General features: G+C 69.0%; 58 protein-coding genes and 1 other RNA gene (1 of these 59 running past the window's edge). 27 read left to right on the top strand and 32 right to left on the bottom strand.

Annotated features, from left to right (window positions below):
* The 5 genes from QSK18_RS31130 to QSK18_RS31110 form a co-directional block, all read right to left on the bottom strand.
* Positions 1–663 carry the 5' portion of an acetylxylan esterase gene (locus QSK18_RS31130; RefSeq protein ID WP_232809087.1) on the bottom strand. It extends 291 nt beyond the left edge of the window, so the window shows 663 of its 954 coding nt (coding positions 1–663); its start codon is at positions 661–663; its stop codon lies off the left edge, out of view.
* A 16-nt stretch (positions 664–679) separates the two neighbouring features.
* Positions 680–1,540: an ROK family protein gene (locus QSK18_RS31125; protein ID WP_232809088.1), complete on the bottom strand. Its 861-nt coding sequence runs from the start codon at positions 1,538–1,540 to the stop codon at positions 680–682.
* Positions 1,537–2,454 carry a 2-hydroxyacid dehydrogenase gene (locus QSK18_RS31120; protein ID WP_285626537.1) on the bottom strand — a complete coding sequence of 306 codons (918 nt, stop codon included), beginning with the start codon at positions 2,452–2,454 and terminating at the stop codon, positions 1,537–1,539. The genes QSK18_RS31125 and QSK18_RS31120 overlap by 4 nt, the downstream gene beginning before the upstream one ends.
* Positions 2,455–2,465: 11 nt before the next feature.
* Positions 2,466–3,299: an acyl-CoA dehydrogenase family protein gene (locus tag QSK18_RS31115; protein WP_232809090.1), complete on the bottom strand. Its 834-nt coding sequence runs from the start codon at positions 3,297–3,299 to the stop codon at positions 2,466–2,468.
* Between the two features lie 167 nt (positions 3,300–3,466).
* Positions 3,467–4,435, bottom strand: a complete 969-nt coding sequence (locus QSK18_RS31110; RefSeq protein ID WP_285626533.1) for a hypothetical protein — start codon at positions 4,433–4,435, stop codon at positions 3,467–3,469.
* Positions 4,436–4,612: 177 nt separating this feature from the next.
* Here QSK18_RS31110 and QSK18_RS31105 point away from each other — a divergent pair, with 177 nt between their 5' ends.
* The 7 genes from QSK18_RS31105 to QSK18_RS31075 all read left to right on the top strand — a co-directional run bounded on the left by QSK18_RS31105 (position 4,613) and on the right by QSK18_RS31075 (position 10,482).
* The gene (locus QSK18_RS31105; protein ID WP_232809092.1) at positions 4,613–5,119 is read left to right on the top strand and encodes a gluconokinase; all 507 of its coding nucleotides are present in this window, start codon (positions 4,613–4,615) and stop codon (positions 5,117–5,119) included.
* A gap of 104 nt (positions 5,120–5,223) precedes the next feature.
* Positions 5,224–5,655, top strand: coding sequence for a diol dehydratase small subunit (locus QSK18_RS31100; RefSeq protein WP_285626530.1), 432 nt, complete (start codon positions 5,224–5,226; stop codon positions 5,653–5,655).
* 10 nt (positions 5,656–5,665) lie between these two features.
* The gene (locus tag QSK18_RS31095) at positions 5,666–7,378 is read left to right on the top strand and encodes a propanediol/glycerol family dehydratase large subunit (protein WP_232809094.1); all 1,713 of its coding nucleotides are present in this window, start codon (positions 5,666–5,668) and stop codon (positions 7,376–7,378) included.
* Positions 7,375–7,929 (top strand): propanediol/glycerol family dehydratase medium subunit, encoded by a 555-nt coding sequence (locus tag QSK18_RS31090; protein ID WP_285626526.1) that lies wholly within the window; start codon positions 7,375–7,377, stop codon positions 7,927–7,929. Before QSK18_RS31095 ends, QSK18_RS31090 begins: the two co-directional genes overlap by 4 nt.
* A complete protein-coding gene (locus QSK18_RS31085; RefSeq protein ID WP_285626524.1) occupies positions 7,926–9,755 on the top strand; it encodes a diol dehydratase reactivase subunit alpha in 1,830 nt (609 codons plus the stop codon). The genes QSK18_RS31090 and QSK18_RS31085 overlap by 4 nt, the downstream gene beginning before the upstream one ends.
* Entirely contained in the window at positions 9,752–10,087 is a 336-nt protein-coding gene (locus QSK18_RS31080) for a glycerol dehydratase reactivase beta/small subunit family protein (RefSeq protein ID WP_285626522.1), read from the top strand. The genes QSK18_RS31085 and QSK18_RS31080 overlap by 4 nt, the downstream gene beginning before the upstream one ends.
* Complete coding sequence (locus tag QSK18_RS31075) at positions 10,084–10,482, top strand: GlcG/HbpS family heme-binding protein (protein ID WP_232809098.1); 399 nt, start codon at positions 10,084–10,086, stop codon at positions 10,480–10,482. Before QSK18_RS31080 ends, QSK18_RS31075 begins: the two co-directional genes overlap by 4 nt.
* Here the strand turns inward: QSK18_RS31075 and QSK18_RS31070 are convergent.
* A complete protein-coding gene (locus QSK18_RS31070) occupies positions 10,479–11,480 on the bottom strand; it encodes a LacI family DNA-binding transcriptional regulator (protein ID WP_232809099.1) in 1,002 nt (333 codons plus the stop codon). The two genes, QSK18_RS31075 and QSK18_RS31070, sit on opposite strands and share 4 nt — an antisense overlap.
* Before the next feature lie 43 nt (positions 11,481–11,523).
* Positions 11,524–13,374 (bottom strand): glycoside hydrolase family 2 protein, encoded by a 1,851-nt coding sequence (locus QSK18_RS31065; RefSeq protein WP_285626518.1) that lies wholly within the window; start codon positions 13,372–13,374, stop codon positions 11,524–11,526.
* 238 nt (positions 13,375–13,612) lie between these two features.
* On the opposite strand from QSK18_RS31065, the gene QSK18_RS31060 reads away from it, so the two are divergent.
* The 4 genes from QSK18_RS31060 (at position 13,613) to QSK18_RS31045 (ending at position 17,371) form a co-directional block, all read left to right on the top strand.
* Positions 13,613–14,962 (top strand): extracellular solute-binding protein, encoded by a 1,350-nt coding sequence (locus QSK18_RS31060; protein ID WP_232809101.1) that lies wholly within the window; start codon positions 13,613–13,615, stop codon positions 14,960–14,962.
* A gap of 11 nt (positions 14,963–14,973) precedes the next feature.
* Positions 14,974–15,912: a carbohydrate ABC transporter permease gene (locus tag QSK18_RS31055; protein ID WP_285626514.1), complete on the top strand. Its 939-nt coding sequence runs from the start codon at positions 14,974–14,976 to the stop codon at positions 15,910–15,912.
* Positions 15,913–15,922: 10 nt separating this feature from the next.
* Positions 15,923–16,801, top strand: a complete 879-nt coding sequence (locus tag QSK18_RS31050; RefSeq protein ID WP_232809103.1) for a carbohydrate ABC transporter permease — start codon at positions 15,923–15,925, stop codon at positions 16,799–16,801.
* A gap of 84 nt (positions 16,802–16,885) precedes the next feature.
* Positions 16,886–17,371: a molybdenum cofactor biosysynthesis protein gene (locus tag QSK18_RS31045; protein WP_232809104.1), complete on the top strand. Its 486-nt coding sequence runs from the start codon at positions 16,886–16,888 to the stop codon at positions 17,369–17,371.
* Between the two features lie 66 nt (positions 17,372–17,437).
* Here QSK18_RS31045 and QSK18_RS31040 read toward each other — a convergent pair whose 3' ends face one another.
* Positions 17,438–17,710, bottom strand: a complete 273-nt coding sequence (locus QSK18_RS31040; protein WP_232809105.1) for a GlsB/YeaQ/YmgE family stress response membrane protein — start codon at positions 17,708–17,710, stop codon at positions 17,438–17,440.
* A 170-nt stretch (positions 17,711–17,880) separates the two neighbouring features.
* On the opposite strand from QSK18_RS31040, the gene QSK18_RS31035 reads away from it, so the two are divergent.
* Both QSK18_RS31035 and QSK18_RS31030 read left to right on the top strand, forming a co-directional pair.
* Positions 17,881–18,471, top strand: coding sequence for a response regulator transcription factor (locus QSK18_RS31035; RefSeq protein WP_352396698.1), 591 nt, complete (start codon positions 17,881–17,883; stop codon positions 18,469–18,471).
* 26 nt (positions 18,472–18,497) lie between these two features.
* Positions 18,498–19,121 carry a CG0192-related protein gene (locus tag QSK18_RS31030; RefSeq protein WP_232809107.1) on the top strand — a complete coding sequence of 208 codons (624 nt, stop codon included), beginning with the start codon at positions 18,498–18,500 and terminating at the stop codon, positions 19,119–19,121.
* On the opposite strand, the gene QSK18_RS31025 is transcribed toward QSK18_RS31030, so the two are convergent.
* A complete protein-coding gene (locus QSK18_RS31025; protein WP_285626504.1) occupies positions 19,115–19,942 on the bottom strand; it encodes a hypothetical protein in 828 nt (275 codons plus the stop codon). The genes QSK18_RS31030 and QSK18_RS31025 overlap by 7 nt on opposite strands.
* Positions 19,943–20,040: 98 nt before the next feature.
* Here QSK18_RS31025 and QSK18_RS31020 point away from each other — a divergent pair, with 98 nt between their 5' ends.
* A complete protein-coding gene (locus QSK18_RS31020; RefSeq protein ID WP_285626501.1) occupies positions 20,041–20,490 on the top strand; it encodes a cupin domain-containing protein in 450 nt (149 codons plus the stop codon).
* 105 nt (positions 20,491–20,595) lie between these two features.
* Here the strand turns inward: QSK18_RS31020 and QSK18_RS31015 are convergent, their stop codons facing one another.
* Positions 20,596–22,488, bottom strand: a complete 1,893-nt coding sequence (locus QSK18_RS31015) for a DUF6345 domain-containing protein (protein ID WP_285626499.1) — start codon at positions 22,486–22,488, stop codon at positions 20,596–20,598.
* Positions 22,489–23,009: 521 nt separating this feature from the next.
* On the opposite strand from QSK18_RS31015, the gene QSK18_RS31010 reads away from it, so the two are divergent.
* The gene (locus QSK18_RS31010; RefSeq protein ID WP_285626496.1) at positions 23,010–23,744 is read left to right on the top strand and encodes a dienelactone hydrolase family protein; all 735 of its coding nucleotides are present in this window, start codon (positions 23,010–23,012) and stop codon (positions 23,742–23,744) included.
* A 40-nt stretch (positions 23,745–23,784) separates the two neighbouring features.
* On the opposite strand, the gene QSK18_RS36105 is transcribed toward QSK18_RS31010, so the two are convergent.
* Together QSK18_RS36105 and QSK18_RS31005 are read right to left on the bottom strand one after the other, a co-directional pair.
* The gene (locus QSK18_RS36105) at positions 23,785–24,123 is read right to left on the bottom strand and encodes a DUF397 domain-containing protein (protein ID WP_352396695.1); all 339 of its coding nucleotides are present in this window, start codon (positions 24,121–24,123) and stop codon (positions 23,785–23,787) included.
* 289 nt (positions 24,124–24,412) lie between these two features.
* Positions 24,413–24,607, bottom strand: coding sequence for a hypothetical protein (locus QSK18_RS31005; RefSeq protein WP_285626493.1), 195 nt, complete (start codon positions 24,605–24,607; stop codon positions 24,413–24,415).
* Here QSK18_RS31005 and QSK18_RS36100 point away from each other — a divergent pair.
* Positions 24,534–24,758, top strand: a complete 225-nt coding sequence (locus QSK18_RS36100; protein WP_352396694.1) for a DUF397 domain-containing protein — start codon at positions 24,534–24,536, stop codon at positions 24,756–24,758. The genes QSK18_RS31005 and QSK18_RS36100 overlap by 74 nt on opposite strands.
* A gap of 517 nt (positions 24,759–25,275) precedes the next feature.
* Positions 25,276–25,494, top strand: coding sequence for a DUF397 domain-containing protein (locus QSK18_RS31000; protein ID WP_232809113.1), 219 nt, complete (start codon positions 25,276–25,278; stop codon positions 25,492–25,494).
* A 54-nt stretch (positions 25,495–25,548) separates the two neighbouring features.
* Here the strand turns inward: QSK18_RS31000 and QSK18_RS30995 are convergent, their stop codons facing one another.
* Positions 25,549–26,418, bottom strand: coding sequence for a helix-turn-helix domain-containing protein (locus QSK18_RS30995; protein ID WP_232809114.1), 870 nt, complete (start codon positions 26,416–26,418; stop codon positions 25,549–25,551).
* A 388-nt stretch (positions 26,419–26,806) separates the two neighbouring features.
* Here QSK18_RS30995 and QSK18_RS30990 point away from each other — a divergent pair, with 388 nt between their 5' ends.
* From QSK18_RS30990 to QSK18_RS30970, 5 genes are all read left to right on the top strand, one after another.
* On the top strand, positions 26,807–27,661 hold the full coding sequence (locus tag QSK18_RS30990) for a hypothetical protein (RefSeq protein ID WP_232809115.1): 855 nt from the start codon (positions 26,807–26,809) through the stop codon (positions 27,659–27,661).
* A 249-nt stretch (positions 27,662–27,910) separates the two neighbouring features.
* Positions 27,911–29,374, top strand: a complete 1,464-nt coding sequence (locus QSK18_RS30985) for a hypothetical protein (RefSeq protein ID WP_285626489.1) — start codon at positions 27,911–27,913, stop codon at positions 29,372–29,374.
* A 170-nt stretch (positions 29,375–29,544) separates the two neighbouring features.
* A complete protein-coding gene (locus tag QSK18_RS30980; RefSeq protein ID WP_232809117.1) occupies positions 29,545–30,105 on the top strand; it encodes a hypothetical protein in 561 nt (186 codons plus the stop codon).
* Positions 30,106–30,109: 4 nt separating this feature from the next.
* On the top strand, positions 30,110–30,622 hold the full coding sequence (locus QSK18_RS30975) for a hypothetical protein (RefSeq protein WP_232809118.1): 513 nt from the start codon (positions 30,110–30,112) through the stop codon (positions 30,620–30,622).
* A gap of 2 nt (positions 30,623–30,624) precedes the next feature.
* Complete coding sequence (locus QSK18_RS30970; protein WP_232809119.1) at positions 30,625–31,011, top strand: hypothetical protein; 387 nt, start codon at positions 30,625–30,627, stop codon at positions 31,009–31,011.
* A 12-nt stretch (positions 31,012–31,023) separates the two neighbouring features.
* Here QSK18_RS30970 and QSK18_RS30965 read toward each other — a convergent pair whose 3' ends face one another.
* The 3 genes from QSK18_RS30965 to htpG form a co-directional block, all read right to left on the bottom strand.
* Positions 31,024–32,016, bottom strand: coding sequence for a D-alanyl-D-alanine carboxypeptidase family protein (locus tag QSK18_RS30965; RefSeq protein WP_232809120.1), 993 nt, complete (start codon positions 32,014–32,016; stop codon positions 31,024–31,026).
* Positions 32,017–32,262: 246 nt separating this feature from the next.
* The gene (locus QSK18_RS30960; protein WP_285626485.1) at positions 32,263–32,832 is read right to left on the bottom strand and encodes a DinB family protein; all 570 of its coding nucleotides are present in this window, start codon (positions 32,830–32,832) and stop codon (positions 32,263–32,265) included.
* On the bottom strand, positions 32,829–34,754 hold the full coding sequence (gene htpG / locus QSK18_RS30955; RefSeq protein ID WP_285626482.1) for a molecular chaperone HtpG: 1,926 nt from the start codon (positions 34,752–34,754) through the stop codon (positions 32,829–32,831). The genes QSK18_RS30960 and htpG overlap by 4 nt, the downstream gene beginning before the upstream one ends.
* 177 nt (positions 34,755–34,931) lie before the next feature.
* On the opposite strand from htpG, the gene QSK18_RS30950 reads away from it, so the two are divergent.
* Positions 34,932–35,699 (top strand): PIG-L deacetylase family protein, encoded by a 768-nt coding sequence (locus QSK18_RS30950; protein ID WP_232809123.1) that lies wholly within the window; start codon positions 34,932–34,934, stop codon positions 35,697–35,699.
* 252 nt (positions 35,700–35,951) lie between these two features.
* Positions 35,952–36,719 carry a PIG-L deacetylase family protein gene (locus QSK18_RS30945; protein WP_232809124.1) on the top strand — a complete coding sequence of 256 codons (768 nt, stop codon included), beginning with the start codon at positions 35,952–35,954 and terminating at the stop codon, positions 36,717–36,719.
* On the opposite strand, the gene QSK18_RS30940 is transcribed toward QSK18_RS30945, so the two are convergent.
* The 16 genes from QSK18_RS30940 to QSK18_RS30865 all read right to left on the bottom strand — a co-directional run bounded on the left by QSK18_RS30940 (position 36,705) and on the right by QSK18_RS30865 (position 50,088).
* A complete protein-coding gene (locus QSK18_RS30940; RefSeq protein WP_285626475.1) occupies positions 36,705–37,139 on the bottom strand; it encodes a hypothetical protein in 435 nt (144 codons plus the stop codon). The genes QSK18_RS30945 and QSK18_RS30940 overlap by 15 nt on opposite strands.
* Positions 37,140–37,366: 227 nt before the next feature.
* Positions 37,367–38,161: a hypothetical protein gene (locus tag QSK18_RS30935; protein WP_285626472.1), complete on the bottom strand. Its 795-nt coding sequence runs from the start codon at positions 38,159–38,161 to the stop codon at positions 37,367–37,369.
* A gap of 292 nt (positions 38,162–38,453) precedes the next feature.
* Positions 38,454–38,825: a transfer-messenger RNA gene (gene ssrA, locus QSK18_RS30930) on the bottom strand.
* A 145-nt stretch (positions 38,826–38,970) separates the two neighbouring features.
* The gene (smpB, locus tag QSK18_RS30925; RefSeq protein ID WP_232809127.1) at positions 38,971–39,441 is read right to left on the bottom strand and encodes an SsrA-binding protein SmpB; all 471 of its coding nucleotides are present in this window, start codon (positions 39,439–39,441) and stop codon (positions 38,971–38,973) included.
* Between the two features lie 121 nt (positions 39,442–39,562).
* Complete coding sequence (locus QSK18_RS30920; RefSeq protein ID WP_232809128.1) at positions 39,563–40,855, bottom strand: M23 family metallopeptidase; 1,293 nt, start codon at positions 40,853–40,855, stop codon at positions 39,563–39,565.
* Positions 40,856–40,926: 71 nt separating this feature from the next.
* Positions 40,927–41,841, bottom strand: coding sequence for a permease-like cell division protein FtsX (gene ftsX, locus QSK18_RS30915; RefSeq protein ID WP_232809129.1), 915 nt, complete (start codon positions 41,839–41,841; stop codon positions 40,927–40,929).
* A 64-nt stretch (positions 41,842–41,905) separates the two neighbouring features.
* The gene (ftsE, locus tag QSK18_RS30910) at positions 41,906–42,595 is read right to left on the bottom strand and encodes a cell division ATP-binding protein FtsE (RefSeq protein ID WP_232809130.1); all 690 of its coding nucleotides are present in this window, start codon (positions 42,593–42,595) and stop codon (positions 41,906–41,908) included.
* Positions 42,596–42,816: 221 nt separating this feature from the next.
* Positions 42,817–43,926 (bottom strand): peptide chain release factor 2, encoded by a 1,110-nt coding sequence (gene prfB, locus QSK18_RS30905; RefSeq protein ID WP_232809131.1) that lies wholly within the window; start codon positions 43,924–43,926, stop codon positions 42,817–42,819.
* Positions 43,927–44,343: 417 nt separating this feature from the next.
* Positions 44,344–44,586 (bottom strand): helix-turn-helix domain-containing protein, encoded by a 243-nt coding sequence (locus tag QSK18_RS30900; protein WP_232809132.1) that lies wholly within the window; start codon positions 44,584–44,586, stop codon positions 44,344–44,346.
* Positions 44,587–45,016: 430 nt separating this feature from the next.
* Positions 45,017–45,454 (bottom strand): pilus assembly protein TadG-related protein, encoded by a 438-nt coding sequence (locus QSK18_RS30895; RefSeq protein ID WP_232809133.1) that lies wholly within the window; start codon positions 45,452–45,454, stop codon positions 45,017–45,019.
* Positions 45,455–45,895, bottom strand: coding sequence for a pilus assembly protein (locus QSK18_RS30890; protein ID WP_232809134.1), 441 nt, complete (start codon positions 45,893–45,895; stop codon positions 45,455–45,457).
* A 401-nt stretch (positions 45,896–46,296) separates the two neighbouring features.
* A complete protein-coding gene (locus tag QSK18_RS30885; protein WP_232809135.1) occupies positions 46,297–46,647 on the bottom strand; it encodes a TadE/TadG family type IV pilus assembly protein in 351 nt (116 codons plus the stop codon).
* 70 nt (positions 46,648–46,717) lie between these two features.
* Entirely contained in the window at positions 46,718–46,891 is a 174-nt protein-coding gene (locus tag QSK18_RS30880) for a hypothetical protein (protein ID WP_232809136.1), read from the bottom strand.
* Between the two features lie 194 nt (positions 46,892–47,085).
* Complete coding sequence (locus tag QSK18_RS30875) at positions 47,086–47,997, bottom strand: type II secretion system F family protein (protein WP_232809137.1); 912 nt, start codon at positions 47,995–47,997, stop codon at positions 47,086–47,088.
* A complete protein-coding gene (locus QSK18_RS30870) occupies positions 47,994–48,854 on the bottom strand; it encodes a type II secretion system F family protein (protein ID WP_232809138.1) in 861 nt (286 codons plus the stop codon). The genes QSK18_RS30875 and QSK18_RS30870 overlap by 4 nt, the downstream gene beginning before the upstream one ends.
* Positions 48,855–48,858: 4 nt before the next feature.
* The gene (locus QSK18_RS30865; RefSeq protein ID WP_232809139.1) at positions 48,859–50,088 is read right to left on the bottom strand and encodes a TadA family conjugal transfer-associated ATPase; all 1,230 of its coding nucleotides are present in this window, start codon (positions 50,086–50,088) and stop codon (positions 48,859–48,861) included.
* 195 nt (positions 50,089–50,283) lie between these two features.
* Here QSK18_RS30865 and QSK18_RS30860 point away from each other — a divergent pair, with 195 nt between their 5' ends.
* The 3 genes from QSK18_RS30860 to QSK18_RS30850 form a co-directional block, all read left to right on the top strand.
* Positions 50,284–54,654, top strand: coding sequence for a type VII secretion EssC family protein (locus tag QSK18_RS30860; protein ID WP_285626455.1), 4,371 nt, complete (start codon positions 50,284–50,286; stop codon positions 54,652–54,654).
* A 209-nt stretch (positions 54,655–54,863) separates the two neighbouring features.
* Positions 54,864–55,286, top strand: a complete 423-nt coding sequence (locus tag QSK18_RS30855) for an ATP-binding protein (protein WP_232809141.1) — start codon at positions 54,864–54,866, stop codon at positions 55,284–55,286.
* Positions 55,283–55,832, top strand: a 550-nt coding sequence (locus QSK18_RS30850; RefSeq protein WP_285626451.1) for a sigma factor, incomplete at its 3' end; no start/stop codon positions are given. The genes QSK18_RS30855 and QSK18_RS30850, both read left to right, overlap by 4 nt.

Genomic DNA, 55,832 nt, shown 5'->3' with positions numbered 1-55,832 from the left:
CGAGGTCGCGCTGATCCAGGCCGCGCGGGGGAAGTCGCACAGGAACGGCACGTCCGAGAGCACCGCCTGAGCACCCCCGAGCACACCGCCGGAGATGGCCAGACCGCCTCCCTGGCTGACCCCGGTGACCACCACCTGCGAGGAGTCGACCGAGGCCAGACCCCGGGCGGCGTCGACCGCCAGGGCCGCGTCGGTGATCAGGCGGCGGTAGTAGTGGTTCTCGGGCGAGTCCCAGCCCTGGGTGAGGAAGCCGGGCACCGAGGGGCTGACCGAGCCGGCCACGTCGTCAGTGTCGCCGCCCTGGCCCCGGGTGTCCATCACGAAGTGTGCGTACCCGCCCTGCGCCCAGGTGGTCCGCTCGTGCGGCAGACCCCGGCCGCCGGTGTAGCCGATGTACTCGACGACTCCCGGCAGCGGCCCCTCCCCGCGGTTGGCCGGCAGGTGCAGCCAGCCCTTCACCGGCTGACCGCCGAACCCGGCGAACGTCACGTCCCAGGTGTCCACCGTGGTCAGGCGGTTGTCCACGGGCTCCAGCCGGGTCTCGAACCCGGCCGCCCGGGACTCCTTCAGGGTGCGCTGCCAGAACTCCTCGAAGTCGTCCGGCCGGGGCACCTCCGACCGGTACGTACGTAGCTCGGACAGCGGAAGATCGGCGTATCCCACGGTTTTCCCTCTCGTCTCAACTGCTCGTCGCGTGCACGGCGGCACCGATCAGCGGGGCGTTCTCCGGATCACCGGCCACCCGGATCACCACGTCCCGGGCCAGCCCCTTGCGCAGCGGCGGCTCGATCAGGTCGAACGAACCGGCGATCGACCCACCCAGCACCAGCACCTCGGCGCCGAAGTCACGCACGTAGCCGGACATCGCCTCGCCCAGCGCCTGGAAGGCGTGCTCCAGCACCGCACCGGCCACCTCGGAACCGGACCGGGCCAGTTCGGCGATCTCGTGCACGTCCAGGTCGGCGCCGGTCTGCTCGCGGTAGGCCCGGCGGATCGCCCGGCGGGAGACCGTCTCCTCCAGCTCCTGCCCGCCCCAGACGATGAAGTGCGCCTCGCCCTCGGGAGGCACTCCCGGACCGGACGAGAGCGGAACCCCGTCGGCCACGAAGGCCGATCCCACCCCGGTGCCCAGCGTGAGACAGATCGCGCGCCGAAAACCCTTCGCCGCACCGACCGTGTACTCCCCCAGGCCGAAACTGTCGGCGTCGTTGAGGAAGACGACCCGACCGGGGCGGGCCGGGGCCCGTTCGGTGAAGGCGGTGCCCACGTCGAACCCGTTGAGCGCCTCGAACTTGCCCACTCCCACGAAGCGCCCCACGCCCGAGCGGTAGTCGAAGGGCCCGGGCATGGCCACCCCCCAAGCCGCCCCGGGCTCGACCGCCAGCCAGTCGGCGCCTTCCAGCATCACCTTCATGAAATCCTCGGCCGATGCGTCGGGTTCGACGTGCCACCGGCGCAGCCGCAGCACCTCGGGACCCGTCGGTGAGACCAGGGCGGCGGTCAGGTGCGAACCGCCGATCTCCAGGACCGGGACGTTCACGGCTCGATCACGATGTTGCGCAGCGGCTTACCGTCCCGCAGAGCCTCGGCCTGGGCCCGCACCAAGGCCGTGACCCGGGGCGTCATCGCCGTGGTGTTGCCGCCGACGTGCGGGGTGATCAGGACGTTGTCGAGCTTCCAGAGCGGGTGCCCGGCCGGGAGCGGCTCGGGATCGGTGACGTCCAGCGCGGCCCGGATCCGTCCCTCGGACAGCGCCGCGACCAGGGCGTCGGTGTTCACCACGGGCCCGCGGGCCACGTTCACCAGCAGCGCACCCGGTTTCAGGGCGGCCAGGAAGGCCTCGTCGACCAGGCCGGTCGTGCCGGGACCGAGCGGTACGGCCAGGACCACCACGTCGGCCTCGGGCAGCAACTGCGGCAGCTCGTCGACGCCGTGCACCACCTCGCCGTCGGCGTCGGTGCGCGACTTCGAGGCCACCCGCACCAGCGTGACCTCGAAGGGGGCCAGCCGGCTGGTCACCGCCCGGCCGACCCCGCCCTGGCCGATCACCAGCACCTGCGAGTCGGCCAGCGACCGGGTGGTGCCACCCCGCCACTCGCCCTGCTGGGCCGCCAGCACGAATCCGGGCAGCTCCCGCTGGGCGGCGATGATCAGGCCGACGGCCAGCTCGGCGGTCGAGGTCTCGTGCACGCTCGCGGCGTTGCAGAAGGTGAACCCTTCGGGCAGGGCCTGCGACACCCCGTCGTAGCCGATGCTCTGACTCTGCACCACGCACCGGCCCACCTGCTCGAGGGCCCGGAGCGCGGGTGGTTTGGACAGGTACGGCGGCACCACCAGGTCGAGGTCCTTCCGCGGGGGCGGCTCCTCCAGGTCCCACCTCACCGGCGTGATGCCGGGCAGGCCGGACAGGGCCTGGAACAGCTCGTCACTGGGCAGACTGACCACGATCGACATGCGCCGAAGCCTTACATCCCGGCGTAGCGCTCCGCCAGAGGTACCCGTGACGCGGCGGTCACTCTCCCGAGCGCGTTCTCGACCGTGTCCAGGCCGGCCTCGGCCTGGTCCACCGCCAGAGCAGGCGGTCGCAGTTCCTCGGGCGGGAGGCCGTCCAGGGCCGCCGCCGTGACCAGCCGCCGGGCCTCGTAGGTGGTGGGGCGGTCGAAGAGCGTGGAATAGGGGACGACACAGCCGGCCGCGACCCGCACGCCGTCCAGCCAGACCAGCCCGCCGTCGGCGCCCGGGCCGTCGTGCGTGACCCCGAGCTCGTCGTGCCGGATCACCGCGAAGACCTCGTCCGGCTCCGGAGTGGACTCGGCCAGCTCGTCCACCAGCACCGCGCGCACCACCAGCCAGCCGGCCCGCAGCACGCCGGGCCCGCAGAAGCTCTCACCGTCGAGCCGGTAGACCCCGTTGCGCCAGCGCGCCAGCGTGATCGCCGGCACCGTGGCACCGGAGGCCGGGGGCCCGAAGCCCGGACCGGTCCCGCCGAAGCAGGCACCGGCCCGGGCCTCGGCGAAGAAGTACTCCTGCTGGTCGCGCACCCCCTGCTCGGTCAGCGCCCGCAGGAACAGGTAGTGGCCGTGCAGCAGGGTGGCCAGGTCACGGTCGGCGGCCGCGAGACCGGCGAGCACCTCGGTCAGGGTCACCACCGAGCAGGCCGGGCCGCCGAACGCGGCGGGCACGGTGATGCCCAGCAGGCCGGAGGCGGCGAGCAGGTCCGGCCGCGACCCACCGGTGTCCCGGAGGCGTCCCCGCAGCCACTCGGTCGCAGCGAGCGGGTCTACCTCGGGCGTGTTCATGTCGTCAGCATGCTGGATGAGCAGCGCGGAGGGAACGCCCCCACGCCTACCTCACAGCGAAAGACCGCTCTTGTCACACCGGCCGGGCGTAAGTAAACGTGCAGTAAAGATCCCGGCCGTGAAAGTTGTTGTCGGACAGGCACACTGAGTTGCCGCCAAAGCAAATCTCAGCTTTGGGGCACCCCAAGCGCAGATCGGCCCAGCGCCAGCCCCTCCAGCCCGCTCAGGTCCGAGAGGGTCAGCAGATCGCCGACCCGGTGCAGACCGGGTTCCAGCGTCGGCGCCCGGCGGGTGGCGATCGTGAGAATGTGCGCGGCGCAGGGCGTCTGATACCGGCCGGCGGCCCAGCTGCGCACCGCGCCGGGAGCCGGCCCGGCCTGGGCCACCACCTGCCAGCCGGGACGGCCGGGCAGATGCAGGGCCGAAGGCAGCCGGGCCGCCCCGGGCACCCGCTTCACGCCCCGCAACAGCGTGGTGCTGAACCGGTCACCGGTGGCCAGGTAGGTGCGTACCGGACGGCCCAGAGCAGCGGTGAGCACCTGCTGGTCGGGCCAGTCGACCTGAGCCAGGTGGCGGCGACGGCCGTCGGGCAGGGTGAACTCACGACGGCCGCTGAAGTTCAGCACCGCCTCCCCCGTGGCCGGATCGGTGAAGGAACGCCCGAACAACGCGTAGGTGGCCCCGAGGTCGGCGGCACTCTCCGGGTCACCGGCACCGAGCACGATCCCGATCTCCACGGGCACGGCGGGATCAGCCGAGTCGTGCGCCGCCACGTCGCGGGCCAGCATCCCGGCCAGCACCGGCAGCAGCCGGCCCCCGGTCAGCACCGGGGTGCGAGGGTGCAGGCCGGCCAGCTCGGACAGGTAGCCGGCGTCGGACCCGGTCTCGACGAAGGCCGCGTTCGCCGCCCCGGCCCGCTCGGCCAGGCGCACGTCCGGCACGCCGGAGAAGTTCACCACCACGGTCGCCTGAGCCGCCGCCCGGTAGAGGTCGCTCAGATCACCGCGCAGGTCGAGCATCTGCTCGTAGCGTCCGGGATCGCGCCCGGCGAGCACCGCCTCGACCCCCGCAGCACCCAGTTCGGCCGCCGTGGCCCGACCCAGGTCTCCCGGGCCGTCGAGGATCAGTGCCCGCACGCTCGTCACTCCTTATGTCCGCAACCTTTTCCACTATGCGTGAGGTTGTCCGGGCCCGCGCGACGAGGACGAGCGCAGGGAACAGGGTCCCGTGCTGGATCGGCCACCGGGCCGGGGCCCTTTAACCAGCGGCACGACATGTGGCCGACCCGGCCCGGACAGGAGATGATCATCCGCATGACCGGTTCGCCCCTTCTCGTCGTGCTCGGCCCCTCCGGCAACGGCAAGTCCACCCTCGGCACCGCCCTGAGCGGCATGCTGCGTGTCGACTTCCAGGACGGGGACGACCTGCATCCCGAAGCGAACGTGGCCAAGATGGCCTCCGGGGTGCCGCTGACCGACGAGGACCGCGGGCCCTGGCTCGCCGCGGTGCACGACGAACTGGTCAAGCACGCCGAAGAGGGTCTGGTGGTGGCCTGTTCGGCCTTGAAGCGCAGCTACCGCGACCTGCTCGCCGAGGGCCTGCCCCAGCTCCGCTTCGTGCTGCCCGACGTGCCCCGGGAGGTGCTCGTCGAGCGGGTCGGCCACCGGCCCGGCCACTTCATGCCCGCCACCCTGGTCGACTCCCAGCTGGCGACCCTGGAGCCGCTGGGCGAGGACGAGAACGGCATCACCGTGGACGGCGTGCGGCCGGTCGGCGAACTGACCGAGACGGTGGCTGCCTGGATCCGCGACTCTCAGTAGTTCTTCGATCACTACGCTTCGCTCTGCAACGTTGCTGCAACGTTTCGCATGTAACCGTGACCTTCGTCGCCGGACGCAGCCGTCCGGCGCAGAGGGAGGTTGCGATGCCCGAAGCCGCTTTCGACCCGGCCCACGACTACCCGGTCAGTGTCAAGCGCCCCGACCTGCTGAAGACCCCCACCGGTAAACCCCTTTCCGAGCTCACCCTGCAGAACGTGGTGACCGGGCAGGTGCGCCCGGAAGACCTGCGGATCGCCCCGGACACCCTGCGGATCCAGGCCGAGGTGGCCGACGCCTCCGGCCGCCCGCAGCTCGGGCAGAACTTCCGCCGCGCCGCCGAGCTGATCGCCGTCTCCGACGCCCGGGTGCTCGAGATGTACAACGCGCTGCGCCCGCACACCTCCACCAAGGAGCAGTTGCTGGCGATCGCGCAGGAGCTCGAGACCTCCTACGGCGGTGAGGCCACCGCGGCGCTGGTCCGCGAGGCCGCCGAGGTCTACGAACGCCGCGGCCTGCTGGCCACGGCCGAGGACTGAGGAGCCCCGGATGTCTTCCCTCCCCCACCCCGAGACCCCTGCTCCCCGGCACTCCCGGCGCACCGAGGTCCTCGAGAACCGGCCGGTCAACCTGGACGGCTTCGTGCAGGAGTGGCCCGAGGTCGGGATGGTCGCGATGGAGAGCGACTTCGACCCGCACCCGAGCATCCGGATCGAGAACGGCCGGGTTGCCGAGATGGACGGCCGCGAGCGCGCCGACTTCGACTTCCTCGACCAGTTCATCGCCGACCACGCGATCGACGTGAGCACGGCCGAGCAGGCCATGGCCCTCGGCCCGGACACCGTCGCCCGGATGCTGGTCGACCCCAACGTCTCGCGCACCGACGTCCTGCGGGTGGCCCGGGGGCTCACCCCGGCGGCCCTGCTGGAAACGGTGAAGCGGATGAACATCGTCGAGATCATGATGGGGATGCAGAAGATGCGGGCCCGTCGCACCCCGGCGAACCAGGCTCACTGCACCAGCGCCCGGGACAATCCGCTGCAGGTCGCGATGGAGGCCGCCGAGGCGTCGCTGAGGGGCTTCTCCGAGCTCGAGACCACGCTCGGGGTGGTGCGTTACGCCCCGCTGGTGGCGATCGCCCTGCAGGTCGGCGGGCAGGTCGGCAGGGGTGGCCGGCTCACCCAGTGCGCCCTGGAGGAGGCCACCGAACTCGACCTCGGCATGCGTGGGATCACCGCCTACGCCGAGACGATCTCGGTCTACGGCACCGAGTCGGTGTTCGTGGACGGCGACGACACCCCCTGGTCGAAGGCGTTCCTGGCGGCGGCCTACGCCAGCCGCGGGATCAAGATGCGCTTCACCTCGGGCACCGGTTCCGAGGTGCAGATGGGCAACGCCGAGGGCCGCTCGATGCTCTACCTGGAGATCCGCTGCATCCTGGTGACCAAGGGCGCCGGTGTGCAGGGGCTGCAGAACGGCTCGATCAGCTGCATCGGCGTGCCCGGGGCGGTGCCCGGCGGGATCCGGGCGGTGGCGGCCGAGAACATGATCGCCAGCATGCTCGACCTGGAGTGCGCCTCCGGGAACGACCAGTCCTTCAGCCATTCCGCGATGCGCCGCACCTCCCGGCTGATGCCGCAGATCATGGCGGGCACGGACTTCGTCTGCTCCGGCTACTCCAGCACCCCCAACTACGACAACATGTTCGCCGGCTCGAACGTCGACGCCGAGGACTACGACGACTGGAACGCGATCCAGCGCGACTACCAGATCGACGGCGGTCTGCAGCACGTCGGTGAGGCCGAGATCCTGGCCGCCCGCAGCCGGGCCGGGCACGCCCTGCAGGCCGTGTTCGCCCACCTCGGGCTGCCCGCGATCACCGACCGGGAGATCGAGACCGCCGTCTACGCGCACGGTTCCGACGATCTGGTGCCCCGCGACGTGATCGAGGACCTGAAGGGCGCGGCCGCGGTGATGGAACGCGGGGTCACCGGCCTCGACCTGGTGAAGGCGCTGCACGAGCGGGGTTTCGCCGACATCGCCGGCAACCTGCTCACGGTGCTGCGGCAGCGGGTCTCCGGAGATCTGCTGCAGACCAGCGCGATCCTGGACGCGAACCTGGAGCCGCTGTCGGCGGTGAACGACGCGAACGACTACGCCGGCCCCGGAACGGGTTACCGTCCCAGCGGCGAGCGGTGGGAACAGATGAAGAAGCTGCGCCACGTGACCAGTGCAGAGAACCCGGAACTGGAGGTCCAGTGAACACTCTCGAGCTCAGGGAGCGGGGCCGGGCCGAGAGGGGCACCCGGCCGGACGAGGTGGTCCTCGCCCTCTCCCCCGGATTCGCCACCTTCTTCACCAAGACCATCGTCGACGTGCCGCACACCGAGGTGGTGCGGCAGATCCTGGCCGGCATCGAGGAGGAGGGCGTGCACGCCCGGGTGATCCAGGTGCGGGCCCGGGCCGACCTGGCCGCGATGGCGCACCTCGCGGCCCGGCTGTCCGGCTCCGGCATCGGGATCGGGGTGCTGGCCCGGGGAACCAGCATGATCCACCAGAAGGACCTGCCCCGGCTCAGCTCGCTGGAACTGTTCCCGCAGTCTCCGCTGATGACCCCCGAGGTGTTCCGGGCGATCGGCCGCAACGCCGCCCAGTACGCCAAGGGCGAGTCACCGCAGCCGGTCCCGACGCTGAACGACCAGATGGCCCGGCCGCGCTGGCAGGCCAAGGCCGCGCTGCTGCACCTGAAGGAGTGCGAACTGCTGGTGAAGGGCGCGCCCCCGGTCGAGGTCGAGCCCGTTCTCGAAGCATGAACCTGGTGGTCGGGGTCGACATCGGCAACTCCACCACCGAGGCCTGCGCCGCCCGGCTGGGCCCCGCGGGGGTCGAGTTCCTGGGCAGTGGGCTGGTCGCGACCACGGGCGTCAAGGGCACGTCGGCCAACGTGGACGGTGTGGAGGCGGCGGTCAGAGCCGCACTGAAGACGTCCGGGGCCTCGTTGGGTGCGCTCCGGCAGGTTTTCGTCAACGAGGCTACGCCGGTGATCAGCGGTCTGGCGATGGAGACGATCACCGAGACGCTGATCACCGAGTCGACGATGATCGGGCACGATCCGCGCACGCCCGGCGGCGCCGGCCTCGGGGTGGGCGACACCGTGGCGTTCGGCGAACTGGACGGATGTTCGCCCGGTGACGAGGTGATCGTGGTGGTCCCCGTCGGCGTCGACTTCGCCGTGGTCAGCAAGACCCTGAACGCCGCCCTGGAGCGCGGGGTCGAACTGCGCGGCGCGGTGCTGGGCAACGACGACGCGGTGCTGGTGGCCAACCGCACCGACCGCCGGATCCCGATCGTGGACGAGGTGCGACTGGTTGCCTCGGTACCCCTGGGCATGCGAGCGGCGGTGGAGGTGGCCGCGCCCGGGCGCACCATCCGCACCCTGTCCAACGCCTACGGTCTGGCCACGGTGTTCGGGCTGGACGCGGAACAGACCCGGGCGGTCTCACCGGTCGCCCGGGCCCTGACCGGCATCCGCTCGGCCGTGGTGGTGCGCACCCCGTCCGGCGAGATCAGCGACCGGCGGATCCCGGCCGGAAGCATCGAGCTGCGGGGTGAGACGGCAACCCTGCGGATCGACGTCGGCGAGGGTGCCGAGGCGATCATGAGCGCCCTCGAACGGATCACCCCGCTGCTCGACGCCTCGGGTGAGGCGGGCACGAACGTGGGTGGGATGACGGCCTCGGTCAAGGAGAACATGGCCGACGTCTCCGGGGTCGACCCGGCCGAGGTGCGCATCGGCGACCTGCTGGCGGTGGACACCTTCGTGCCCAGAGACGTGCGGGGCGGGCTGGCCGGTGAGGTCGCCCTGGAGAACGCGGTGGCGCTGGCCGCCATGGTGCGCACCAGCCACGGCCCGATGCGCCAGGTCGCCGAGGCCGTGGCGGAAAGGCTTCGGGCCGCGGGGGCGGAGCAGGTCGAGGTGGTGATCGGCGGGGTGGAGGCCGAGATGGCCACCCGTGGAGCGCTGACCACTCCCGGCACCGATCGTCCATTGGTCGTTCTCGATCTGGGCGGCGGTTCCACCGACGCGGCCCGGGCCGATCGGTCCGGCTCGACCGCCACCGTGCACGTGGCCGGCGCGGGCGACCTGGTCACCCGGCTGATCGCCGCCGAACTGGGGGTGCCGCGGGACCTGGCCGAGCAGATCAAGCAGGCCCCTCTGGCCAAGGCCGAGAGCTTCTTCCACCTCCGCCTGGAGGACGGCACCGTGCAGTTCTCCGAGGACCCGCTCCCGCCCGAGGTCTTCGCCCGGGTGGTGGTGCTGGGCACCGACGCCCTGGTGCCGATTCCCGGGCGTCAGGGACTCGAACGCATCCGCCAGGTCCGGCGTACCGCCAAGCACCGGGTCTTCGTGGTCAACGCGCTGCGCGCGCTGAAGCAGATCGCCCCCTACGGTGACCTGCGCCAGATCGGTTTCGTGGTGCTGCTGGGCGGTTCGGCCCTGGACTTCGAGATCCCCGAACTCGTCGCCGACGCGCTGGCCCCCTACGGAATCGTCTGCGGCACCGGCAATGTGCGCGGCACCGAAGGCCCCCGCAACGCCGTGGCCAGTGGCCTGGTGCTCGCCCAGGCGGCCGGATGAAACCCCGCGTGGTGGTGCTCACGAGCGGCCCGCTGGACCTGCTGCGCGAGATCTGCGCCGGCCTGGAAGAAGAAGGGGTGCCGTTCGAGGTCGTACCCCAGCGGACGGGGACGGCGTGGGACCTGGCCCACCGGGCCGCAAACCGCTCCCCGCTGCAGGTCGGGGTCGGGCTCGACGCAACCGGGCTGACCATCGTCCATCATTCGAAACTACCCACCGAAAAACCGGTCTCGCGCGACCAGGCCGCCACCCCGCAAGCCGCGCGCCGGGCCGGCCGCAACGCCGCCCGCGTGGTCGTCTCCGCACCACTCAACCTCGAGGAGCCAGCATGAGCCGCCTGACCCTGACCGATGCCCAGAGGATGATCGACGCCGGGGTGAAGGAGGCGATCAGCATCGGCCAGCCGATGAACATCGCGGTGGTGGACGACGGTGGCCACCTGGTGGCGTTCGTGCGGATGGACGGCGCGATCAAGGCCAGCATCGACATCTCCACCCGCAAGGCGCGTACCTCGATCATGATGGAGATGCCCACCGCCGACCTGGCCCAAGCCACCCAGCCGGGCGCCGAACTGTACGGCCTGGAGCATCTTTCCGGTGGGCTGGTGACCTTCGGCGGGGGCATCCCGGTACTGCGCGAGGGTCAGACGGTCGGCGCCGTCGGGGTGAGTGCGGGTTCGGTCGACCAGGACGTCACCGTGGCCCAGGCCGCGGTGGCCGCCTTTTAGCCGCTGCTCTCCCGCACCACCAGCTCGAACGGAACGTCGATCTCGCGGGGCTTGCCCTGGGGGTCGTCGAGCCGGTTCAGCAGCGCGTCCACCGCGGCCTTGGCGATCCCGGCCTTGTCGGGGCGCACCGAGGTGAGCGCGGGCACGCTGAAGCGGGAGGCCTCGATGTCGTCGAACCCCACCACGGCCATGTCCCGCGGCACTCGGACGCCCTGGTCGTGCAGCTCCCGCAGGGCGCCGGCGGCCAGTTCGTCGCTGAAGCAGAACAGCGCGTCCGGGCGTTCGGGCCACTGCAACAGCTCACGCACCGCGGCCGCCGCACTGGTGCGGCGGTAGTCGGGGGTGCGCAGGTAGAGGCCGGCCGGGTCCAGACCGGCTGCTTGCATGGCCTTCTGGAAGCCCTTGAGCCGGTAGCGCGAGGTCGCGTCCCGCGCGCCACCGCTCCCGCCGAGGGCCGCGATCCGGGTGCGTCCCCGCTCGATCAGGTGGGCCACCGCCTGCCGGGCCGCCTCGACGTTGTCGATGCCGACGTGGTCGAGCGTGGTGCGGGCGGTGCGCTCCCCCAGCAGCACCAGCGGGCGGGTGCCGCTCAGGCCGGCCAGGTCGACCCCGCGCAGGCCCAGCGAGCTGAACAGCACCCCGTCCACCCAGCTGGCCTGGGCCAGCGAGGTGATCAGCTGTTTCTCCCGCTCCGGGTCGCCGCCGGACTCGTCGATCTGCACGGTGATCCCGGCCGAGGTGGCGTAGTCGACCACCTCGTGGGCCAGCTCACCGAAGTAGGAGACGTTGATCTCCGGCAGGACCAGCATGATGATGCCGGTGCGGCCCTGGCGCAGACTGCGGGCCACCAGGTTGGGCCGGTAGTCCAGTTCCTCCAGGGCCGCCTGCACCCGGGCCCGGGTGGCCGGGGCGATGTGCTGGAAGCCGTTGACCACGTTGGAGACCGTGCGCACGCTGACACCGGCCTTCTGGGCCACGTCGCGCAGGGTCACCGCCATCCGCGCACCTTCTCACATCCCCCGGTCCCGGAGCGTCCCCGGCCTAGTCCTGCCAGCCGTTGGTGGCGCCGGTCTCCAGCTTCACGTCGTCGGTGGTGCCGGTGACGATCGCCCGGATCGTCTCGACCGGGAGCTTGGGGGTGCCGTCGGAGTACAGCAGGCCGTTGGTCTCCTGCCCGGTGTCCATGAACTGGGTGTAGCAGAAGCCGACCACAGTGGGCGCGGCCCGCAGGGCGTCGAAGAGCTCCCCGACGATGGTCCGGTACTCCGCCGGCGAGGTCACGCTGGCGTAGCCCCAGTCGTCGGGGTTCGCCGACAGCGAGATGCCGCCGAACTCGGTCATCATCAGCGGGGCCACCCCGGCGTCCCACTTGACCAGGGCCAGCGGGTCGACCACCGGTTTGCGGCCCTGCACCCCCAGTTCCGAGCGCACCAGGGCGTCGGCGGCCTCGGCGGTACCCCAGTTGCGGGCCAGACCGGGACCGGTGGTGGTGTAGTCGTGGATGCCCATGATGTCGCTGTCCACGTGCTCCCACCCGTCGTTGGAGATCACCGGACGGGTCGGGTCGAGGGCGCGGGTGAGCGCGGTCAGGCCCTTGGCGAAGTTCTGCTGGGCCGCGTCGGCGGCGATGTCCTGCACCCCCCAGCTCTCGTTGAAGGGCACCCAGACCACCACGCTCGGGTGGCTGCGGTCGCGCCGCACCAGATCGGTCCACTCACGGGTGAGCAGTTCCACCGCGGTGTTGGAGAACGAGTACGCCGCGGCGGTCTCGCCCCACACCATCAGGCCGAGCTTGTCGGCCCAGAACAGGAACCGCGGGTCCTCGGCCTTCTGGTGGTTGCGCACCGAGTTGAAGCCCATGGCCAGCAGCAGTTCCACCTCGCCGCGCAGCTGGGCGGTGCCGGTGCTGGCGTTGTGGGTCTGCGGCCGGTAGCCCTGGTTGAGCACCGAGCGGGTGTAGATCGGGGCGTCGTTGAGCTTGAACGCCCCGCCGCCCACCGAGACCGACCGCAGGCCGGTGTAACTGGCCACCTCGTCGAGCACCGCACCGGAGTCCCGGTCACGCACCACCACACCGATGTCGACGAGGTTGGGGTGCTCCGGGCTCCACTGCAGCCGGGCCCGGTCCTGACCGTTGACCAGGGCCGGGATCTTCAGGTCGAAAGCCGTGGTGGTGAGCCGGGCCACGGTGCTCTGCTCGGCCAGCACCTCGCCGCCGAAGCTCACGGTCACGTCGATCCGGGCGTTCGCCGCAGGCAGCCGGTTCAGCGTGACCTCACCGTGCACCGCACAGCCGGCCACGTCGGGACGCCAGTAGACCTCGGTGACGTGCGTGGCCGGGACCGACTCGGCCCAGACCGTCTGCCAGATGCCGGTGGTGCGCTCATACCAGATGCCGTGGGTCTTCTCCCGCCAGTCCTGCTTGCCGCGCGGGGCCTCCAGGCTGAACGGGTCGTCCTCGGCCCGCACCACCAGAACGTGCTCGTCGGTCCCGGCCTGCAGCACGTCGGTGACGTCGACAGTGAAGGGCGTCTGCCCCCCGACGTGGTGGGTCACGTGGTGGCCGTCGACCCAGACGTCGGCCACGAAGTCGACGGCGCCGAAGTGGATCAGCGCCCGGCGGCCGCCGTCCCGGGCCAGCACCTCGTCGGCGACCGTTCGGCGATACCAGACCACCGGGTGGAAGCCGGTGTCACCGATGCCGGAGGCGGGTGACTCCGGCGGGTAAGGCACCTCGATCTTCCGGTCGAAGGGACCGTCCTGGTACCAGTGCCCGGCCAGCCCGCGGGCGGCGTCGTCGTACGCGAAGTCCCAGCTGCCGTCGAGGTTCACCCAGTCCGGCCGCACCTGCAGGGGCCGGGGGTACGAACCGTCCTGTTCTGTCGCCTTCACGTCTGTGGACCCTCTTTCAAGCGGCGTCGTCGGCAGTTCGGTGACAGCATGGGGCAGATGTTTGCAACGATGCAACCCGCAGGTGGACCGCCCGTCGTCACATCCGCGGTCCCGTCCGGCCAGGGTCTTGCATCGATGCAAACGGGTGTGTCAACCTCCACCCAGCCAGGTCGTCGTCCAGGAGCCCCTTGCGACACGTCCGGCTTGAGCGGGCCGCACAATGAGGAGCGAATGCCGTATGCGTGGGAACTACACACGCCGCAACTTCCTGGCCATGGGAGGCGGCCTGTCGCTGGCGGGCCTGTTGTCCGCCTGTGGCTCGCCGGTCGTCACCAGCCTGACCGGAGGTCAGCCGGCCACCGCAGATGTGATCTTCTGGCATCTGTTCGGCGGCGGCGACGGCGAGAACATGACCAAGATGGTCGATCTGGTGCAGGGCACCACCGGTAACTCGGTCGAGTCCACCCTGCTCGCCTGGGGAAATCCTTACTACACCAAGCTCTCCCTGGCCGCCTCGAGCCAGCGGCCGCCGGACGTGGCGCTGACCCACCTGTCCCGGCTGCCCACGCTGGCCCAGGCCGGCCTGCTCACCCCCTACCGGGAGACCGGTCTGGCCGATCTGGGCGTCACCCAGGACAAGTTCACCCCGGCCGCCTGGGAGAAGGCGACGATCGACGGGGAGACCTGGGCGCTGCCCCTGGACACCCACCCGTTCGTCCTCTACTACAACGTGGCGGCGGCCGAGCAGGCCGGGCTGCTGAACCCGGCCGGCGACAACCTGACCGACATTTCCGGCGCAGACCGCTTCGTCGAGGCGCTGACCGAGATGAAGAAGGTCACCGGCGGTTACGGCGCGACGATGCCGACGATCACCGACCCGTCCACGGTCTGGCGCTGGTTCTACACCGTGTACAGCGGTCTGGCCGACCCGGTCGTGTCCGACTCCGGCACCCGGGTCACGGTCGACGACGCGGCCATGGACGAGGCCTTCGCCTTCCTCCAGAAGCTCACCACCGAGCTGGAACTGATGCCCGCCAGCGCCACCCCGGCCCTGGCCAACCAGCAGTTCAGCACCGGCGAGGCGGGTTTCCTGCTGGACGGGGTGTGGAACCTGCCGCTTTACGCCGGGGTGAAACTGCCCGACGGCAAGGACCTCGAGTTCAACATGGTGCCGATCCCGGCGCTGCTGGGCAGCGAACCGGTGGCCTACGCCGACTCGCACGCCCTGATCATCCCGGCCTCCGACGGCCGGTCCGCCGAACGCGCCGGGTACGCCGCGCAGTTCGTCCAGGGCCTGCTCGAGAACAGCACGATCTGGACCGGCGGCGGCCACGTACCGGCCTGGCTCCCGGTGCAGGAGAGCGCCGAGTTCCAGGAACTGAGCCCGCAGAAGAACTACGTGGACGCGGCTTTCAACGCGGTCTACGACCCGACCGGCTGGTACACCGGTGCCGGCTCGGACTTCCAGAACCAGATGGGCGGCGTGGTCTCCACCGTGCTCACCGGGGGCACCAGCCCGGCCGGCGGGACCAGCCAGATCAAGTCGGCGCTGCGCAAGCTCGCCGAGACCAACGCGCCGGTCAGCTGAGGAGCGAACAGGTGACAACGACGACTACTGCTCCCGCTCCCGGGATCGCAAAGGTGGAGACCTCCGCGGTCGAGACCTCGGGCCGCGACAACCGGGCCGGCTGGCTCTTCTCCGCCCCGTTCCTGATCCTCTACGGGCTGTTCCTCGTCGGGCCGGTCCTGGTCGGTCTGGTGATCAGCTTCTTCAACACCGCCACGGTGAAGAACGACCTCGGCGAGTTCGTGGCGTTCGAGAACTACACCGCCGTGCTGGGCAACGTCGACTTCTGGAAGTCGATGTGGCACAGCACCCTGTTCACCCTGCTCACGGTGCCCTTCCTGGTGGTCCTGCCGCTGGTCGCAGCCGTCCTGGCCAGCCGGATCAGCCGTAACCGCTGGTTCTTCCGGATCGCCTTCTTCGCCCCCTACGTGGTGCCCTCGGCCTCGGTGGCGCTGATCTTCGCCTTCCTCTACGCCCCCCAGATCGGCCTGTTCGCACAAGGTTTCGACGCGGTCGGGCTGACCGCCCCGGACTTCCTGGGCAGCACCAACGGCGCCTGGCTGGCGGTCACGATCCTGACCGTGTGGTGGACCTTCGGTTTCAACTTCGTGCTCTACACCGCTGCGCTGCAGGACATCCCGGAAGACACCTACGAGGCCGCCGCCATCGACGGCGCCTCGGCCTGGCAGCAGATGCGCTCGATCACCGTGCCGCTGCTGCGCCCGACCATCGGCCTGGTGCTGCTGCTGCAGATCCTGGCCTCACTGAAGGTCTTCGACCAGATCTTCATCCTGCTGCAGGGCGGCCCGAACCTCACCACGCGCCCGGTGATCCAGTACATCTACGACACCGGTTTCACCACCTACCGGGGCGGTTACGCGGCCGCCGCGACCATGGTCTACTTCCTGATCCTGGTCGCGATCTCGGCAGTCTGGATGTTCGCCACCCGCCGTCGCGGCGCGGACGCGTGAGGAGAAAACCATGAGCACTGCAACCCTTTCGCGTCGCTCCCAGAACCGGGAGACCTCGCAGGCGGACAAACTCGGCTCCAAGACGTTCAACCGGCTGGCCGCCACCTGCCTGACCCTGTGGGCGCTGATCTGGCTGGTGCCGTTCGCGTTCACGGTGATCACGTCGTTCCGCCCGGCGGCCGAGATCACCGCCGACCCGATCAGCATCTGGTCGGACAACTGGACCCTCGACGCCTACACCGCCGCCTTCGAGCTGAACTCGATCGGCTGGTGGTACCTGAACAGCTTCCTGATCTCCACGCTCTCGGTGGTCTTCACCGTGATCGTCTGCTCGCTCATCGGTTTCGGGCTGGCGCACCTGCGCTTCCGGGCCAAGAGCGTGCTGGCCGTGGTGATCCTGGCCGGGCTGATGGTGCCGATGGAGGCGCTGGTCCTGCCCCAGTTCATCGAGTTCCGGGCGCTCGGGCTGCTCGGCACCTACTGGGCGCTGATCCTGCCGGCCACCGCCTCGCCGGTCGCGGTGTTCGTCTTCCGCTCGTTCTTCAAGGGCATCCCGGAGCAGCTGATCGAGGCGGCGCGGATCGACGGCGCCTCGTGGTGGCGGGTCTACTGGCAGATCTGCCTGCCGCTGACCCGGCCGGCCATCTCGGCGGTGGCCATCTTCACCTTCGTCACCACCTGGAACGCGTTCCTGTGGCCGCTGCTGGTGCTCACCCAGACCAAGTCGCAGACCATCCCGGTGGGTCTGAGCGGCCTGCTCGGGGCCACCGGCGTGAACCAGGCCGAGGTGCTGGCCTCGGCGGTACTCGGTCTGCTGCCGCTGCTGGCAGTGTTCCTGGTGGCCCAGCGCCAGATCACTCAGGGCATTGCGAGCACGGGCATCAAGTAAAAGGCAACCAACTGTGGACGTCCGTGGGCCCCTTTGGGTGCCCGCGGACGTCCTTAGTTTGTTGGGTTTGGTTAGCCTCGGGCCGTGCAGATCGTCGAACTCCTGGTCTCCCCCGTGCACCGGTTCGAGGGCCGGCCGTCGGACGGGGCCGGGCCGTTGCCGCCGGGTGAACTGGTGCCGGAGATCTCGGTGCGGGAGCGGCTGGGGGTGGTCGGCGACCGCTACTTCGGCAAGGCCGCCCACCGGGACGCGCTGGTCACCCTGATCGCGCAGGAGTCGATGGAAGGGCTGCCGCCGGGCACCGGCCTGCTGCAGACCCGGCGCACCATCATGGTGGCCGGGATCGAGGTGGACTCGCTGGTCGGGCAGGTGCTCACGCTCGACTCCGGGGACGGGCCGGTCTCGTTCGCGGTGAAGCGCCGGGCCAATCCCTGCGCGTGGATGGACGTGTCGATCGGGCCGGGGGCCTTCCGGGCGCTGCGCGGGAAGGGCGGCATCCGCTGTGTCCCGCTGAACGACGGAACGCTTCGGCTCGGCCCGGTGAAGGTCGAGATCAGTTCGCCCGGCTGAGTTCTGGGCAGGCCGGAACCCGCCGCGCGTGGCCCCGCGGCGGGTTCCGGGGTCTCAAGGGCGGCCTCAGACCGTACGTCGGTTGCCCAGGTTGATCCAGAGCAGCAGCACGATGATCGCCCCGATGATCGAGCCGATCAGGCCGGAGGGCTGGAAGAAGCCGTCGGTGGAGTCCTTGCCGAAGATCAGGTAGCCGAGGAAGCCCCCGACGAACGAGCCGACCACGCCGATCGCGATGGTGGTCGGGATCGACATGTGCTGTCGGCCGGGCACCAGCAGCCGGGCGACCGCGCCGGCGATCAGGCCGACGATGAGCAGAGTGATGATCAGGCCAAGCATGGTCAGGATCCTTCCGAGAGGGGTTCCTTGCTGTCCTGACCTCTACGCAACCACCCCTAGGGCTGGTCCGGCACACCCCTAGGGAGGGTTATCGTCCTTTCGTGACGAAGCCACCGATCCTGCTCGCGCTCGTCAACGACTACGACGTGGTCGCCAACGGCCTGGCCACCATGCTCGACGACTACCGCGACCAGGTGCTGATCGCCGAGATCGACCTCAACCTCGGGGTGGACGACCACGTCGACATCGTTCTGTACGACACCTTCGCCCAGCCCGAGTCCGACGTGGACGAGCTGAGCACGCTGGTGGCCAACCCCCGGGCCCGGCGGGTGGTGGTCTACACCTGGAACTTCCATCCGATGCTGATCCAGCGGGCGCGGGAACAGGGCATGTCCGGCTACCTGTCCAAGACGATGTCCGCCCGCGACCTGGTCGCGGCACTGCAGGCGGTGCACGCCGGCGAGATGGTGATCAGCGAGCAGTCCCCCGGGGCCCGCACCGCGCCTGGGCTGAACTGGCCCGGCCGCGGCGAGGGGCTCACCGACCGCGAGGCCGAAGTGCTCGCCCTGATCACCCAGGGCATGAGCAACGCCCAGGTGGCCGAGTTGACCTACCTCAGCCCGAACACGATCAAGTCCTACATCCGCAGCATCTACCGCAAGATCGGGGTGGAGAGCCGTACCCAGGCCGTGCTCTGGGGCGTCGGGCACGGATTCACCCCCGATCACCACCGGATCGAGCACTGGAAGGGCGGGCCGTGAGCGGTGGCGGGCCGTAGGGTCTGGGCATGGCTCACATCCACAAGGCCACGCTGACGCCCTCGAAGCTCGAACTGCTCACGCCCTGGCTGCGCTCGCGGGCCTGGGCCGACGGCAGCGGTGGAGTGCAGACCATCGGCGCCTACCGTTTCGACGACCCGCAGGGCGAGGTCGGGATCGAGACGTTCCTGCTCCGGACCACCACCGGCGCCGTGCTGCACGTGCCCGCCACCTACCGCAGCGAGCCGTTGCGCGGGGCCGACGAGCACCTGATCGGCACCACCGAGCACTCGGCCCTGGGCACCCGCTGGGTCTACGACGGCTGCGGCGACCCGGTCTGGGCCGCCGTGCTCACCCAAGTCGTCCTCACCGGCGGGACGCAGGCCTCGGAGATGGTCGACGACGGCAACGGCGGCCTGATCGAGCGCCCACCCACGGCCACCGTGGTGGGCAGCGGAGAGGCCGGCGCCGAGGTTCCTCCGGTGGCCGGTGCGCAGCCGCACGACGAGGCGGGGTACACGGTGGTCACCACCGGTGGGCCGGTGCTGGTGGTGGCCCGTGAGGTGGGCAGGGAGCTCACCGGGGTCACGCACACCCTCACGGTGCGCTGGGCCGACGCCGAGCCGGTGATCGTGGCCGGGATCCGTCAGTAGGTCCGCGCGGTGAGCCGCTGACCGGCACGGGAGGTCAGGCCCAGTCCCAGGTCGTCGAGGACTTCGCGGATGTCGTCGACGGCCAGCGACCCGTGGCGTTCCAGGGTCAGGACCGGCCGGCCGCTCGCGTCGGTAGGCAGGGCCCGGTGAAAACTGATCACCGACGTGGACATCGGGGCGAACCGCGGATAGGCCGCCCGGGCCGCGGCCTCGTCCTGGTGTTCCAGAACGGCGAAGTTGGGCACGTGCCCGAAGTCGACCCGGAGCCCGGAAGCCTTCCAGTGGGCCGGGCTGTCCTCGGCGCCGGTCAGGTGGTGCGAACGATTCGCAGAGGTGACGTACAGCAGGTCGGTGCCGGCCGCGTCCAGGCAGCGGGCCAGGAAAGCGTTGGACGGGCAGGCGTATCCCGGCGCGATCACCTGCACGGTGCGCACACCGTTCTCCGTGACGGTCAGATGGTCCGGGACGTGCGTCGCGGCCGGGCCGCGGAAGCCGAAAGGGCCCATCCCGTAGAGCACGTCGATGACGGTCAGGATGCGGCGCCGGTCGAGCCCGTCCGGCAGTGCGGCCCAGTCGAATATCCCGGCCACGCCCGAGGGCGGCACGGTCACACTGCCGGGCTGGTCGGCGGGGCGGCCTTTCATCCGGTTCAGTCGCTGCACCGATTCGGCCTCGGGCCGGGCCGTGATCGCGTAGAAGTTGGCGAACCCGTGACCCACCACCGTCCCGGCCGCCAGCCAGTCGGCCAGCAGCGCCTGCGCCGCCCGGTCGCCCAGCACCGCCGATACCCGCTCTGCGGGCCTGGACTCGATCGTGGTCATGTCCTGCCTCCCTGCCGGAAACGAGCGCTGCCCGCGACCTGCTGATACCGGCCGGACGGGGGAAGTAGGTTGGGGGCACCGCGTCCGAAGGGGGAAAGATGTCCTATCCACCACCCACGTACCACGGTGAGTCCGGCGAGAAGACGGCCTGGATCCGGCCGGGCGATGCCGCGCCGGAACTGCCGCTGGCCAAGACCGTCACCAGCTATCTGGCCACCGGTGAACAGACCAACGGCCGGTTCGGGCTCTACCGCTGGGACTTCCTGGGCCCACGGAGTGGGCCGGATCCGCACTTCCACCGAGGCATTTCTGAGTCGTTCTTCATTCTGTCCGGCACTGTGCGGCTGTACGAGGGCAACGAATGGGTGGACGCACACGCCGGCGACTTCTTCTACGTCCCGGAAGGCGGGATCCACGGCTTTCGCAACGAATCCGGCGAACCCGCCTCCATGCTGCTGATGTTCGCCCCGGGAGCCCCGCGAGAGGCCTACTTCGAAGGGTTGCCGAAGCTCGCCGAACTGAGCGACGAGCAGCGGGGGCGTTCATGATCGAACACGACACGTACTGGCTCGACTGACCTTTGAGCCGACAGAAGACGGGTGGCGCACCTCCCGGCTGGGAGGTGCGCCACCCGTCCTCAATTCGGTTCTCGATCAGGAAAGACCGCTCACCGAGAAGAAGCCGTCGAGACGGTTGGTGGTCGCGTTGGGCCGGATGTCCGGGCCGACATTGCCCTGGCCCCAGTAGTGGTCACCGAGGTTGGTCACCCAGCTGTTGCTGGCCGCCCGGTAGGTCGCCGGGCTGACCGAACGCCAGCGCACCCCGGCCGGTTCCAGGTCGTTCGCCATCGAGGCCCAGGCCTGCTGCACGGTCAGCGCGTCCCGGGTGGTCCACCACAGGAACGTCTCCGGGAACAGGTAGTTGGCGAAGCGCCGGCCGGTCCCGCCGTCGATGCAGTAGGCGTTGGTGTCGAACCCGTTCAGCAGGTGCAGACCCTGGAACGCCTGGCTCCAGCGGCCGAAGTAGTCGTTCTTGCCGTTGGTGTCCTTCAGCACCTGGCAGCTCTCCAGCTGCAGCCACTCCAGGTTCCGGTCGCCCCAGCGGGCATCGGCCGGGGTGATGTTGCCGTCGTCGTGGTTGCCCTTGAAGGTGAAGCCGCCGGACCAGCCGTGGCCGGTGTACCACTGGGCGTCCACGTCGTCGACGTAGCGGTCGTCCCAGCCGTTCTGCTTGTGGTCCTTGAAGTCCTTCTCGAAGGCGCTGTTACCGCGCCAGTCGAAGGCCACGCTGTGCCCCTTCGACTGCATCACCGACTTGAACCCGTTGGCGCTGTCCTGGGCGCACTGCCACTCGTCCACCGTCTGCTCGATGCCGTTGCTGGCGAACGAGCCACCGGCACCGCCCTGCACACCGCTGGCCGAGCCCTCGCCCTTCTGGTTCACCAGGTCGACGTGCGCGGTGCTGACCAGGCCGTTGGCGTCGGTCACGGTGACCGTCACCGTCTCGGTGAAGTCACCCTTCTCGGGCCGCTGGGCGCCGGCGTAGCGGACCTGCTCGCCGCCCTGCTTCTCGATCGCGACGGACGAGGAGGACCAGTTGTACGAGAACGGCGCCGTGCCACCGGTCACGCCGGCCGCGGCCGAGACCGTACGCCCGTCGCCCGAGGCCTTGAGCTCGACCGTGGGCGCCAACTGGGGAGCGGCGGCGACCAGCTTGCCCTGCACCTTGTCATCGGTGCCGAGCCGGGTCCGCGGCTGGCAGACGTAGTGCGGCAACAGGGAATTGACGCTGCCCTTGCCGGTCGCCCGGACCGCGCTGAGGGCCGGGGCGTAGTAGCCGAGCGTGGGCAGAGACTGCTTGACCCCGTCGCCGTAGAGCTGGGTGCAGGTCTTCAGGGCGCTCTGCGGAGTGATGATGTCGACCTTGCGGTCGGCCTTCACCTCGCGCACCGACTGGCCGAGCTGCACCACCGAACCGTCGCCGGCGAACGAGGCCCGGGCCTTGGCCCCCGGCCCGATCACCGGAACCCCGCCCAGGGTGAGCTGGTACGAGACGGTGGTGTCGAGATTACGGCTGCTGAGCAGCTTTCCGTCGCCGTTGCTGTGATCCAGCGTGGTGTGACCGACCGAGGCCGAGATCCCGTACCCCTGGGGCACGGCCAGCAGCTGACGGGCCTTGCGCAGCGCCTCGTCCTGCGGAATGGTCCTGATCGCGTCGAGCTTGGAGAGGTCGAGCTCCTCGGCCACGGTCGCGCCGCGCCGCTCGTCCACCCCCTTGCCGATCTCCCGGGTGGGCACCCGGGCGAAGCGGGCCTTGTCGACGAAGGCGAACGAGCCGTCCGGGCGAAGAGCGTTACCGACTCCGGCCTTACGGGCGAGCTTCTCGGCCTGCTTCTCGGTCAGTCCTTCCTGCACCACCTGGTACACGGTGGCGGTGAGCGCCTCAGTGGGGGCGGCCTGGGCGGAGAGCGGGGCGAGTACGGCACCGGTGGTCGCCGCGGCCATCGAGAACACGAGGGCGGCACGCTTCCGGGTGGTCCTGGGCATCTGTAACTCCTGGTTCGGGAAGGCCGGGCGGGCAGGCCCGGAACTCCTGGTTCGCAAGGCCGGACGGGCAGGCCCGGCACCCGGAAGAGAGATGGGCACCCCCTCAGCAGATACACAGCCCGCAACCAGAAATTAACTTTGCGTTACGCTTGAGTAGTCAGGACGGCAGCCCGCCGGGTCGACCAGTGTTCGGATCCAGCTCAAGGCGATCCCTGGGGCCGTGCCTGCGGGTTATGACTTTCCGCAGATCTGGACGATCCGTAAGGACCAGATCAGTTCACATTACGGATCGTGCAACCGTGCCAAACCTCATCCATCGACTCCGCGGGCCCGGTGAATCGCTGGAGGATGTCGTTCAGGACATTGAGGTCACAGGCGCTCGGCCCGAGTGCATTAGTGCTGGCCGCCAGGCCCAGACCGGCATGTCACTGAACGTCAGCCTCGGCGGGGCGGGCCTCGGCGGATCGTGTCGGTCAACGCCTTCCAGGCCGTCCCACCGGGCCGGAGTACTCTCCGTTGGCGTGAAGCTTCGTGAGGAACGCGTGTCGATCCCAGGTGCCGGCCACGAGATCAAGTCGGTCGTCATATCCCCCGCCGACGACACCCCCCGCCCCGGCGTCCTGCTCTACACCGACATCTTCCAACTGACCGAGTCCACCCTGCGCACCGCCCGCCGCCTGGCCGCCTCCGGCTTCCTGGTCTGCGTGCCCGAGATCTACCCCCGCGGGGACCTGGCCGGCGTGGCCCTGGAGTTCGACGACGACGGCAAGGCCCGCGGCCTGGCCGGCGCCGCCTCGATGCCCACCGCCCAGTTCGACGAGGACCGCACCAGCGCCCTGGACTACCTGGCCACCCGCCCCGACGTCACCGACCTCCTGGTCACCGGCTTCTGCATCGGCGGCCACCTGGCCTTCCGCGCCGCCTTCGACGAGCGAGTGGCGGCCACGGTGTGCTTCTACCCGACCGGGCTGCAGGACGGGAAACTCGGCGCCGACGTTGCCGATTCGCTCTCCCGCGCTTCGGACATCAAGGGCCGGCTGCTCGTGGTCTTCGGCTCCTCCGACCCGCACGTGCCTGCTGATGCGCGGCTGCAGGTGATCTCAGCGCTGTACGCGGCTGGACTCCCGGACACGGAGCTTCATGTGTATGCGGGTGGGGAGCATGCGTTCATGCGGGACATTGGGGTGCGGCATGATCCTGAGTTGACGGATCTTGCCCTGCGCGAGGCGGTTTCGTTCTTCAGCGGGCGCTCGTAACTAAGGTTGGCGGGGACCGCGACGACGGCCCCCGCCAACCCTAAGCATCGAACTCTCCCGCACGCACACCCCGGAGGAATACCTCCCACTCACTGCGGGCAAAGATCAGTGACTTGACCTCCGCACTTTCGAACAGCCGCACCCGGTCCTCATACTCGACGACCAAGCCTGCTTCACCAGGGACACCCTGAGAGCCCCGAACCCACTCCACGAACCGCCCCCAGCGGTCAGACGGATACACGAGCACCGCACTGGCGTCCCGGGAGTCTCTCACCAACACTTTGCCAGGTAACACAGCAACCTCGACGCAGCTACTTACTGCGCACCAACTTGACCGCCTCCAGGACGCTGCCTGCAACAGCTGATCGTCTTCCAGCATCAGCGAGCTCCATTCCCCGTCCCTGGAACGCTATCCAGGGTCATCCGTCGTTCCCACGGTAGGTAGAAGGCCTCGCATAAACAAGGCAAGAGGATCGCCGAATGGCGCCGCCCATGGTGACACCGTCAACTGTCAAATATTCCCGACTCCCAAAGAAGCTGCCCAGACAGTCGGTTGGGCATGCGACACGTGTCGGTCACTTCGCGCAGATGCAGGTGCCGCGTCAATGGCTTGTCATAGGTGAGGCAAGAGTCGACTAATCGGCTTCTGGCTCGGATGCAACTCGCCCCTAGGCGACGGGAGCGTCACTCAAACCGCCGCCGCAGGTCGGTGCTGCAGGTATTCTGACGGCCTGCTCGTACTTCTCGGGCACTGCAAAGAATTCGATCACTTCGAAGAGACCCATCATCATGGCCAAGAATATCTCTCTGGCCCCTGAATCAGAACCGAAGGATTCGTGGCGGGCCTCCAGCGCTTGTTCCACGCTTACCTGCGTCCAAGTACTCATCCTGCCAGACAAGAGCGAAGTGCGTCTTCGCGCCTCTCACGACGTGTCGGGAGCAGTCCTGACTTTCACTGCTAGTGAATGGCGAGCGTTCACAACCGGGGTCCGGAACTCCGAGTTCGACGTCTGACAACTCCTGACGATGAGACGGCACACACAACCGCTCATCGCCACTCTCCCGGCCACTGTTCCTGTCGCATACCGAAACAGCTAAGACAACGGTTCCTGGGCAGGCGGACCATTTGGCACCAGCCTCTACTCGGCAACCTCCAGCGCTACCTGGCCAAGAGCTTACGACCCACTTATGACGATCAGCTGTACCATCGCCCGGCGCCGAGGATAGAAAACCAATTGGATGTCAAGGGCCTGATGCAGACAGCCCAACAATGAGCTAACGCAAGGCCCCAAACCCAGCATATGCGCGAGACGTTGCCCCTGTACACATAACGGACGACCCTCCCCGCATCGACGCACGTCGAGGGGCTGACAGAATCAATTCGACGACAGTCTGGATGACGAGCCTGGACTACGCCGGAGTAGCGAGTATCCTCCATCGGGTTTGGACGCACTGGCTTTTGTACCACCATCAGCGTGCGCCCCTTCCACGAATACACCCGGAGTTCAATCTCATCACAACTGGAGCCCTCATGCTCGATGCCACCGACGCCACCAACGGGAAGCCGACCCCCTCCCCCTGGCGTCGCGCCATGGCCTGCACCTCAGCGAGTTGCGTCGAAGTAAAATTCGTCGGCGAGGGCGTGCAAGTACGTGATTCCAAGGATATCCCTGGCCCCATCCTCTCCTTCACCAAAGACGAATGGAATACATTCGTGGCCGGAGTGAAGAATTCTGAGTTCGAGGCCTGAAGTTGATTGAGCCGTTGCCCCTGAATCAAAGGAAGCGATCGCGGGGCAACGGCTTCAATCCTTCCGCTGGCGAGCGCATCTTTCTATCCAGGCCAGGCTCTCATTCTCCCCAAGAGCCTGACTTCGAGAAATGGATGTAAACAAATCTCTGTATATTCGTACCTGCGCAGAGCGGTATATGAAACTGGAGTCGGAGACACCTTCGACGACAACTAGATCCTCAGAATCTACTACCTCCGAGTCACGTAGGATCCAGAAGGCCCCATCCATACCTAGATAGGGCCCCACGGAGAAGGGCACAACCTGTACGGTGAGATTGTCGAGAGCCCGGCACAGATCCGTCAGGTGCCGCATTTGCCGCTCTGCAACGCCCGGCGGGAAGTGCCTACGAAAGACGCTCTCATCCATGATCGCGTGGAGTGCCAGGCGTCCGTCGAGCAGACGCTGCTGGCGCTCACCTCTGAGTTTCACCTGGTCTTCAATGAAGTCCGTCGACAAGTTCTCTGAGTGCTTCAGCGGGTCGAGGACCGCCCGAGTAACGTCCGGAATCTGCAGCAGGCCGGGCCACCGCAAATTTTCGTAGGCGTCGATGCGAGTGGCCACCGATTCCAGGCCTATGAAAACCTCGACCTGTTCGTCCCGAGTGCCGTAGTGCGACCACCAGCCCTTGCGCCGCGACTCCAACACCAATTCCTGCAACTGCTGCACATCCTCAGGTGAAGCTCCATAGAACCGGGCAAGATCTCGCACGTCCCGTGGCTGGGGCGCCCGGTCCCCGCTCTCCAACCTGCTGATCTTCGATGCACTGACCATCAACTCACGTGCTGCATCTTCGGCGCTCTTGCCTGCAGCTATGCGCAGGCGGCGGAGCCGGGCGGCGAGGGCGCGGCGGCTGGCGGTGGGGTTCGGGCGTGTACCGGGCATGGCACCCCGCTAGATCAGATGCTTGTCAATTGCCAGGGGCGATTGCATGCTGGACCTACACAAAGTGGTACGAAGCCAAACGTAGCAGTGCCAGAAGCATTTGCCGAGGTTTGTCACCCCGGCCGGCGCCGTACCGACCAGCACCTCGCAGGCCTTGTGCCGATCTTCAGACAGCCAGGTCATGGCAGCTTTCGGCGGAAGCTCAGGTGGTTGAGCCGCAGCCGCTCTCACATCGGAGGGGCTTGGTCATGTCACATCGGAAGGCGGCGCGGGGTGACCCGCGGGGGCCGGGCGGGCCCGTCAGTTCCTCTCCCACAGCGAGTCTCATCGGCTTGCGGCCCGGCGGCGACCCGGGCTGCGACAACGAACGACAAGGGGGTGGCCTGCGATGGTGACGCCGCCGATTCCACCACGGCCACGTGAGGAGATTCCTTCGCCGTACGGGCCGGACGGGCCGTTCAAGAACCTGCATCGCTGCGCCCAGCGGCTGGAGTGCGGGGACTGGCGGGAGGTGCTGGTCCTGCTCGGAGGGGACGGGACCAGCACCCACCGGCTGGCGGCGGTGACCCATCAGCTGGCGCTGAGCATGTTCCAGCAGACGGTGGGGGATGTGGAGCAGGCCTGGACGGCCCTCACCGATGCCGCCAAAGGGCTGCCGCCGGCGCTGACCAAGGTCGACCCGGACACCGGGCACGTGGCGGCCGTGCTGCACACCGCCACCATGATCCTGGGGCCGGACCAGGGTCCGGAACGGCATCTGACGCTGGCGCTGGCCCGGATCACCTGGCGGGAGCAGACCGAGCTGGGGCAGCTGCGCAACCCGCATCTCTACGCCGGGGCCCGGGATGCCCTGATCCGGGCCTGCCAGGAGTTCCTGGCCTGGGTGGAGTTCGCGCCCGAGACCTGGCGCCGGCAGATCCCGCCGGGGCAGCTGCAGGGCTTCGGGCTCACCGTACCCCGGAGCCTGCACCAGCCCACCCGCAAGAACCTGTGCGACCGGGCGAGCAAGCTGCGCAAGTTCGCCGACCCGGCCCAGGGCGACGTGAGCGACTCGGTCTGGGCCGACATCGGCGGGTATCCCGGGCTCAAGGCGCTGGCGCTGGAAGGGCTCAGCACCCAGCACATCGTCTCCTGGCGGCTGGGCCCGAGATCGCACTCGTCCCAGCAGATTCCGCTGCGCACCGGCTGCGTCACCGCCTGGCGCTTCGCCCGGGACTGCTACCTGCAACCGTCCCCGGGCTGATCAGGACAGTGCACTTGTACCCTCCGCACGACAGATTTGCGGGCGGGAGACCTGGATACTGACGTGAACTGGTGAGACGATCGAACTTGTCTCTCGCCACTGAAGTTCAGTCGCGTTCAGCGATTCCTCCGCCCACTCGCTGAAGAATCACTTTCCGGCCAGCGTTTCCGTGATCCGAAGGTGAGGCAGCTGATGATGGTGTCCGTGACGCTCTCCCCCGGAGATCGTCACGATGTCGAGCCTGAGGTCATGTTCTCCGCCGGACACCAGACCCCGGCGAGCGAGCTGCGGCACGAGACGCTGCTCACGGCCGGGGTCCGGATCAGCGTGGACCTCACCACCCCCCACCGTTGGCGATCGATCACCGTCACTTCCTGGAACTCCGCCTCCGAGAACATCATCCGGGCCCTCGTCGGAGACACTGCGGTGGCCGGCATCAACGATCACCTGGATCGGGGGAGCTCGCGCATCGAGGTCTCCCGCCTGGAAGCAGACCTCTCCGCCGCCGGCCCGTGGCTGCGTATCGCAGTCACCGACGCCCTGGACCGCTGGCTCCACCTGCCGCTCGACCAGTCCCTGGTCGATGCCGAGCGTGGGGTGGCGCGGGCCTGGGCCGCACTCACCCTGCCCGAAGGGGCCGCGCGTACCGAGCTTCTCAAGCAGTCGCTGGTGCTGACCCGGCGCGCCGCGGGCGGCCTCCGAGGTCTCCTGGCCCAGCTCTGCCTGCGCCCGCGCCCGCTGCCCGGTGATCTGCTCGATGGTCTGGGCGAGGTGGTGGCCGGCTACGACCGCCTGCGCGCTCAGCTGAAGAGCGACGACGAGGCGCTGCGCGCGGTGGTCGAGATGTGGCGTGACCTGCACAAGACGTTCCGCACCGGCCCGTTCCGCTACTACCGGCCCCGGATCCGGTCCCGGCCGGATCCGGCCCGGGAAGGCCTGGCCACCAGCCGGCCGACGGGCCTGATCGACCCCCGGCAGGTCCCGGCCCGCACCCTTCAGATCCATCCTGATCCCGACCGCCCGGAAATCACTGTCCGGGCGGCAGTCCCGGGCCGCGAACGCAATGTGCGCACGGTGGTGGTCGATGTCCCGCTCTTCGGTGATCCGGTCACCGACCACGGGGCGGGCGGACGGATGCTGGCCCGGCTGCTCGACCGCGACACCGGCCGCGCCCGCGGCGAGACGTTGCTGACCCTGCACCGCGTGGGCGAGGGGGAACGGCTGCGTTCGTCGCTGCGCGGGGTGCTCCGGGTGCCGCCGGATCAGGAGGCCCTCGACCTGGAGCGGATTCGGGTCGACGTGTTCGATGCGCTGATCGAGCGCCAGCCGGCCCGTTCCGACCAGGACCCGGCTCTGTACAACGTCCGCCGGGCGATCCTGGCGCTGCGCGAGTGGCGGCAGCTGGTGGCCGAGGCCCGGCTCCGGATGGTCGCGGTCCAGCCCAACCGGCGGGTCCGGGCGATCGGCCGGCTGCTGCTGCCGGGCGGTGAGTCCGGCGCCCGGGTCTACACCACGGCCGCCACGGGTCTGGGCCGGGGCCAGTGCGACCAGTTGCTCGACCTCAGTGAGCGCGAACTGCTCGAACTTCTGCTGCGTCCCGGGGCGTCCGGCGACGAGTCGTCAGGGCCTGGCAACGTTCTCACCCCGCCGCACGGCTCCAGCGATCTCATGGTGGCCGAGCTGGCCGCGGCCTACGAGCTGCTGGGAAGCTGAACCTCGGGAAGCGGTGGAACCGTAGCGGGGCCAGGTGGAACCGTTGCGGTTCCATCCGGTTTCGGCGCAAGGCCGTTGCCTGACAGCGGTTCCCGCAACCGGGAGTATCGGTCGCAGCAGCCGCGGCGCGTCCCCCGTTCGCGCCGGGCTCGTGATCAAGGAGCCCACCCATGTCCAGCGCCCGCAGCGTGCTCGACCGAGCCCCAGTCGAAACCGCCGTCCAACCACCCCAACTACTTGAGGACGTTTGTGCTCTCGGTCTCGAGGAGAGCCGGACCGATGCTCTGGGAGACTTTCTCAACTCCACCCGCACCTGGGAATCGTGCCCGATCCCCCTGCCCCGCCGCGTCCGTCGGTTCTTGCTCCTCCTGGCCCCGCTCAGCGCGGGGGCTGCGGCAGTGTCGCTGGGCGCACACGGCGGCCGGTTCCCCTGCCAGAGTCTGCTGTGCACGACCACAACCCTGGGGCACAACGAGTTCTTCGTGCTGGTCCTCAGCCTGCTCTACCTGGCCGGCCTGGCCGTGCTGGCCGGCACCAGCCGAGGGCTGACCGAGGTCAACACTCCCCAGCTCGCCGCGATCGGTGTGCTGGCGGTGACGGGTACGGTGGCGACCTCCGGCGTGCTCGCGGCCATGCTCACAGCGAGCGCACTTCTGCTGTCGCTGGCCTGCCTGTTCGCCCTGTTCCTGGTGGCCATCGCGTCTTTCCGGCCGACCACCCCGAACCGGTGAACCGATGAACGCGACCGTACGGCCGAGAACACCGGGCCTGCCCGAGCCGCAGGTGCAGACCTTCCACGCCGAGCCCACCGTCCTGCTCGACCGCCGGAGCCGGCCCTGGCTGGTGCTCGCGGCCGAGCAGGATCCACTGCGAACCCGCAACGGCCGGCTGCCGATCCCCCGGCACTGCCGCGAAAGGCTCAAGGAGATCGCCGAGTCCGGCGTGCTGTTCGATGCCGTCGTGCTGGCCCACGAACTGGACCCGGAGCAGGTGGACATCACCGCGATCCCCCCGTCCGGCCGCAGATGCAGCCCGGAACTGGCTCGCGAGGTGCTCGGGAGCGTCCCCGCCCATCCCGACCTGGCCCGAGTGGCCGGGGTCTTCGAGCGGATCACCGGTGCCGCGCCGATCCTGGCCGCTTCCCTCGAACGCCTCGACCCGGTGGTGTTCGGCGTGATCGGCCCGGGCCGGCCGCCTCGGGACGGAGAGCCGGCCCTGTTCTTCCCATTGGTCGCCTGGAGGTGGTGAACGTGTGGCAGACGAACCTGGTTGCCGACCGGACGGAGCTCTCCACCCGCACGGTTCGCTGGATCTGGGCGACGGCGACGGCCGACGTGATGGCCGCGGTGTGGATGTACACCGCCGGTGAGTGGTTCGACGCCCACCGGCTCACCTCGGTCTTCACCCTGGGCGGCCACCACCTCGCCGTGCTCTGGCTGGCAGCGGGTGCTTTTGCCGGGATCCTCGTCGCGGCCGTGCTGACCGAAGGCTTCACCAGTACGAGCCGCCCGGCCTCGATCACGCTCTCTCTGGCCTGCCTGGTCTCGGTCGTCGCCCTGGCCGGCTTCCTCTCGGTGGTGCTCCTGGTGGTCGGCGCCGGGCTGCTCATCGGTCTCGTGGGAAGGCTGCGGGGCTGAAAGCGGCCCGGTCTACAGCTCTTCCAGGCCGACCCCGATCGACTCACCGCTGGTCTTCACGGTGATCTCGGTCGGGGCCTGGCCGTCGGTGAAGCCGATCGGCAGCCCCAGGCGATACTTCATCCCTGACCACCCGGGCACGGCGAGCGTCTGCGCAACACCGTACTGCCGTACCACCCCGTCGTCTCCGGCGACCGACAGAACCGGGGTGCCGCGCTGCAACAGAGTCACGCGCCGCAACGCCTTTCGCGACGAGACAACCATCTTCTCACTGGCCTTGAGCGCGTTCGTGAGAATCAGCGGGCCGGGCGCCCCGAGCATCACCCCGTAGATCGTGCGGGTTTCGCCGTTCACCTGGTCGGTCGCGGCCCAGAGCAGGCATCCTCCGGCGGCATTCGTCGATCCGGTCTTGATCCCGATCACGCCGTTGCGGCCCAGCAGCTTGTTGGTCGTGGTCAGGGTGTTCATCGGGATCTGGGCCTTGGGCGTGGCGACGATCTCGGCGAAGGTCGGATCCTTCATCGCCGCTACAGCCAGGTCGAGCAGGTCGATGGTGCTGCTGCGGGACTTTTGGCTCAGCCCCGAGGTATCGGCGAAAGAGGTCGACGTCAGACCCAGTTCGGCCGCCTTGGAGTTCATCCGGGCGACGAAGCGCTTGGGTGAGCCGGCGCTCCAGCGGCCGAGGATGTCGGCCATGTTGTTGCCTGAGCGGATCAGCACAGCCTCGAGCGCCTGCCGTTGGGTGATCCGCATCCCCGCCTTCACCTTGACCACGGACTCCCCCTCGGCCTTGCGCTTGGGGTAGGTAGCGGCCTCGGCCTTCGTCACCGTGATGACCGGGCCCTCCTGTCCGGCCCGCAGCGGATGGTCCGTCAGAATCGTGTACGCAGTCATCACCTTCGTAACGCTGGCGATCGGTACCGACTTCACACCGCTGTCCTTATTGCCCATCGTTCCTACCCCGGGCACCGCGATGCGCGCGCGGCCCTTGGCCGGCCACGTCACCTTGGGCTCTCCCCCGGGAACCGCAGCCTGCCGAGGTACGAGCCAACTCACGTCCCCACCAACGGACGTTTCCGCTCGAGTCCTCGAGGACGTCCCCAATTGGTTCTGGGCGAGACCCGGCTGGGACGGAACCACCGTGGCGGCCAGGGTCAGGGCAAGGACGAGCGTGGCTCGGCGAGGCGCAGACTGCACACGACCGAGGCTACCGAGACGTTGTGCGATCAGACGGCAGCAGAGAGTCGCGTGTTACTCGCCGACCAGCCCGTCGATCGACTCCCTGATCAGATCGGCGTGCCCGTTGTGCCGGGCGTACTCCTCGATCATGTGGGTGAGAATCCAGCGCAGGCTGGGGGTCTGGCCGGTGTCGCGGAACTGGTAGCGGGACAGGCGCCCCATGCCTGCGTCGGCCAGGGCAGTGGCCGTGGCCTCCCGGGAACGAGCGAGCGCGGCCTGCCAGAGAGCATGCAACTGCTCGGGAGTGTCTTCCCCGGCGGTGTGCCACTCCCAGTCGGGGTCGCTCCCCCAGTCCACCTCGTCCCACGGGGCTGGGCGCTGCTTACCCAACAGCCGGACGTGGAACCACTCGTCCTCGACGTACGCGAGGTGCTTGATCATCCCCCCGAGCGTCATCGGGGACGGCGGCAGGGCTGTCGCCAGCCCTGCCGCATCCAGACCACTGATCTTCCAGGCGAAAGTGGCGCGTTGGTAGTCGAGGAAGCCGAGAAGGACCTCCGCCTCGGTGCCCGCAGCCGGCGGCTCAGGGCGACCGTACTCGTCTCTCATCGGCTCTTCCTGCTCCCCCGCGCCCTGACTCATCTGCCCAACGTCTCCCCGAGCTGAGTGGCCAGCAACTGCACGAACCGCGCCGGATCGTCCGGCTGCGTGCCCTCGGCCAGCAGGGCCATGCCGTGCACGAGCTCGACCGTCTCGGCCAGCTTCGGGTCTTCCGGGCGGGCCTCGTGCGCCGAGCGCAGCCCCTCGACCAGCGTGTGCGCGGGGTTCAGCTCGAGGATCCGGCGTTCCTGCGGGATCGGCTGGCCCATCGCCCGGTAGAGGTTGACCAGCGTGGGGGTGGCGTCGTTCTGGTCACTGACCACGCAGGCCGGCGAGGTGGTCAGGCGGCTGGACAGCCGGACCTCCTTGACCTCCTTGGTCAGCACCTCGCCCATCCAGGTCAGCAGAGCGGAGTACTGCTCCTTCTGCTTCTCCTTCTCCTCGGCGGTGTCGTCCTCGTGCAGGTCGATGTCGCCCTTGGCCACGGACTGGAACTGCTTGCCGTCGAACTCCGGCATGCCGTCCACCCAGACCTCGTCGATCGGGTCGGTCAGCAGCAGCACCTCCAGCTCCTTGGCCCGGAACGCCTCCATGTAGGGGGAGTTCTCCAGGGCCTGCCGGGAGTCGCCGGTGAGGTAGTAGATCTTGTCCTGGTCCTCAGGCATGCGCTCGACGTAGTCGCGCAGGCTGGTGCGCTTCTCCGGGTCGTTCGTGGACTCGAAGGAGCAGATCTCGAGGATCGCGTCGCGGTTGGCGAAGTCCTGCAGCAGGCCCTCCTTCACCACCCGGCCGAACTCGCCCCAGAACTTCGTGTACTTCTCCGGCTCGTTCGCGGCCAGGCCCTTGACCGCCTGCAGCACCCGCTTGGTCAGCCGCTTGCGCATCGACTCGATCTGCCGGTCCTGCTGCAGGATCTCGCGGGAGACGTTGAGCGCGAGGTCCTGCGAGTCGACCACACCCTTGACGAAGCGCAGGTAGGCCGGCAGCAGCTCCTCCGCGTCGTCCATCACGAACACGCGGTTCACGTACAGCTGCACCCCGTGCTTGGCGTCCGGGCTGAACAGGTTGGCACCGGCCCGCTCGGGCAGGAACAGCAGGGCCTGGTACTGCAGCGTGCCCTCGATGTTGAGCCGGATCGTCTCCAGCGGGTCGTTCCAGTCGTGGCTGATCCGCTTGTAGAGCTCGGCGTACTCCTCGTCGGTGACCTCACCGGCCGGGCGGGTCCACAGCGCCTTGCGGGAGTTGACGGTCTCCTCGGCCGGTTCCGCCGCCTCGTCCGCCTCGTCGTCGTCCCCCGGCACCGGGATCGCGGCCATCCGGATCGGCCAGGTGATGAAGTCGGAGTACCGGGTGACGATCTCGCGCACCTTGCGCGGGTCGGTGTAGTCGAAGAGCCGGTCCTCCGGGTCGGCCGGCTTCAGGTGCAGCGTGATGCTGGTGCCCTGGGGAGCGCTGTCGACCGGCTCGAGGGTGTAGGTGGCCTCACCGGCCGACTCCCACCGGGTCGCCTCCGCCTGACCGGCCCGCCGGGTGATCATGGTGACCCGCTCGGCGACCATGAAGCTGGAGTAGAAGCCGACGCCGAAGCGGCCGATCAGCTCCTCGGTGTCGGCCTCCTCACGCTGCGCCTCCTTCAGCTGGCGCATGAACTCGGCGGTGCCGGAGTTCGCGATCTTGCCGATCAGGTCGACCACCTCGGCCCGGGACATCCCGATGCCGTTGTCGCTGATCGTCAGCGTGCGGGCCGCCGCGTCCAGGTCGATCCGGATGTGCAGGTCGGAGGTGTCGACGTCGAGCGTGTCGTCGTTGAACCGTTCCAGCCGCAGCTTGTCCAGGGCGTCGGAGGCGTTGGAGATCAGCTCGCGCAGGAAGAGGTCCTTGTCCGAGTAGATCGAGTTGATCATCAGCTGGAGCAGCTGACGGGTCTCGACCTGGAACTCGTAACTCTCGGCCTGGGTCGTCATGGCACCTTTCCCGATGTTCTTCTTCGTTCGTGCACTGCGGTCCGGCGCACTGCGAGGCAAAGATTAGTCCGCCCGGGCCGCTGCGGGCCGCACCTTCTGACGTCTGAGGCGCCCGGGTGTGCTTGGGTTTGTCAACGGCGAACCCAAGCACCCCCGCCCTCGCGAAAGGATGGCCCAGTGGCCGCACCGGAGTCCCTGTCAGACCGTCCCGTGATCGTGCTCTCCCCCCACCTGGGCGACGCGGCGCTGTCCTGCGGCTATCTGCTGTCCCAGCTGGCGCTCACCACCCCGGTCACGGTGATGACCTTCTTCACCCACAGCCAGGGCGACAGCCCGACCAGGACGGCCCGTTCCTTCCTGGACAAGCGCAACGCGGTGCGGGCCCCTGCGCTCTACGCGCAGCGCCGTACCGAGGACACGCTGGCCCTGCGCTCGATCAACGTGACGGCCGTGCACTTCGGCCTGCACGACGCGCTGTTCCGCCGCCGCACCGACCGCAACGTGCCCAAGGTGGTGCGCAACCTGGTGCCCGAGCTCGGGGTGGTCTACCCGACCTACCGCTGGCACATCCGCAGCGGGGCGATCTCACCGCTCGACTTCCCGCTGGTCGACGAGCTGGTGCAGCGGGTCTCGCTGAGCACCAGCAAGGACGACATCATCCTGGCGCCGCTGGGGCTGAGCGGGAACGTCGACCGGGTGCTGACCAACCAGGTGGGCTGGGCGCTGTCGCGGGCGGGGCGTTCGGTGGGCTTCTACGCCGACCAGCCGGACGCGCAGACCTGGGAGGAGGAGATCGCGGCTCCCGAGGGCACCGAGCGGGTCAAGTTCGACGTCGACCACACCGTCAAGGCGCAGTTCCTCGAGCGGTACACCACGCACTCGCGGTCCGAGCTGGGCAAGCGCATCCCGGCGCTCGACGAGACGATCTTCCTTCCGGTCTCCTGAAACTGAGGACGTTCGCGCGCACCGATCGCGCGCACGTCCGGTTCGGTGGGTTGCGGGCCGGGCGATCCGGAACATTCCGGTCCGCGCCCCACCGAGGGTCGTCCGTTTGGCTCCTGGCCCCCTCGGCCGCGTCAATAGCCTTGCCGCACACCCGGATACCTAAGCTGAGCAGCGTCGTTCATCGCGCTCGCAACTCCGCCGGACGTTGTCCTCGGAGGCGGGCAGCGCGTCACGCTCAGAGAGGAAGCCGTCGTGATCGGAGCGGATGCTTTACAGGACCACGCGAGCATCATCATCCTTTCCCCGCACTTGGACGATGCGGCGCTCTCCTGCGGCTCGCTGATCGCGCAGACCTCGCCCCTCACCCCGGTGACGGTGATGACGTTGTTCTCCTCCTGCAACGGCCAGCGGCCGGCCCATCCGGCCCGGGCCTTCCTACGGCAGAGCAACGCCCGTCGGGCCCAGCCCCTGTACAGCCGGCGCCGGGCCGAGGACAAGGTGGCACTGCGCTCGATCGGCGCGACCGGCGTCCACTTCGGCTTCCAGGACGCACTGTTCCGGCGCCGTAAGGATTCGCGCGTTCCCCGCCTGGCCGCACGCTGGCTGCCCGAACTGGACTGCGTGTACCCCACCCAGGCGCACATGTCGCGCGGCCGGATCGCCGAGCCCGACCAGCCGTTGCTGCCCGTACTGGAGCAGCGGGTGAGCCTGGCCACCACGCGGGAGGACCTGATCCTGGCCCCGCTGGGCCGGGCCGGGCACGTCGACCACGTGATCACTCACGAGCTCGGGAAGGCCCTGTCCGGTTCACGCACCGTGGGCTGGTACGCGGAGCAGCCCGGCGTTCTGCGCGAGGGCGGCAACGTGCTCGCCCCCGAAGGCACCGAGCGGGTCAAGTACGAGGTGGACCACGACGAGAAGGCCGGCTTCATCGGCTGGTACGGCAGTCAGCTGGGACTGTTGTTCGGCGGGAAGAGCATTCCCGACCTGGAGGAGTACGTCTTCCTACCGGTTCAGTGACAGGCGCCCGACCGGCGCTTCCGTCCTGCGCAGGTAGCTGCCGTAGGTAAGAGCGGCGGCGAGGACGAGCCCGAACCAGACGCCGTAGGTGCGATCCAGCGCTCCGTCACCCACGAACACCTGCAGGATCACCAGTGCGGTGGCCAGGGCCGCGATTCCGAGCCGGAACCGCGCCCAGTCGCCAGGTAGGCGCAGCCCGGCCACCTGAGACACGAGCAGCTCGGCCAGCAGAACGGCCACCAGCAGCGCGGCGACGCTGGACCAGGTGGTGGCCCAGGCGTCGTGGGTGCGGCAGGCCTCGACGTCCAGCACTACGACGCACAGGCGGTGCCAGGGTGCGAACGTGTCGAGCAGAAAGAGCACGCCGGCGAGGGCGACGATCCTTCCGCCCGTCGTGAGCGGGAGACTGCTGCTGGCCATGGCCGAGGAACTCCGATCCTGTCCGAGGGCCGAACCTGTCGGCCGCCTGTGAGCTCACTCTGCCAGGCACGGGCGGGCGACGCAGGCGGGTTTCGGTGGTGATGTCACGATTCGGCGGAAGCGGACGCCCACCGAACGGGTTTCGCCGATCCGTTCCGAACCTTGTTCTGCGGAAACGACGAAGGCCGGGCATCTGCTGATGCCCGGCCTTCGATCGAGCCGTCGGCTCAGTACTGCCCGTCCTGCTGCGGCGGGTACTGCTGGCCGCGCTCCGGCCGGCGCGGCTGGCCGTAGCCGTCGGGGTTGAAACGGGTCTCGTCGTACTGGTTCTGGTTGTACGGCTGGCCGCCCTGGTTCTGCTGGTTGTACTGCTGCGGGTCGTTGCCGTACTGCTGCTGCGGGCTGCCGTACGGGGCCTGCTGCGGGTCGCCGTACTGCTGCTGCGGGTTGCTGTAGGGAGCCTGCTGCGGGTTGTGACCGAACTGCTGCTGACCCTGGCCCGGGTACTGACCCGGGCCGGTCAGGGCCGGAGTCTCACGCAGTCGCAGGACGTTGCCGGCCACCAGGAGCAGGGCGAACAGCAGGGCGGCGAACATGCCGAAGCTACGCCCGAAGGAGTAGTCGATGCCCAGGTCGACCTCGGCCCCCAGGCCCGCGGAGAGGCTCTCCAGGCCCGAGGTGTCCGGCATGTCGAGGTCCTGCCCCTTGACCAGTTCGACCAGGACCAGCAGCGCGGCCAGGCCCGAGACGGCCAGGCGGCCCAGACCCAGCAGGGACGGGCTGACCGGCAGCTGAACCTTGGCCACCTGGGTGACGATCACCTCGGCCAGGGCCACGATGACCAGCAGGGCGGCGACCTTGGCCAGGCCGATGTCCCAGGCGTTGGCGCTCGAGGACTCCGACATGCCGAAGCCCTCGAACGAGAAGCTGTACCAGGGCAGGAAGGTGCTGACCAGGAAGAGCAGACCGGCGGCGGCGACGATCTTGCCACCGAGGGTGAGGGATGGACTGGTGGTCGGCATGAACGCGAGCTCCTTCTCAAACAGGTGATGTCCAGCTGTCGGTAGACCGGGCGCAGGCATGCGTGTTCGACAACGGTGGATCACCTATTGCCCCCCAGAGCGCCTGCGAATCGTCATGGCCGTTCGCACGTGACATCTGGTCACCCTGAGCGAAGTTCATGCCGATTCGGTTCTTCCGCAGGCAGGACGCCTGGGGGCAGCGGGGCGTTGCACGACGGCACAGAGATTTCTCAGCCGGTTCGGAGGCAAACGAGAAGAGCCCCCGAACCTCGCGGTTCGGGGGCTCTTCGTTCTGTGGAGGTGGGGGGATTCGAACCCCCGTCCGTCAGCGCAGAACCAGGACTTCTCCGGGCGCAGCCTGCTGTGGCTTTTCTTAGCCCCGGCGATCCCACAGGCGGGTCACCGAGCCGGGCTCAGTCACGGTTAGTGTTCCCGCAGGCCCCGTGACCGGTCCTTTGGGCAGTGGCCTCCTAGTCGACGCCAGGACCCGGGCCGAAGGCGTTCCCGGACTGACGGACCTACAGGCCTCGCTTAGGCAGCGAGGGTGAGGTCGTTGCGCGATGTATTGGCAACTATTGGTTTGCGACGAGGATTAACGAGATCACATCGCGTACTCGGCCCGCTTCCCCTGGTAAGACGACCAACGTCGAAACCAGTCACCCCCGTGAGGGGAAGGACCTGGTTGCAGAAGATGGAGATCTTCCCAGTCTTGCCTTGTTCAGTTGTCAATCAGGACCCGTGGCCGGGCCCTCACAGCTGTATAACTCTACAGCCTCCGGCCGTGTTCCCGCCTCCCGACAACGTCCGGATCAGCGGTTGACGCGCAGCGACATCGCCCGGGAGGCCTCGCGCTTGTCCTGCTGCTCACGCAGGGTCTGGCGCTTGTCCCAGTTCTTCTTACCGCGGGCCAGGGCGATCTCCACCTTGGCCTTGCCGTCCTTGAAGTACAGCTGCAACGGCACCAGTGTGTAGCCGCCCTCCCGGGTGCTGCCGGCCAGCTTGTCGATCTCGGCCCGGTGCAGCAGCAGCTTGCGGCGCCGACGCGGTGCGTGGTTGTTCCACGTGCCCTGGAAGTACTCGGGGATGTGCACGTGCTCGAGCCACGCCTCACCCCGGTCGATCTGGGCGAAGCCGTCGACCAGGGAGGCGCGGCCCTCCCGCAGGGCCTTCACCTCGGTCCCGGTCAGCACGATGCCCGCCTCGTAGGTGTCGTCGATGTGGTAGTCGTGCCGCGCCTTGCGATTGGTCGCGACCACCTTGCGACCGGTCTCCCTGGGCACGCCCACCTCACCTCTTCTTCTCCTCGCGGCTGTCTCCAGCCGGATTGCCGAAGGTCAAGTCTATGAGGGTGCAACGGGTGGTGCCCACCTGATTAGCCCCGTTACGCGGTGGGCGCAGCGGTCACAGCCAGCCCATCGGGTCGACGGTGGAGCCGTTCACATATACCTCGAAGTGGAGGTGGCAGCCGGTGGACAGCCCGGTGGTGCCGGTGTAGCCGATCACCTGGCCCCGGCCGACCGTCTGGCCGCTGCGCACCGAGATCCGGCTCAGATGGTTGGACGAGGTGGCGAGGCTGGAGCCCTTGATCCGGCCGTGGTCCACCACGATCTGGTTGCCGTAACCACCGGCCCAGCCCGCCCGCACCACCGTGCCGGAGGCCGCAGCCCGCAGCGGCGTCCCGCAGGAAGCTCCGAAGTCGGTGCCCGCGTGCAGCCTTCGGTAGTTCAGGATCGGGTGGTAGCGGTAGCCGTAGCTGGAGGTGATCGGTGCGCTGACCGGGTAGGACAGCCCGTTCCCACCGTCGGCCGGGGGGTTCGCGCCGCCGCCTCCCCCGGAGGAGGCGGACCGGGCCGCCCGCTCCCGCAGGATCTGGGCCAGCTCGTCCTGCTCGTCCTCGAGATCGTCGACCCGCTTCTGCTCCGCGGCCTTCCGGGCGGCGATCGCCGCGACCGCCTGCTCGCGCTCCTCGACCAGGTCACCGATCTCGTCGCTGGCCTGGCGGGCGGCCGTGGTGGCGGCCGCCCGCTGCTCGACGAGCTGCTCGGACTCCCTCTTCAGAGCGGCCACCTGACGCCGGCCGGCGTCGAGTTTGGCCTCCCGGGCGCGGGTCTCGGCCTGCTCGACGGCCAGCCGGTCGATGACGCCGCCCTGGGCCCGCAGCGCGGTCCCGGCCACGCTGACCCGGTCGGCGAACTGCTCGGGGCTCTGCGCGTCCAGCGCGATGGAGAGGCCGGCCAAGCCGGAACTCACGTAGGCCTCCCGGGCGATCCCGGCCAGCCGTTCCTTGGTGCGGCGCTGCTCCTCGGCCCCGGCTTCCAGGTCGCGCTGCGCCTTCTCGACCGCGGCCTCGGCCACCGCCAGCTCGCCGGCCAGCTGCTCGTCCCGGGCGTTGGCCTTGGCCAGCGCGGCCTCGGCGGCCTTGAGACGGGCGTTGGCCTCGTTCAGCCGGGACTCCGCGGTCCGGAGCCGGACCGCGGCATCGACCAGCTCCTCGGAGGTGCCCTCCAGGTCTTTCCGCAGTTCCCGGAGCTCCTCGGCGAGCTTGTCCCGCTTGTCCTCGACCTCGTCCGCAGCGGCCGGGGCAGCCGTCTGGGCCAGGTTCGTGACCCCGGCCGTCAGCGCGGCCCCCGCCACCATCACGGCGGCGAGGAACCGGGCCGGACGCGAGTTCCGTCGGGTGGTCAGCCGTTTCATCCGCATGCCTCCTGTCGCCGGACAACCCCGTATCGGGGTGGCAACATCGGTCACACACGGTACAGGAGTAACTACACCTTGAGGTATCTCTGCAGTGCGAGGAAGGCCGACACGCCAGCGATGCCCAATCCGATGACGAAGAGCCACGGAACGATCATCAGAGCGTCACCCACGCCGACGTAGTTCGTGAAGGTCAGCGACTGGGCCAGCCGGTCCTGGATCTGGAACTTGGTGACCCCGACCAGCGCCAGCGAGGCCAGGCCGGCCCCGACGGCCGCGGCGATCATGCTCTCCAGGATGAACGGCAGCTGGATGAAGAAGTTCGAGGCCCCGACCAGGCGCATGATGCCGGTCTCCCGGCGGCGGGTGAAGGCGGTCAGCCGGATCGTGGTGGCCACCAGCAGCACCGAGCAGACCAGGGTGACCGCGGCCAGCAGCCAGGCCCCGAACTTGAGCTGGTTCAGCAGGGCGAACAGCCGGTCCAGCACCTGGTTCTGGCTCTCCACCGACTCGACCCCGGGCTTGGCCGTGAACGACTCGGCCACCACCTGGTACTTCTCCGGGTCCTTGAGGTCGACGCGGTAGGACTCCGGCATCTGGTCGACCGTCACGTTCTCGGACAGCGCGCTGTCCTTGAACTGCTCCTTGAAGCGCTTGAAGGCCTCGTCCTGGGTCTCGAAGTAGACCTTCTCGACGTACTGCGCCAGCTGCGGCGCGTTCAGGTCGGCCTGGATCGACTCCTTCTGCGTCTCGGTGGCCTTGCCGTCGGCGCAGCTGGCCGCGGTCGAGACGTCACCGCACAGGAAGATCGAGACCTGGACCCGGTCGTACCAGTAGTCCTTCATGGTGTCGACCTGGCGCTGGGCCAGGAAGCCGAGACCGACGAGGAACAGCGACACGACGGTGACGAGCACGACAGAGATCGCCATCGCGATGTTGCGGCGCAGGCCGATCAGGATTTCGTCGAGGATGAACTGGAAACGCATGTCCTTCTCAGTTGCTCTGGAGGCCGGGCCGGGGACGTTCGGGCAGGACGGTCAGGCGCGACGGTCAGCGGGAGTAGCCGTACACACCGGTGGCCTCGTCGCGCAGCATGTTGCCGTGCTCGAGCTCGATCACGCGCTTGCGCATCTGGTTGACGATCTCGTGGTCGTGGGTCGCCATCACGATCGTGGTGCCGGTCTTGTTGATCCGGTCGAGCAGCCGCATGATGCCCACGCTGGTGTTCGGGTCGAGGTTTCCGGTCGGCTCGTCGGCCAGCAGGATGGCCGGGCGGTTCACGAAGGCCCGGGCGATCGCCACCCGCTGCTGTTCACCACCGGACAGCTCGTGCGGGAACCGCTGCTCCTTGCCCGCCAGGCCGACCAGTTCCAGCACTTCGGGGACGGTGTGCGCGATGGCGTGCCGCGGCTTGCCGATGACCTGCAGCGCGAACGCGACGTTCTCGAACACGGTCTTGTTCGGCAGCAGCCGGAAGTCCTGGAACACGGCGCCGATGGTGCGGCGCAGGTGCGGAACCTTCCAGGTGGACAGCTTGGCCACGTCCTTGCCGGAGACCCGGACCACGCCCTTGGTCGGCTTCTCCTCACGCAGGGCCAGGCGCAGGAAGGTGGACTTGCCCGACCCGGAAGCTCCCACGAGGAAGACGAACTCGCCCTTGCTCACCTCGAGGCTGATCGAGTTGAGCGCGGGGTGCTTGGTGCCCGGGTAGACCTTGGTGACGTCGTCGAATCGGATCACGGCTCAGACCTCGGCCGCTGTCGGGGACTAAGGGAGGGTGCACGCGGCCGATCGAAGTCTAGGGGTCCGCAGGAGTGCGGATGTGGACCTGAGAGGACCGAGTGCGGTGCGAATGTGAACCCGTGCGGTTTCTGTGCCTTGCGCGGCGCCGGACAGTGAAGGACGCCTCTACGCGCGGTAGCCGCGCGTACAGGCGTCCTCAAATTCTGGTGCCCGCAGGCCTAGGCGGACTGCTCCTGCGACTTCCGCCAGCGGATGCCGGTCTCCAGGAACTCATCGATCGCCCCGTCGAACACGGCGCCGGGGTTGCCCGACTCGTGCTCGGTGCGCAGGTCCTTCACCATCTGGTAGGGGTGCAGGACGTAGGAGCGCATCTGGTTGCCCCAGCTGGAGCCGCCGTCGTTCTTCAGCGCGTCGAGCTCGGCCTGGCGGTCCTGCCGGGCCTTCTCCAGCAGCTTGGCCTGCAGCACGCGCATCGCGGAGGCCTTGTTCTGCAGCTGCGACTTCTCGTTCTGGCAGGTCACGACGATGCCGGTGGGGATGTGGGTGAGCCGGACCGCGGAGTCGGTGGTGTTGACCGACTGACCACCCGGGCCGGAGGAGCGGTAGACGTCGACCCGGATGTCGTTCTCCGGGATCTCGATGTGGTCGGTCTCGGCCACCACGGGCAGGACCTCGACACCGGCGAACGACGTCTGCCGGCGGCCCTGGTTGTCGAACGGGCTGATCCGCACCAGGCGGTGGGTGCCCTGCTCGACCGAGAGCGTGCCGTAGGCGTAGGGCGCGTCCACCCGGAACGTGGCCGACTTGAGGCCGGCCTCCTCCGCGTAGGAGGTGTCGTAGACCTCGGTCTTGTACTGGTGCCGCTCGGCCCAGCGCAGGTACATGCGCAGCAGCATCTCGGCGAAGTCGGCCGCGTCCACCCCGCCGGCCTCGGAGCGGATGGTGATCAGGGCCTCACGGGCGTCGTACTCACCGGAGAGCAGGGTGCGGACCTCCAGCTCGCCGAGCGCCTTGCGGACGGCCTGCAGTTCGTTCTCGGCCTCGGCCAGGGTGTCCGCGTCGTCCTCGGCCTCGGCCAGCTCGACCAGGACCTCGAGGTCGTCGACGCGCGCGCTCATCTTCTCCAGCCGGTCCAGCTCGGCCTGCTGGTGGGAGAGCCGGGAGGTGACGACCTGCGCCTTGTCCGGGTCGTCCCACAGGTCGGGGGCCGCGGCCTGTTCGGAGAGCTCGGCGATCTGGGAACGCAGCTGGTCCAGGTCGCTCACCTTGAGAATGGTCTCCAGGGTGGTGCGCAGAGCGCGGATCTCGCTAGGGAAGTCGGTCGCCACGTTGATCGAGGTTACGCGCTTCGCGGCCGAAACACGGAGTCGGCATGGCTGGCGAGGTGCCCGGGGCGCCCAGAGGTACGGCCTTCTTCATGCAGCCGTGTTGCATGCGTCACATAATTGACCCTTTGCGGAGGGTATGCCCGTTTTACAGTGAATACCGGAGCCGACGAGATGCGGCCAGGCCGACCTGGGACTTCACCGCATTCCGGCTTCCGCGGGCTCCCGGCCGCGCGTCCTGACTCGACTCCGGACGCGCGGCTGGGCTCCAACTCCCACAGGGGCTCCCATTCCCCGATCCCCGGTTCGCTCTCACACTCACCAGGTCACAGGAAAAGGGTGCACCCGTGCGCAGGGGTGCGCATCTTTTGGCTGCGGGTGGATCCGGCGGCTGGAATCACGCGGATCCGACGGGGAGACTCAGAGGCCGAGGGCGTCGAGATCGTCCGGCTCGGCGCCTCGGCAGAGGTCGGCGAAAGTGACCTGGAGAGCGCGGCAGATCGCCGGGATCTCGAACACCTTGATCTGCCGATTGCCCTTCTCGGCGTCGTGCGCCTGACTGAGCGACCAGCCGACGAGCTTGCCGAACTCCTCCTGGGTGAGGCCCAGGCGCGAGCGCTCGCCGCGGATGTTCCGCGCCACGACTCGCCCCAAGTCGTCCATTTGCCAGACCGTAGGTGTCCCGGCCACGGAGGGAGTAGCAGAAAGCGGCTTGATTCGTGGTTTCCCGAAACGATATGGTGAATCACCGAAGCGGTCAGGATTATCCGCATCGCCTCAGGCCGCCCCGACCTGCCGGTCGACCTTTCCCTCCGTCCCGGTGGGTCGGGGCTTTGCGTTGGTGGTGGAGGAGGCTCGATGGACCCGGCCCGGCTCGCTCCGCGCGTGCGCGATCGTCTGCGGCGGTGCGGAGTGGTGGTTCATCTGGTCGCGCCCGGCCGGAGTGGCCTGGTGGTCTTTCTCGAGGGGGCGCTCGGGCAGAACGACAAAGCACGGACGCTCGTGCTGGCGTTCTGCGGGGTTGCGGAGGTTCGGTTCTCGAGGGCTTCGAAGGCGGTGATGTTCGTCGACCTGGCTCCCGTCGCACCGACCGCTACGGAATCTGTTCAGCGGTGGCCTGACTGGTCGCTCTCAACGGCACGCCGCCGGCCCAACGCCGCACGACGAGTCCGATCAGCGGGATCCGGGCCGTTCCGGTGAGCGTCACCTGGGCCGTTGCATCGTCCAGGGCGCCGGTGGGCCGCCCGATGCCCACGTCGACGTCCACGGCCCGCTGGGCCAGATAGCCGGTCACGCTCGAGCGCACCGAGGCATCGGACAACGGGACCGGGCGTTCCTGGGCGCCGTGGCGGTAGAAGGTCGCCTCGTCCAGGGCATCGGCGGCATCGCGAGCCGCTGCGTCGCTCAGGGCCTGCAACTCCTGGCGCTGCAGGTGCAGTGCCGTGACATCGACCGTGACCAGCACGAGAAGCAGTGCCAGGACTACGAATCCGGTGGTCAGCAACAGGATCTGACCGCGCTCGTCCCTCATCTACGGCCCGGTCTCCCTGAACTCGTCGACGGTCTCGATCTGCTGCGCGCTGACCACCACGCCGGCGTTCAGCGCGTCGGCGAAGCCTGCGGGAAGCCAGGGGAACCGCGCCGTGATCCGGACCTGCACCGTCACCCGCTCCCCCGGGGTCAGACAGGGCGAGGCCGCGCAGACGATGTCCAGGTCGCCCGCCCCCTGGTCGAACCCGTGGTCACGCAGGGCCAGCCCGGTCGAGACCGCCGCGTGCGAGGTTGCCTCGGCCTCGCTGGACGCCGCCACGAACGCACGGGCGCTTTCCCGGGCGGCTCCGTTCGCTGCGAAGGTGGCGGCCTGGATGCGGCCCAGGACGAGAACGAGGTAGGTCACGGGCAGCATGAGCAGCAGGCCCAGGGTGACGAATTCGATGACGGCTGAACCCGAATCGTCGATTGACCGTCGCACGATGTGAAGGCTCGCCGGGCGTCTCGGACTCACCGGGCCTGTTCCATTCGTTGGACCTGACTGACTCACCAAAACCGTCTCAATCACTCGGTCCCCTTACTTGCCCAGAGCGCCGAGCGCACCGGCCCTCCCTTTCATCAGGGTGCCCCCCGTCCTCATCAAGCTGTCCCCAGCCGCATCAGGCTGTCCCCAGCCGCATCAGGCTGTACCCGGCCGCATCGGCTGTACCCGGCCGACCCGCGTATCAGGCCGGGCCCAACGACCTGCGCCAGACCGCTCTACGTATCCAGCCCTGCCTCCCTCCGCTCGTTTGAACCGCCTACGAGCCCTTCCTCATTCACCAGGCTCGGCCCCTCTGATCCTGGGACTCACGCCACCAGAAACCTCAAAGCCAACCCCTACTACGGGGCCTCAGCCACGGCGTGCCCGGTCACGGTGAGGCTGCGCCCCACCCCGATCAACCCGGCCACCGGCACTGGGGCCTGCACGCGAACCTCCACCGTGGTCAGTCCTTCCAGGTGGACGAGCCGGGCCGAGACCCGGCCTGCGTAGCCCGCCGAGAGGGCCTCGCCGATCAGGCCACGTGTTCTCTCGGCGCCCGCCTGGGGGTCCTGATCGGCCAAGGCACCGAATCGCGCGCCCTGGATCGCACAGTCGATGAGGACGTTGCGCACATGCAGGGTGATGGACAGCTGGATCAGGCCTAGGAAGAGGAAGAGCAGCAGACCGCTGACCAACACGAAGTCGACCACCGCCGATCCCTGGTCGGTCCGACTGGCTAATTGAGGCTGCCTGCCCGCAGCGCCCTCCCCTCGGCCCGGCTCAGGGCCCGCCAACGACGCTGTCCACCGAGTCGTTGAAGATCTGCACGAGCCTTGGCCCGGCGGCGCCCCACAGCGCCACCACGAGGCCGGCGGTCATCAGGGTCACCAGCACCCAGCCCGGTACGTCGCCGCGATCGCTTCCTCGCCGGGTCTGCTCGTGAAGGGCATGCATGCGGGTCGTCAGCGAGGCTGCGAGAAAGTCTGCCGGACAGAGGCTTCCGAAGGTGGATCGGTGCCTCGGAGTACGCCGGGCTCGAACCGCGCCGGGCTCGGTGGTGCGGCCGGTGCGGGCGCGATCTCGGCTACGGATGAGGCGGGCTGTGGTGTACATGATTTCCCCGTTCTGGTGATGGTTCTGAGTGCCGGCTAGACCGTGAGCTCAAGTACGGCCAGGCCTGGGTAGAGCGCGAACAACACGGTCACCGGCAGGATCAGGAAGACGACCGGAACCATGGCTCCAATCTCCCGGCGCCCGCCGGACTCCATGAGTCTTCGTCGAGTGAGCTCACGGACGTCCTGGGCCTGTGCCCGCAGCACATCAGCCAGCGGCGTGCCGCGTTCGACGGCCACCACCATTCCGTCGACGAAGCGCGCCAGGCTGGGGACGGCCGTGCGGGAGGCGAGGTCGTTGAGCGCCTGGGTCAGCGACCGGCCGGTGCGGGCGTCGGCCAGGGTACGGGCGATCTCGTCGGCCAGGTCACCGGTGCAGGTGCGGGCCACCCGGTCGAGGGCCCCGAGCGGCCCTTCCCCAGCTCCCACGGCCAGCGCGAGGATCTCGGCCACAGAGGGGAACTCGGCCAGGATCCGTTGTTCCCGGCGCCGCACCTGCCAGTCCAGGACCTGGTCCCGGCCGAGTACACCGAGCAACGCACCGATCAGCACCAGACCGATCAGCGTGACCGCGCTCAGTCCGTTGCCGGTCGCGATCAGTGCAGCACCGCTCCCGCCGAGACCGGCGCCGGCCACCCCGGCCAGCACCTGCTGAGCCCGGAACTGCTCGATCGACAGCCCGGACCCCAGACGGTGCAGGCGTTTCTCGACGGAGGCGTTGCCGCCGCTGATTCGCGCCGCCCACGCTGAGGCGGAAATCAGCACGGGCCGGAGCCATTCGCGAAGCCCGGAACTGCCGACGACAACCTCTTCCCGTAGTCGGGCGCCACGTAGATAGGGCGCGAGACGCTGGTCGAGGGTGGGGTGCCTTCGCCAGGGCACTCCCAGCACGATCAGCCAGGCACCGATCCCGGCGACCGCGCCGACCAGCGCACCGGCGGCACTCATCGCAGCACCCGCCGCTCTTCCGGGAGCCGGCCGATCACCGTCATCAGACGGTAGGCGAGCACCGAGGCCCCGCCGCCGACGGCCAGGACCACAGTGCCGGTGGTGCTGCTGTACGCCTGCACCGACTCGGGTTTGGTGGCCAGGAGCGCCAGCACGAGCCACGGGGCAGAGACTGCCAGCCGGGCGGCCGAGACCGTCCAGCTCTGCCGGGCCTCGAGTTCGGAGCGGACCCGCGCATCGTCGCGCAGGAAGGTGGACAGGTTGCGCAGCAGTTTGCCCAGGTCGGAACCGCCCACCTCGCGAGTGATCCGTAGTGCCTCGCAGAGCCGGTCTCCGGTGGGGTCGGCCAGCCGGGCCTTCAGAGCGTCGAGCGAGCCGGCGAAGTTGCCGCTGAGCCGGTGGTCGCGGGCGAAGGCACGAAAGGGCGGACGCAGAGGTTCGGGACCACGATCCCCCAGGGCAGCCAGCGCATCGGGCAACGAAAGCCCGGCTCTTACACCGGAGGCCAGGTTGTCCACCACGTCGGGCCAGAGTTCGCGGAACCGCTGCCGTCGGCGCCGGGCGCGGCCCCGCACGACCAGGTACGGCGCCCAGCCCGCGATGCCGGCGAAACAGCCGGCGATCGAGGCGACCTGGGTGAAGACGAACAGTGCCAACCCGGTACCGGCCGCCGCCGCGGTGCACACGGCGAAGAAGGCCGGAGGCGAGACCGACGGTAGGTCGGCCTCCTGCAGCAGCGACCTGAGCCTCCCGATCAGGATCGATCGCGAGGTGAGCGGCCGGGACACCGGTTCCCAGCAGGACCACCAGATCAGGAAGGCCCCGACCCCGGCGATCAGTCCCACGAACGCCCCCACGCCGTCACCTCCAACCGCCTCGCAGCACCGCTGCGATGTCGATACCGGCGGCCTCGAAGCGCTCGGGATGGGGTGGAAAGCCGTCGGCCCTGACCAGCCGGTCACCCCGCCGAGCGAAGATCTCGGTGGTCTCCACCACGTCGCCCTCCACCCGCCCGGACACCCCGATGATCTCGGTGACCCGGCGGCGGCCGTCCGCATCGAGCCGCACCTGGACCACCAGGTCGACCGAACTGGCCACGGTGGGCACGATGAAGCGGGCGCTGACGTTCTCACCCGCCAGCAGCGGAAGGGTGCACATCTTCACCACCGCCTCCCGGGCCGAGTTGGCGTGCACCGTGGCCATTCCAGGCAGCCCGCTGTTCAGCGCCAGCAGCAGGTCGAGGCTCTCGGCCTGCCGGACCTCACCGACGATCAGCCGGTTGGGGCGCATCCGCAGGGCCTCTTTCACCAGCCGCCGCAGGGGCACCTCGCCGGTGCCCTCGAGACTGGCCTGGCGGCACTGCATGGCCACGCAGTCGCGCAGCGCCACCCGCAGCTCGAAGACCTCTTCACAGGTGATGATGCGCTCGCGGGGTGGGACTGCACCGAGGAGGCAGTTGAGCAGCGTCGTCTTCCCGGCCTGGGTACCGCCCGAGACCAGGATGTTGAGGCCGGCGACCACCGACGCCTTGAGGAACTCGGCGGCGTGCGGGGTGAGTGTGCCCAGGGTGACCAGATCGTCGATCCGGGTCGAGACGACGGTGAACTTACGGATGTTCACCGCGTAGGCGCTCCGGGTGATGTCCGGGATGACGACGTGCAGGCGCGAACCGTCGGGCAGCATCGCGTCCACGAAGGGGCTGGCCAGGTCGACCCGGCGACCGGAGTGCTTGAGCATCCGCTCGACCAGGTCACGCACCTCCTGAGCGGTGAGCACCGTGGTGGTCAGCTCGCTCAGGCCGGCACGACTCACGAAGATGCGGCCCGGGTCGTTGATCCAGATCTCCTCCACGGACGGATCGTCGAGATAGGGCTGCAGCGCACCGAATCCGGACACCTCGTCGAGCACCCGTTTGATCGCCTGCCCCGGGTCGGCGAGCGGAGGCAGGGCACGGGTGAGAGAACGCTCGTCGTACTCCGCGACCGCGAACTCGACCAGACGCCTCAGGCCCGTCGAATCCCGGCCCGGGTCAAGACCTTCCCGTCTGATCAGCTCGCGAACCTCGTCGGACACGATCGCGACAGCATCCACCGATTCCTCCCCCGTCGAACCAGCCCCCCTCGTCACGGAGGCGTCGGCTGCGCTCGTGGCCGAAGCATATGTAAATCCGGACAGACCCCGCTCCGGTTATCCACAGTCTTAACTGAAACGCGCCATTCGGGCAGTCTTGCCGAGGTTATCCACAGGGCTCCCCGAGAAGCCCTTCAGCAGGGGCACAATCGAGTCATGAGACTGCGAGTGACCGTTGTGGTCTACGAGATCGAAGTGCCAGCAGTGGATGTCGAGATCGAGGCGTCCACCGGCACGACGTTCGGGGCGGTCGCGAGTCAGCTGGCTCTCCTGGCGCCCGGCCGGGCCGATCGCCCGATCCGGTCCGACAGCCGGGAGTTTCACTGCCTCGGGCGCCCGTTACCGGCAACTCACCCGTTGGGCCTGCCCCCTCTCGTACAGGGGGCGATGCTGGTGCTGGGGGCCGTGGGCCGGTCGGTGCCACGGCCCGGCGGCGCACTCGAACTGCACGTGGTCTCGGGTCCCGACGCAGGGCTGACCCACCCGCTGCTCTCCGACCGGTCCTTGCTGGTCGGCCGGCACGGATCCTGCGACCTCCCGTTGGCCGACCCCGGGCTGTCCCGTCGTCATGCCGAGATCGGTATCTCGGGCGGGGTCACGACGGTCCGCGACCTACTGTCCGCCAACGGAACCTGGCTGCTCGACGAGAAGGTGGGTCCGGCCGGGCAGGCTCTGCCCACCGGAACCGCTCTCCGCCTCGGTGGCAGCACGCTGGTGGTGCGGGCCCCCGACCGCCCGGTCGCAGCGGTGCTGCCGGACGGGGCCGGGCATCTTCTGGTGAACCGAAGGCGCGCCCTGCACGGGCCCAGGCCCGGCTCGACGATCGAGATGCCGACTCCGGCAACCTCTCCAGCGCGTGCCCATCTCCCCTGGCTCATGGTTCTCGCCCCGTTGTTCCTGGCCGTACCGGCCGCGCTGATCTGGCGTCAGCCCGCCTATCTGCTCATCGCCGTGCTGAGCCCTCTGCTGATGCTGGCGCAGTACACGTCAGATCGCCGTCGGGGTCGCAAGGAGGGCAGACAACGGGCTGCCGACCACGAACTGGCCCAGCAGAAGGCGGAACGATCGCTGACCCAGGCACTGGTTGCCGACCTCGAGTATCTGGAGACGGCTCATCCCGACCTGGCTCGCCTGGCCACCACCGCGCGGGTTCCCACAGACGAACTGTGGCAGCGCACCCGGGAGCAACCGGCCGGGCTCACGGTCCGCCTGGGACGCGGTCCGGCTCCTTCGAACGTGACGGTCCGGGGGCCGCACACCGGCGGCCTGTCCGGCGCTGCCGAAGCCCGGCAACTGCACCCCGACGCGCCCGTCGTCCTCGACCTGGCCGAGTTCGCCGTGATCGGGATCAGCGGTCCTCGCGACCTGGTTCTGGGAACTGCCCGATCGATCGTCGGGCAGCTCGTCGTTCTTCACTCCCCCCTCGACCTGGTGGTGAGCCTGTGTCAGGCTCAGCCACTGAAAGTCCGGCACGGAGAGCCAGGAACCGTTGCCGGCGAATGGGACTGGCTCGCCTGGTTACCGCATCACACAGCTGCCTCAGCACTGGACAACCGGCCCGGCAGGTTGCAGGTAATGGTGCTGGACGGCGCCCAGCGTCAGCGCAGCCGTGCCGAGATCGCGCAGCTTCTGACCCGGGCCGACAGCCAGGCACACCGCCCCGGCAGTTCCGCGGCCGGCATCGTGGTGATCTGCCTGGAGCAGGACGAGCCGTCGCTCCCACTCGAATGCGCGGCCACCGTCGTCCATTCCGGGTCAGAGACCAAGGCAGTCCTGCGGCGTGTGGGACACGTTCCCTTGACCTTTCGGGCCGACCTGGCCGGCGCCGACTGGGCCGACCGTCTCGCCCGGGTCCTCGCGCCCCTGCGCGACGCCACGTCGGACGGGGCCGGCGCCCTCCCCAGCCAGGTGCGGTTGCTCGACCTCGGCCGATCGCGCGGCCGGCCAGAGTCGCTGAGCACTGCCGAACTCGCCGGGAGCTGGTCTGCGTCCGCCCAACGTCCGGCGGCCGGGCCTCAGGCCGTTCTAGGGATGTCGGCCGCAGGGCCGGTGCGCGTATCACTCGCGACCGACGGCCCGCACCTACTGATCGGCGGAACCACCGGCGCCGGCAAGTCCGAGCTCCTGCAGACCCTGATCGCCTCGCTGGCCATCGGCTCCGGGCCGGACCGGCTGACCTTCCTCCTGGTCGACTACAAAGGTGGTGCCGCCTTCCAGGCCTGCAGCGACCTGCCCCATGTAGGAGCCCTGCTCACCGATCTGGACCAGCAGTCCGCACGCCGCGCCCTCACCTCTTTCAACGCCGAACTGCGCCGACGCGAACGCCTGCTGCTGGAGGCCGGTTGCACCGACATCGCCGGCTACGACGGGGCCCGGCTCAGCGACGGCTCCCTGCCCCCCATGCCCCGGCTGGTGGTGGTCGTCGACGAGTTCCGGGTCCTCGTCGAGGAGCTCTCCGAGTTCGTCGCCGGTCTGGTCCGGATCGCCACGGTGGGCCGCTCCCTCGGGGTGCACCTGGTGCTGGCCACACAGCGTCCCGCAGGAGTCGTCTCGCCCGACATCGCCGCGAACATGAACCTGCGCATCGCCCTCCGGGTCCGGGACGCCGCCGATTCTCATGACCTGATCTCAGACCCCGCGGCGGCCGGACTTCCCCGCATTCCTGGTCGAGCGTTGCTCCGGATCGGCGGCGACGGGCTCATCGAGTTCCAGACCGCTCAGGTCAGTGGAAAAGTTCTGGAAGGGGCCGTCGAAACACCGCCGAGAGTCCGTCGTCTCGAACCGGGAAGCGATTCCGCCGCAGGGCCACCGGACGCCTACGCGCAACTGCCGGAACCCGGACATCAGAGCGACCTGGAACGCGTCGTGGCGGCAACGAAGGCCGCGGCGGCCGCAACGGGGCAGGCCAGGGCCCGCGCGCCCTGGCTCCCAGAACTGCCCACCGACCTCGAACTGGGCCGGATGGCCTCCGCCGCGACCGGTCGGGGCCTGCCGTTCGGCCTTATCGACAGGCCGGAGCAGCAGCACCAGGAACCTGCGGTCTGGGACCTGACCGCCGGCCACCTGGCGGTAGTAGGCGCACCGCGTTCGGGACGTTCCACATTGCTGCGCTCCCTCGGGGCCGTCGCCTCCCAGGTCGCCACCGACCAGGGGGCCACCGCCGTCCACTGTTACGCGCTCGATCCGGCTGGCCGGCTCAGCGACCTGGAACAGATGGGCTGGGCCCACGCAGTGGTCCGACCGGACGATCACGAACGCTCGAGTCGTCTCCTGCGCAGGCTCCGTGGCGAACTTGTGCATCGGCAGGCCGAGCGCACCGCCGCCGCACCGATCGTGCTCCTGGTCGACGGCTGGGAGGCGGTGACCTCGGCATGGTCCGAACCCGGTCTGGTCGATCTGCACGACGACCTGGTCAGGCTGCTGCGGGACGGAGCCGGGTCAGGTATTTGTCTCGCCGTGGCCGGCGGTATCTCCCTGCTCACCGGGTCGTACTCCTCTTTGTTCGCGCACCGGCTGGTCCTGAGACTGCCGGACCCGACCGAGGCGGCGATGCTCGGGATCCCGGCTGGGCCGGCTCGGTCCACCGGCACCGGTCCACCCGGTCGCGGAGCATGGCTGGCTGCCGGAGAGGGAGAGTTCTGCCTTCTTCAGGTCGCCCGGGCGGCCGAGACACCCAGGCACCGGCCGGGCGCAGATCATCCCTGGCACATACCTGCGCTGCCGACCCGGCTCTCCCGCTCCGATCTGCCTCCGGTAGGTATCCATGAACGTTGCTCCCGCGGCTCAGTACCGATCGGCATCGGCGGCGACCGGGTCCATGCGGTGCGGGTGGATGTCCTGGCCGCGCCCGTGACAGTGATTCTCGGTTCCCGGGGCAGCGGGCGGAGCACAGCTCTGCGCAGCTTGTACGAGGGTCTGGTGGAGCAGGGAATCTCCTCCGTCCTACTGCCGGGGCATGAACTGCGTGGCCCGGGAGCTGCGGAGGCATTGGCCCGGCACCTGGCCGGGCCTGACAACCGGCCTGACAACCGGCCAGGCAAGCCGGTGCTCCTGCTGGACCTGCTGTGCGGGCCTGACCAGCCCGGGCCGGACACCGACCGGCTCACCGAGGTCCTCGCGCTGCACCTGGGCAGAGACGACCACGGTGCGGGCCATCTCGTGCTCACGGCTTCGGCCGCCGAGGTCCTCGGCGCCTACCGAGGTGTCCTCACGCTGGCCCGCGATGCACGTCAGGGCCTGGTCCTGGGCGGGACCGCCCCGGCCGACGGCGAGGTCCTCGGGGTCCGGCTCCCCCGCCGACCGGCCGGACCTCCCGGGCGGGGTGTGCTGATCGCCCGGGGAACGGTGACTGCCGTGCAGGTGGCCCGCCCGACGGATACGCCCCTCGACGACGGCGACGGTGAGATGGTGGATCCAGAAGACCAGAACCCGCCGAAGAGCGATCAGATCTTGGCCGAAAGCTCGATTTCGCTCAGCGACAGACCGCAGTCAGGGGTGATTCATCGATCACTCTTGGGCTCGACCTGAGACCAGTGTGACGATACGCAAGCACCGTCCAGCAGGTTGTCACGTTCAGCAACGAGCACGGAAAAGTGCGCCGACGAGTGCGTCGGTTACGTCGACATACACAACTCAGTGTGTTCTATCCTTGCCGCATGGTGACATTGGTCTCGTTCAGTAACGAACGAACCGCACACCGCTACAGCACGGCGCGTCCTGGGTGGTCAGGGAAGGGTGTGAGCACGATTTCGCTCGGCAGCCGCTCCGAGACCGTCCGGAGTACAGACACCGTCGACCTGCGCGTGCCCGCCGATCCGGCGTACCTGGCCATGATCAGAACCGCGACGGCCGGCCTGGCCACGCGACTCGATCTGACCCTGGACGAGATCGAGGATCTGCGGATCGCGGTCGACGAGGCCTGCTCGCTCCTGCTGCGGGGGCGCTCGCACCCCGGCCGGACGCTCGTGGCCGGCTTCGAGGTGGGCCCGCCCGGCAGCGGGAGGCTCTCCATCCTCATCACCGGCCCGCTCAGCCAGCTCCCCGAAGGGCAGGGCTACGCATGGTCCGTGCTCAAGGCGCTCGCCGGTGAGGTACTCACCGGCCTCGGTGAGAACGGCGCATGGATCAAGCTGACGTACGTCGGACGGGGAGACCAGTGATCCAGCAGCAGGAGACGACGCTGAGCGTGCTGCAACGCACCCCCCGCAGGGACGATGCCCCGGACAGCGACAACCCACCGGCCGCCGGGCCACAGGACGAGCCTGCACTCGCCGGGCAGCCCAGCCCCGGAACGGTCGCCGATCCGGTCGACGGTCCGGCCGCCGGGCCCGCACCCGTCCAGGTGCCCGAGCGCACGGTCCCGGCGCACGAGGTCGCGGCGCGACTGCGTGAGCAGGACAGCGATCTGGACGAGGCCGCAGAGGCAGCGACCGAGGTTCGGCGGCGTGGGCGTCACGTCCGGGAAGATGCCGTCGACGCGCCACCCCCGGCGGATCCGGATCTGCTCCGGCTGGCCGCCCTGCCCAAGACCGATCCGCAGTACCAGCAGCTGCGCCGGACCGTGATCGAGGCCCACCTCCCCCTCGTGCACCACCTCGCCCAACGCTTCAAAGGCCGCGGCGAACCCTACGACGACCTCGTCCAGGTCGGAACCATCGGCCTCCTGCACGCCGTCGACCGCTTCGACCCCCAACGCGGAGCCTTCG

Origin of the sequence: Kineosporia sp. NBRC 101677, from assembly GCF_030269265.1 — a bacterium.
Lineage (GTDB): Bacteria > Actinomycetota > Actinomycetes > Actinomycetales > Kineosporiaceae > Kineosporia > Kineosporia rhizophila.
Note: the sequence above shows the minus strand (reverse complement) of the source record. Positions and strands in the feature narration are given on the sequence as shown.

Excerpts from the sequence above, each read along its gene's own strand:
- QSK18_RS31100 (WP_285626530.1), top strand. The coding sequence starts at position 5,224 with ATGCCCGAAGCCGCTTTCGACCCGGCCCACGACTACCCGGTCAGTGTC.
- QSK18_RS31000 (WP_232809113.1), top strand. The coding sequence starts at position 25,276 with ATGCTCGATGCCACCGACGCCACCAACGGGAAGCCGACCCCCTCCCCC.
- QSK18_RS30985 (WP_285626489.1), top strand. The coding sequence starts at position 27,911 with ATGTTCTCCGCCGGACACCAGACCCCGGCGAGCGAGCTGCGGCACGAG.
- QSK18_RS31115 (WP_232809090.1), bottom strand. The coding sequence starts at position 3,299 with ATGAACACGCCCGAGGTAGACCCGCTCGCTGCGACCGAGTGGCTGCGG.
- QSK18_RS30860 (WP_285626455.1), top strand. The coding sequence starts at position 50,284 with ATGAGACTGCGAGTGACCGTTGTGGTCTACGAGATCGAAGTGCCAGCA.
- QSK18_RS31030 (WP_232809107.1), top strand. The coding sequence starts at position 18,498 with ATGGCTCACATCCACAAGGCCACGCTGACGCCCTCGAAGCTCGAACTG.
- QSK18_RS30875 (WP_232809137.1), bottom strand. The coding sequence starts at position 47,997 with ATGAGTGCCGCCGGTGCGCTGGTCGGCGCGGTCGCCGGGATCGGTGCC.
- ftsX (WP_232809129.1), bottom strand. The coding sequence starts at position 41,841 with ATGCGTTTCCAGTTCATCCTCGACGAAATCCTGATCGGCCTGCGCCGC.
- QSK18_RS30975 (WP_232809118.1), top strand. The coding sequence starts at position 30,110 with ATGAACGCGACCGTACGGCCGAGAACACCGGGCCTGCCCGAGCCGCAG.
- QSK18_RS30980 (WP_232809117.1), top strand. The coding sequence starts at position 29,545 with ATGTCCAGCGCCCGCAGCGTGCTCGACCGAGCCCCAGTCGAAACCGCC.
- QSK18_RS30935 (WP_285626472.1), bottom strand. The coding sequence starts at position 38,161 with ATGCCGACCACCAGTCCATCCCTCACCCTCGGTGGCAAGATCGTCGCC.
- QSK18_RS36100 (WP_352396694.1), top strand. The coding sequence starts at position 24,534 with ATGGCCAAGAATATCTCTCTGGCCCCTGAATCAGAACCGAAGGATTCG.
- QSK18_RS30880 (WP_232809136.1), bottom strand. The coding sequence starts at position 46,891 with ATGCATGCCCTTCACGAGCAGACCCGGCGAGGAAGCGATCGCGGCGAC.
- QSK18_RS31080 (WP_285626522.1), top strand. The coding sequence starts at position 9,752 with ATGAAACCCCGCGTGGTGGTGCTCACGAGCGGCCCGCTGGACCTGCTG.
- QSK18_RS36105 (WP_352396695.1), bottom strand. The coding sequence starts at position 24,123 with ATGCTGGAAGACGATCAGCTGTTGCAGGCAGCGTCCTGGAGGCGGTCA.
- QSK18_RS31075 (WP_232809098.1), top strand. The coding sequence starts at position 10,084 with ATGAGCCGCCTGACCCTGACCGATGCCCAGAGGATGATCGACGCCGGG.
- QSK18_RS31120 (WP_285626537.1), bottom strand. The coding sequence starts at position 2,454 with ATGTCGATCGTGGTCAGTCTGCCCAGTGACGAGCTGTTCCAGGCCCTG.
- QSK18_RS31020 (WP_285626501.1), top strand. The coding sequence starts at position 20,041 with ATGTCCTATCCACCACCCACGTACCACGGTGAGTCCGGCGAGAAGACG.
- QSK18_RS31040 (WP_232809105.1), bottom strand. The coding sequence starts at position 17,710 with ATGCTTGGCCTGATCATCACTCTGCTCATCGTCGGCCTGATCGCCGGC.
- QSK18_RS30940 (WP_285626475.1), bottom strand. The coding sequence starts at position 37,139 with ATGGCCAGCAGCAGTCTCCCGCTCACGACGGGCGGAAGGATCGTCGCC.
- QSK18_RS31035 (WP_352396698.1), top strand. The coding sequence starts at position 17,881 with ATGCTCGACGACTACCGCGACCAGGTGCTGATCGCCGAGATCGACCTC.
- QSK18_RS30900 (WP_232809132.1), bottom strand. The coding sequence starts at position 44,586 with ATGGACGACTTGGGGCGAGTCGTGGCGCGGAACATCCGCGGCGAGCGC.
- QSK18_RS30920 (WP_232809128.1), bottom strand. The coding sequence starts at position 40,855 with ATGAAACGGCTGACCACCCGACGGAACTCGCGTCCGGCCCGGTTCCTC.
- QSK18_RS31060 (WP_232809101.1), top strand. The coding sequence starts at position 13,613 with ATGCGTGGGAACTACACACGCCGCAACTTCCTGGCCATGGGAGGCGGC.
- QSK18_RS31105 (WP_232809092.1), top strand. The coding sequence starts at position 4,613 with ATGACCGGTTCGCCCCTTCTCGTCGTGCTCGGCCCCTCCGGCAACGGC.
- QSK18_RS30895 (WP_232809133.1), bottom strand. The coding sequence starts at position 45,454 with ATGAGGGACGAGCGCGGTCAGATCCTGTTGCTGACCACCGGATTCGTA.
- QSK18_RS31050 (WP_232809103.1), top strand. The coding sequence starts at position 15,923 with ATGAGCACTGCAACCCTTTCGCGTCGCTCCCAGAACCGGGAGACCTCG.
- QSK18_RS31070 (WP_232809099.1), bottom strand. The coding sequence starts at position 11,480 with ATGGCGGTGACCCTGCGCGACGTGGCCCAGAAGGCCGGTGTCAGCGTG.
- QSK18_RS31025 (WP_285626504.1), bottom strand. The coding sequence starts at position 19,942 with ATGACCACGATCGAGTCCAGGCCCGCAGAGCGGGTATCGGCGGTGCTG.
- QSK18_RS31015 (WP_285626499.1), bottom strand. The coding sequence starts at position 22,488 with ATGCCCAGGACCACCCGGAAGCGTGCCGCCCTCGTGTTCTCGATGGCC.
- QSK18_RS31085 (WP_285626524.1), top strand. The coding sequence starts at position 7,926 with ATGAACCTGGTGGTCGGGGTCGACATCGGCAACTCCACCACCGAGGCC.
- QSK18_RS31095 (WP_232809094.1), top strand. The coding sequence starts at position 5,666 with ATGTCTTCCCTCCCCCACCCCGAGACCCCTGCTCCCCGGCACTCCCGG.
- htpG (WP_285626482.1), bottom strand. The coding sequence starts at position 34,754 with ATGACGACCCAGGCCGAGAGTTACGAGTTCCAGGTCGAGACCCGTCAG.
- QSK18_RS30960 (WP_285626485.1), bottom strand. The coding sequence starts at position 32,832 with ATGAGTCAGGGCGCGGGGGAGCAGGAAGAGCCGATGAGAGACGAGTAC.
- QSK18_RS30990 (WP_232809115.1), top strand. The coding sequence starts at position 26,807 with ATGGTGACGCCGCCGATTCCACCACGGCCACGTGAGGAGATTCCTTCG.
- QSK18_RS30995 (WP_232809114.1), bottom strand. The coding sequence starts at position 26,418 with ATGCCCGGTACACGCCCGAACCCCACCGCCAGCCGCCGCGCCCTCGCC.